General features: G+C 72.1%; 42 protein-coding genes, 2 pseudogenes and 1 riboswitch. Of the genes and pseudogenes, 11 read left to right on the top strand and 33 right to left on the bottom strand.

Going from position 1 to position 50,314, the window contains the following annotated elements; all coding sequences use genetic code 11:
• From CIB93_RS27575 to CIB93_RS27555, 5 genes and pseudogenes are all read right to left on the bottom strand, one after another.
• Positions 1-443, bottom strand: a pseudogene (locus tag CIB93_RS27575) (histidine kinase); the annotation flags it as partial.
• Positions 444-538: 95 nt separating this feature from the next.
• The gene (locus tag CIB93_RS27570) at positions 539-1,276 is read right to left on the bottom strand and encodes an ABC transporter ATP-binding protein (RefSeq protein ID WP_096630744.1); all 738 of its coding nucleotides are present in this window, start codon (positions 1,274-1,276) and stop codon (positions 539-541) included.
• Between the two features lie 165 nt (positions 1,277-1,441).
• A complete protein-coding gene (locus CIB93_RS27565; protein WP_096630742.1) occupies positions 1,442-2,209 on the bottom strand; it encodes a DUF3710 domain-containing protein in 768 nt (255 codons plus the stop codon).
• Position 2,210: 1 nt separating this feature from the next.
• A complete protein-coding gene (gene dut / locus CIB93_RS27560) occupies positions 2,211-2,738 on the bottom strand; it encodes a dUTP diphosphatase (RefSeq protein ID WP_096630740.1) in 528 nt (175 codons plus the stop codon).
• Positions 2,738-3,322, bottom strand: coding sequence for a PaaI family thioesterase (locus tag CIB93_RS27555; protein ID WP_096630739.1), 585 nt, complete (start codon positions 3,320-3,322; stop codon positions 2,738-2,740). The genes dut and CIB93_RS27555 overlap by 1 nt, the downstream gene beginning before the upstream one ends.
• Positions 3,323-3,380: 58 nt before the next feature.
• Between CIB93_RS27555 and CIB93_RS27550 the strand changes: the two genes are divergently transcribed.
• Positions 3,381-3,839: a DUF3093 domain-containing protein gene (locus CIB93_RS27550; RefSeq protein WP_096630737.1), complete on the top strand. Its 459-nt coding sequence runs from the start codon at positions 3,381-3,383 to the stop codon at positions 3,837-3,839.
• A gap of 21 nt (positions 3,840-3,860) precedes the next feature.
• Here the strand turns inward: CIB93_RS27550 and CIB93_RS27545 are convergent, their stop codons facing one another.
• The 4 genes from CIB93_RS27545 to CIB93_RS27530 form a co-directional block, all read right to left on the bottom strand.
• Complete coding sequence (locus CIB93_RS27545) at positions 3,861-4,826, bottom strand: hypothetical protein (RefSeq protein WP_096630736.1); 966 nt, start codon at positions 4,824-4,826, stop codon at positions 3,861-3,863.
• A 13-nt stretch (positions 4,827-4,839) separates the two neighbouring features.
• Positions 4,840-5,136, bottom strand: a complete 297-nt coding sequence (locus CIB93_RS27540; protein ID WP_003965732.1) for a DUF4193 domain-containing protein — start codon at positions 5,134-5,136, stop codon at positions 4,840-4,842.
• A 405-nt stretch (positions 5,137-5,541) separates the two neighbouring features.
• Positions 5,542-6,786, bottom strand: a complete 1,245-nt coding sequence (locus CIB93_RS27535; protein ID WP_096630734.1) for a cell wall metabolism sensor histidine kinase WalK — start codon at positions 6,784-6,786, stop codon at positions 5,542-5,544.
• A 5-nt stretch (positions 6,787-6,791) separates the two neighbouring features.
• Positions 6,792-7,445, bottom strand: coding sequence for a response regulator transcription factor (locus tag CIB93_RS27530; protein WP_003965735.1), 654 nt, complete (start codon positions 7,443-7,445; stop codon positions 6,792-6,794).
• 359 nt (positions 7,446-7,804) lie between these two features.
• On the opposite strand from CIB93_RS27530, the gene CIB93_RS38155 reads away from it, so the two are divergent.
• Positions 7,805-7,978: a hypothetical protein gene (locus tag CIB93_RS38155; RefSeq protein WP_179500269.1), complete on the top strand. Its 174-nt coding sequence runs from the start codon at positions 7,805-7,807 to the stop codon at positions 7,976-7,978.
• Between the two features lie 93 nt (positions 7,979-8,071).
• Here CIB93_RS38155 and CIB93_RS27525 read toward each other — a convergent pair whose 3' ends face one another.
• Complete coding sequence (locus CIB93_RS27525) at positions 8,072-8,872, bottom strand: inositol monophosphatase family protein (protein ID WP_096630733.1); 801 nt, start codon at positions 8,870-8,872, stop codon at positions 8,072-8,074.
• A 45-nt stretch (positions 8,873-8,917) separates the two neighbouring features.
• Complete coding sequence (locus CIB93_RS27520; RefSeq protein WP_096630731.1) at positions 8,918-10,045, bottom strand: ferrochelatase; 1,128 nt, start codon at positions 10,043-10,045, stop codon at positions 8,918-8,920.
• 232 nt (positions 10,046-10,277) lie between these two features.
• On the opposite strand from CIB93_RS27520, the gene CIB93_RS27515 reads away from it, so the two are divergent.
• Together CIB93_RS27515 and CIB93_RS27510 are read left to right on the top strand one after the other, a co-directional pair.
• Positions 10,278-11,525: an MFS transporter gene (locus tag CIB93_RS27515; RefSeq protein ID WP_096630729.1), complete on the top strand. Its 1,248-nt coding sequence runs from the start codon at positions 10,278-10,280 to the stop codon at positions 11,523-11,525.
• Positions 11,482-12,804 carry a D-arabinono-1,4-lactone oxidase gene (locus tag CIB93_RS27510; protein ID WP_096630728.1) on the top strand — a complete coding sequence of 441 codons (1,323 nt, stop codon included), beginning with the start codon at positions 11,482-11,484 and terminating at the stop codon, positions 12,802-12,804. The genes CIB93_RS27515 and CIB93_RS27510 overlap by 44 nt, the downstream gene beginning before the upstream one ends.
• Positions 12,805-12,825: 21 nt before the next feature.
• On the opposite strand, the gene CIB93_RS27505 is transcribed toward CIB93_RS27510, so the two are convergent.
• On the bottom strand, positions 12,826-13,815 hold the full coding sequence (locus tag CIB93_RS27505) for a hypothetical protein (protein WP_096630726.1): 990 nt from the start codon (positions 13,813-13,815) through the stop codon (positions 12,826-12,828).
• Positions 13,816-14,310: 495 nt separating this feature from the next.
• On the opposite strand from CIB93_RS27505, the gene sepH reads away from it, so the two are divergent.
• Positions 14,311-15,369: a septation protein SepH gene (gene sepH, locus CIB93_RS27500; RefSeq protein WP_096630724.1), complete on the top strand. Its 1,059-nt coding sequence runs from the start codon at positions 14,311-14,313 to the stop codon at positions 15,367-15,369.
• Between the two features lie 91 nt (positions 15,370-15,460).
• Here sepH and CIB93_RS27495 read toward each other — a convergent pair whose 3' ends face one another.
• Positions 15,461-16,291, bottom strand: a complete 831-nt coding sequence (locus CIB93_RS27495) for a sulfurtransferase (RefSeq protein ID WP_096630722.1) — start codon at positions 16,289-16,291, stop codon at positions 15,461-15,463.
• Between the two features lie 245 nt (positions 16,292-16,536).
• Between CIB93_RS27495 and CIB93_RS27490 the strand changes: the two genes are divergently transcribed.
• Positions 16,537-17,322 (top strand): VOC family protein, encoded by a 786-nt coding sequence (locus tag CIB93_RS27490; protein WP_096630721.1) that lies wholly within the window; start codon positions 16,537-16,539, stop codon positions 17,320-17,322.
• A gap of 46 nt (positions 17,323-17,368) precedes the next feature.
• On the opposite strand, the gene CIB93_RS27485 is transcribed toward CIB93_RS27490, so the two are convergent.
• The 4 genes from CIB93_RS27485 to CIB93_RS27470 are packed head-to-tail and all read right to left on the bottom strand — an operon-like array spanning position 17,369 to position 22,963.
• On the bottom strand, positions 17,369-18,022 hold the full coding sequence (locus tag CIB93_RS27485) for a thymidine kinase (protein ID WP_096630719.1): 654 nt from the start codon (positions 18,020-18,022) through the stop codon (positions 17,369-17,371).
• Between the two features lie 49 nt (positions 18,023-18,071).
• On the bottom strand, positions 18,072-19,259 hold the full coding sequence (locus CIB93_RS27480; RefSeq protein WP_096630717.1) for an alkaline phosphatase family protein: 1,188 nt from the start codon (positions 19,257-19,259) through the stop codon (positions 18,072-18,074).
• Positions 19,259-19,855, bottom strand: a complete 597-nt coding sequence (locus tag CIB93_RS27475) for a DUF5998 family protein (protein WP_096630716.1) — start codon at positions 19,853-19,855, stop codon at positions 19,259-19,261. The genes CIB93_RS27480 and CIB93_RS27475 overlap by 1 nt, the downstream gene beginning before the upstream one ends.
• Positions 19,856-19,915: 60 nt before the next feature.
• Entirely contained in the window at positions 19,916-22,963 is a 3,048-nt protein-coding gene (locus tag CIB93_RS27470; RefSeq protein WP_096630715.1) for a bifunctional GNAT family N-acetyltransferase/acetate--CoA ligase family protein, read from the bottom strand.
• Between the two features lie 173 nt (positions 22,964-23,136).
• On the opposite strand from CIB93_RS27470, the gene CIB93_RS27465 reads away from it, so the two are divergent.
• Positions 23,137-23,418: an HPr family phosphocarrier protein gene (locus tag CIB93_RS27465; RefSeq protein WP_096630713.1), complete on the top strand. Its 282-nt coding sequence runs from the start codon at positions 23,137-23,139 to the stop codon at positions 23,416-23,418.
• Between the two features lie 180 nt (positions 23,419-23,598).
• Here the strand turns inward: CIB93_RS27465 and CIB93_RS27460 are convergent, their stop codons facing one another.
• The 4 genes from CIB93_RS27460 to CIB93_RS27445 all read right to left on the bottom strand — a co-directional run bounded on the left by CIB93_RS27460 (position 23,599) and on the right by CIB93_RS27445 (position 28,505).
• Positions 23,599-24,306 (bottom strand): GntR family transcriptional regulator, encoded by a 708-nt coding sequence (locus CIB93_RS27460; protein ID WP_096630712.1) that lies wholly within the window; start codon positions 24,304-24,306, stop codon positions 23,599-23,601.
• A 221-nt stretch (positions 24,307-24,527) separates the two neighbouring features.
• On the bottom strand, positions 24,528-25,343 hold the full coding sequence (locus CIB93_RS27455; RefSeq protein WP_096630710.1) for a M23 family metallopeptidase: 816 nt from the start codon (positions 25,341-25,343) through the stop codon (positions 24,528-24,530).
• A 12-nt stretch (positions 25,344-25,355) separates the two neighbouring features.
• A riboswitch (cyclic di-AMP (ydaO/yuaA leader) is annotated at positions 25,356-25,522 on the bottom strand.
• Between the two features lie 221 nt (positions 25,523-25,743).
• Entirely contained in the window at positions 25,744-27,114 is a 1,371-nt protein-coding gene (locus CIB93_RS27450) for a pitrilysin family protein (protein ID WP_096630709.1), read from the bottom strand.
• Positions 27,115-27,140: 26 nt separating this feature from the next.
• On the bottom strand, positions 27,141-28,505 hold the full coding sequence (locus tag CIB93_RS27445) for a pitrilysin family protein (RefSeq protein WP_179500270.1): 1,365 nt from the start codon (positions 28,503-28,505) through the stop codon (positions 27,141-27,143).
• A 266-nt stretch (positions 28,506-28,771) separates the two neighbouring features.
• Here CIB93_RS27445 and CIB93_RS27440 point away from each other — a divergent pair, with 266 nt between their 5' ends.
• The gene (locus CIB93_RS27440; RefSeq protein WP_096630705.1) at positions 28,772-31,225 is read left to right on the top strand and encodes a DNA topoisomerase (ATP-hydrolyzing) subunit A; all 2,454 of its coding nucleotides are present in this window, start codon (positions 28,772-28,774) and stop codon (positions 31,223-31,225) included.
• Between the two features lie 37 nt (positions 31,226-31,262).
• Here CIB93_RS27440 and CIB93_RS27435 read toward each other — a convergent pair whose 3' ends face one another.
• Both CIB93_RS27435 and CIB93_RS27430 read right to left on the bottom strand, forming a co-directional pair.
• A complete protein-coding gene (locus CIB93_RS27435; protein ID WP_096630704.1) occupies positions 31,263-32,408 on the bottom strand; it encodes a GTP-binding protein in 1,146 nt (381 codons plus the stop codon).
• 156 nt (positions 32,409-32,564) lie between these two features.
• Positions 32,565-32,885: pseudogene (locus CIB93_RS27430) on the bottom strand (LacI family transcriptional regulator); the annotation flags it as partial.
• A gap of 86 nt (positions 32,886-32,971) precedes the next feature.
• Here CIB93_RS27430 and CIB93_RS27425 point away from each other — a divergent pair.
• Together CIB93_RS27425 and CIB93_RS27420 are read left to right on the top strand one after the other, a co-directional pair.
• Complete coding sequence (locus tag CIB93_RS27425; protein WP_096630702.1) at positions 32,972-34,651, top strand: sensor histidine kinase; 1,680 nt, start codon at positions 32,972-32,974, stop codon at positions 34,649-34,651.
• Positions 34,648-35,322 carry a response regulator gene (locus CIB93_RS27420; protein ID WP_096630701.1) on the top strand — a complete coding sequence of 225 codons (675 nt, stop codon included), beginning with the start codon at positions 34,648-34,650 and terminating at the stop codon, positions 35,320-35,322. The genes CIB93_RS27425 and CIB93_RS27420 overlap by 4 nt, the downstream gene beginning before the upstream one ends.
• A gap of 64 nt (positions 35,323-35,386) precedes the next feature.
• Here CIB93_RS27420 and CIB93_RS27415 read toward each other — a convergent pair whose 3' ends face one another.
• The 3 genes from CIB93_RS27415 to CIB93_RS27405 form a co-directional block, all read right to left on the bottom strand.
• A complete protein-coding gene (locus CIB93_RS27415; protein ID WP_096630699.1) occupies positions 35,387-36,979 on the bottom strand; it encodes a cation acetate symporter in 1,593 nt (530 codons plus the stop codon).
• On the bottom strand, positions 36,976-37,434 hold the full coding sequence (locus tag CIB93_RS27410) for a DUF485 domain-containing protein (protein WP_096630697.1): 459 nt from the start codon (positions 37,432-37,434) through the stop codon (positions 36,976-36,978). Before CIB93_RS27410 ends, CIB93_RS27415 begins: the two co-directional genes overlap by 4 nt.
• A gap of 230 nt (positions 37,435-37,664) precedes the next feature.
• The gene (locus CIB93_RS27405) at positions 37,665-39,791 is read right to left on the bottom strand and encodes a type IIA DNA topoisomerase subunit B (RefSeq protein ID WP_096630695.1); all 2,127 of its coding nucleotides are present in this window, start codon (positions 39,789-39,791) and stop codon (positions 37,665-37,667) included.
• Positions 39,792-40,238: 447 nt separating this feature from the next.
• On the opposite strand from CIB93_RS27405, the gene CIB93_RS27400 reads away from it, so the two are divergent.
• Positions 40,239-40,472 carry a hypothetical protein gene (locus CIB93_RS27400; RefSeq protein WP_006128079.1) on the top strand — a complete coding sequence of 78 codons (234 nt, stop codon included), beginning with the start codon at positions 40,239-40,241 and terminating at the stop codon, positions 40,470-40,472.
• Positions 40,473-40,625: 153 nt separating this feature from the next.
• Here the strand turns inward: CIB93_RS27400 and CIB93_RS27395 are convergent, their stop codons facing one another.
• The 7 genes from CIB93_RS27395 to CIB93_RS39185 all read right to left on the bottom strand — a co-directional run bounded on the left by CIB93_RS27395 (position 40,626) and on the right by CIB93_RS39185 (position 50,209).
• The gene (locus tag CIB93_RS27395) at positions 40,626-41,456 is read right to left on the bottom strand and encodes a trypsin-like serine protease (RefSeq protein WP_096630694.1); all 831 of its coding nucleotides are present in this window, start codon (positions 41,454-41,456) and stop codon (positions 40,626-40,628) included.
• Between the two features lie 171 nt (positions 41,457-41,627).
• On the bottom strand, positions 41,628-43,175 hold the full coding sequence (locus CIB93_RS27390) for an RNA polymerase sigma factor (RefSeq protein WP_096630746.1): 1,548 nt from the start codon (positions 43,173-43,175) through the stop codon (positions 41,628-41,630).
• Between the two features lie 324 nt (positions 43,176-43,499).
• Complete coding sequence (locus CIB93_RS27385) at positions 43,500-44,387, bottom strand: FadR/GntR family transcriptional regulator (RefSeq protein ID WP_179500268.1); 888 nt, start codon at positions 44,385-44,387, stop codon at positions 43,500-43,502.
• A 160-nt stretch (positions 44,388-44,547) separates the two neighbouring features.
• Positions 44,548-46,401 carry an ATP-binding cassette domain-containing protein gene (locus tag CIB93_RS27380; RefSeq protein ID WP_096630691.1) on the bottom strand — a complete coding sequence of 618 codons (1,854 nt, stop codon included), beginning with the start codon at positions 46,399-46,401 and terminating at the stop codon, positions 44,548-44,550.
• A gap of 153 nt (positions 46,402-46,554) precedes the next feature.
• Positions 46,555-47,313, bottom strand: coding sequence for an NUDIX domain-containing protein (locus CIB93_RS27375; RefSeq protein WP_096630690.1), 759 nt, complete (start codon positions 47,311-47,313; stop codon positions 46,555-46,557).
• 169 nt (positions 47,314-47,482) lie between these two features.
• Entirely contained in the window at positions 47,483-49,423 is a 1,941-nt protein-coding gene (locus CIB93_RS27365; protein WP_373558813.1) for a glycogen debranching N-terminal domain-containing protein, read from the bottom strand.
• A gap of 342 nt (positions 49,424-49,765) precedes the next feature.
• Positions 49,766-50,209 carry a DUF4192 family protein gene (locus tag CIB93_RS39185; RefSeq protein ID WP_306454828.1) on the bottom strand — a complete coding sequence of 148 codons (444 nt, stop codon included), beginning with the start codon at positions 50,207-50,209 and terminating at the stop codon, positions 49,766-49,768.
• Positions 50,210-50,314: the final 105 nt, after the last annotated feature.

Raw genomic sequence — 50,314 nt, 5'->3', positions numbered from 1 at the left:
GGGACCGTCTCGCGCTGCCGGACCCCGGTGATCGACTCCACGACGTCGCCCAGCGACTCCAGGTGCTGGATGTTGACCGTGGATATGACGTCGATCCCGGCCCTGAGCAGCTCCTCGACATCCTGCCACCGCTTGGCGTTGCGCGAACCGGGGACGTTGGTATGCGCCAGCTCGTCGACCAGGGCCACGGCCGGGGCACGCTCCAGGACCGCGTCGACGTCCATCTCGGTGCGGAGCGCCGAGCGGTGGACGACCTCGCTGCGCGGGACCTGTTCCAGACCGTCCAGCAGCGCCTCGGTGCGCGGCCTGCCGTGGTGCTCCACGAAGGCCACCACGCAGTCGGTGCCGCGTTCGACCCTGCGGTGGGCCTCGCTGAGCATCGCGTACGTCTTGCCGACGCCCGGTGCCGCGCCCAGGTGGATCCGGAGTGTGCCGCGTCCCATGGCCCCATTGTCTTCTTCCGTCCGGCGGAGTCTGACGACGGCCGGTGGCAGCCGGTGCGGCTGCCACCGTAGACGCTACTCCGCCGCTTCAGGCGCTACTCCGCCTGTTCGACGATGTGGCCGTCGCTCAGCTCCAGGACCCGGTCGGCCAGGCCCAGCAGCTGCGGGTCGTGGGTGGCGACGAGGGCGGTGACGTTCTCGCTGCGCACGACCGCGCGGAGCAGTTCCATCACGGCGAGCCCGGTTTCGGCGTCGAGCTGCCCGGTGGGCTCGTCGGCGATCAGGAGGGCGGGGTGGTTGGCGAGGGCGCGGGCGATGGCGACGCGCTGCTGCTGACCGCCGGAGAGCTCGCCGGGGCGCTGCTCGGCGTGGTCGGCGAGGCCGACGAGGGAGAGCAGCAGCGCGACCCGCTCCTCGCGCTCGGCCGGGTCGGCCCTGCGCAGCCGCAGGGGTACGCCGACGTTCTCGGCGGCGGTCAGGATCGGGATCAGGCCGAAGGACTGGAAGATGAAGCCGACCCGGTCGCGGCGCAGCTCCAGCAGGCCCTTCTCGCCCAGCCCGGCCAGCTCGGTGCCGTCCACGGTGATCCGGCCGCCGTCCGGGGTGTCCAGGCCGCCGACGAGGTTGAGCAGCGTGGTCTTGCCGGAGCCGGAGCGGCCCTTGAGCGCGACCAGCTCGCCGCGGGGTATCTCGAAGGAGACCCCGCGCAGGGCGTGCACGGCCGCGGCTCCGCTGCCGTACGAGCGGTGCAGGTCCTCGACCCGGACCATGGCCGTACGGGTGGGGTCCTCGGCCAGGGCCGTGCCGGACTGCCCGCTGGTGCTCTCGGTCATGCCGCTCCCCCGTGTACGTACGTGGCCCGCTTCGTCGCCCGCCAAGTATGTGCGTGGGGCACGCGGTCGGGCAATGGCCGGGGCGGGTGCGTACGACGGCCGGTGGGCCGCGCCCGGGAGGGGGCGCGGCCCACCGGCCGTCGCTGTGCGGTGCCGCGGGTGCCGCTAGCGGACCTCGGTGATCTCGGGGCCGCGCTGGAGCTGGCCCATGCCGCCGGAGAACTTCGAGCCCTCCTGCTCCTCCTGCTGGATGCCCTCGGGCACCATCTGGGCGTCGTTGGGGAGCTTGAGGACGATCGGGTCGCGGGGGGCCATCGGCCCGTCTCCGCGGACGACCACGGTGTCCCGGAAGACCGTCTCCAGCAGTCCGGCGGCCTCCGGCTGCACGGCGCCCTGGCCGGAGATCACACCGCGCAGGAACCAGCGCGGACCGTCGACGCCGACGAAACGCACCAGCTGCACGCCGCCCGTGCCGTCGGGGAGCTGCACCGGGACCTGGGCGCGCAGCTCCCAGCCCAGCGGGCCGTCGACCTCGTCGATGATGCCGCCCTGCTGGGTGATGCCCGAGGCGATCTCCTCGCGGACCTCGCCCCAGATGCCCTCCTTCTTGGGGGCGGCGAAGGCCTGCAACTGGATGGCGCTGTCGCGCAGCACCACGGTGGCGGCGACGATCGCGTCCCCGGCCACCTCGACGCGCAGCTCCATGCCTTCGACCCCGGGGACGAAGATGCCGCCCAGGTCGACCCGGCCCTCGCCGGGCTGGGAGACCTCGGAGCTGTCCCAGGGCCCGTCCGGCCGGGGGGCCGGCGGGAGGTTCATCCGGCGCGGGGTGTCCCCGTCGGTACCGTCGAGCTCGTCGGCGACCTGCTCGGTCTCGCGCACCTCGTCCGCCGCGTCCTCGGCGGAACCACTCTTCTTGCGACGTCCGAACACGTCACTGTCCTTCCCGGTCGGATACGACCGAAGCGTAGCTGTTCCCACCGTGGGTGATCCCGCCCTCGGCGACGTCCACCGACACATGGCCGCCGGTGGACCCGAAGCCCCCTTCGGCCCGCGCCGAGCCGGGAAGTTCCGCCACCTCGTGGAAGCGCACCTTCTCGACCTGCTGGACAACCAATTGGGCAATCCGGTCGAACCGTTCGAATCGCACGCTCTCGCGCGGATCGAGGTTGACCACGATCACCTTGATCTCCCCACGGTACCCGGCATCCACCGTCCCTGGGGCATTCACGAGGGCCACTCCGCAGCGGGCTGCGAGGCCCGAGCGCGGGTGCACGAACGCGGCGTACCCGTCGGGGAGGGCGATCGAGACGCCGGTGGGCAGCACCACGCGCTCGCCGGGCGCGAGCTCGGCGGCCTCGGTGGTCACCAGGTCGGCCCCGGCGTCCCCGGGGTGTCCGTACGCCGGAATCGGCACCTCCGGGTCGAGCAGGCGGATCAGTACGTCGACGGGGTTGCGCATCAGGGGTTCACCTCGAAGGCGCGGGCGCGCCTGACCTGGTCGGGGTCGGACATGGCGGCCTGGATCTCGGTGGGACGGCCGTTCTCGATGAAGTGGTCGACCTTCACCTCGATGAAGAGGGCGTCGGCGCGGACCGCTACGGGGCCTTCGGGGCCGCCGATCCGGCCGGTGGCGGTGGAGTAGATCTTGCGGCCGTGCACGGCGGTGATCCGGGCGTCCAGATGCAGCACGGTGTCCACGGGGACGGGCCGCACGAAGTCGGTCTCCAGCCGTCCGGTCACCGCGATGGTGCGCAGCAGCCAGTTCAGGGAGCCGAGCGTCTCGTCCAGCGCGGTGGCGAGCACGCCGCCGTGGGCGAGGCCGGGGGCGCCCTGGTGGGCGGGCTTGACGGTGAACTCGGCGGTGACGCTCACGCCCTCACCGGCCCGCGCCATGAGCTGCAGTCCGTGGGGCTGCCCCCCGCCGCAGCCGAAACAGTGTTCGTAGTGCGCCCCGAGGAGCTCGCCGGGGGCGGGCGCGTCTGGGTGCCGGACCGGCGCCGCGGCGTCGGCCGGGGGTGTCAGAGCTGCTGATGTTCCACTCACAGGCGCAGACCTTACCCGCGCGGCGGAGTGCCGGGGACGCCGTGCCAAGCTTGGTTCCATGCAGCCTTCCGCACCGCCCTTCGACGAACGTCTCACCGCTCCCCGGTCCTGGTGGTTCATCGCCTTCGGGGTCGGTCTCGCCTGCGCGCTGATGCTCCTGCCGCTCGGCAGCCTGCCGCTGCTCGCCGGACTGGTCGGCGGCACCGCGGCGGCGGCGGTCGTGGTGAGCAGTTACGGCTCCGCCCGGATCCGGGTCGTCGCCGGTGCGCTGGTGGCGGGGGAGGCGCGGATTCCGCTGTCGGCGCTCGGGGAGCCCGAGGTGCTGGACGCCGAGGAGGCGCGGGCCTGGCGTACGCACCGGGCGGACGCGCGCGCCTTCATGCTGCTGCGCAGCTATGTGGAGACGGCGGTGCGGGTGGAGGTCACGGATCCCGAGGACCCGACTCCGTACGTCTATCTCTCCACCCGGGACCCGCAGGGCCTGGCGGCGGCGCTGAGCGCCGTACCGGCGTCCTGAGCACGTACCGGGGCCCCGCTCTCAGGAGCCCTCGGCCTCCCTGGGCAGCACAGCAGGCAGCGCGGGCTGCTCCAGCGGGGGCAGTGCGTCGAGCCGGTCCCAGGGGATCTGCTGCTTGCGCAGGTCGCCCCTGACCCGGTCGGCGAGCTTGCGGGTATCGCGGCGGTTCATCGTGGCGCCGACGGCGGCGCCGATCATGAACGGGATCAGGTTGGGCAGATTGCGCGCCATGCGCTTCATGATCTGCTGGCGCAGCTCGCGCTTCATCTGGCCGCCGAGGGCGGCGTTGAGTGTGGTGGGACGGGTGACGTCGATGCCGCGCTCCTCCGTCCACGAGGTCAGATACGCGGTGCTGCGCTGGACGAGGTGGCCCGGCGGGCGGCGGCCGTAGACCTCGTGGAGCTCGGCGACGAGCTTCATCTCGATCGCGGCGACGCCGGTGACCTCGGCCGCCAGCTCGGCGAGCATGGCGGGCGGTACGGGCATCATGGCGGCCGCCCCGATGCCTGCGCCGACGGTCGCGGTGGCCCGGCTCGCGCCCGCCACGAGCTTGTCGGCGAGCTCCTCGGGCCCCAGCCCGGGGAACTGCTTCTGCAGGGTGGCGAGGTCACGCACCGGGACGCGGGGAGCCGTCTCGATGATCCGGTCGGCCAGCAGGCCGGCCATGGCCTTCGCGCTCTCCCCGCCCTTGCGTACACCCCGTTTCACTGCGTACAGGCGGCCTGCCCCGGTCGCGGGCTCCGCCTGGTCCTGCTGATCCGTTTCTCCGGTCCTGTCCACCAGGGCCGGGGCCCCGGCCACTTCGAGCGAGGCCGACCGGCCCCGCCCGTCGTCGGAGATACCGGAGGCGTCAGGCAGGGCGGCGGACCGCTCGGCAGACGCGTGAACGCCTTCTGCCGGGCCTGTGCCGCCTGTACCGCCCTGATGGGCCTCCGGGCCGTGCCGACGCCAGGGGCGCCGCTTCCGGAACGGTGTGTCGCCTGCCACGGCCGACCCGGCCTCAGTCGCAGTCGCGGCAGATGGGCTGACCGTTCTTCTCGCGGGCCAGCTGGCTGCGGTGGTGCACCAGGAAGCAGCTCATGCAGGTGAACTCGTCGGCCTGCTTGGGCAGCACCCGGACGGCCAGCTCCTCGTTGGAGAGGTCCGCACCGGGCAGTTCGAGGCCCTCGGCCGCGTCGAACTCGTCGACATCGACGGCGGAGGCCGTCTTGTCGCTCCGACGAGCCTTGAGCTCTTCGAGGCTGTCCTGGTCCACATCGTCGTCGGTCTTGCGTGGGGTGTCGTAATCCGTTGCCATGTCGCTCTCCCCCTCTTGGGTGTCTGCGGGTGTCTCAGCGCACGTAACGCGTGAGAGGCCGGACTTGTGCCCGACCTGAGGCGGAGATTTTGCCTCACATCAAGGTCTGTTACTCAATCGACACCCAATCGGACACCTCGGGGAGGCTCTGCTTGGGTGGCGATGGGGACCGTACACGGTCCCGTCTGTGCAGTTCACGGGCGCCACCCCGTTTACTTCCCGTGATATCGACCGCCAAAAACCCGGACGTTTACCGGCTTTTCGCAGGATTCGTCATCACGGAGAGTAGATGATCCAAAAATCGGCCCTGTGATCGATCACACACGGCTCGCCCGGGAACGGGTCCTGAAAATTCCGCCCAAAGCGAACATGGAGATTCGGTGCAGAGTCACTTCATGCAGCTTCTCAGACCGGAAGGGTGACACGCATCACGAGACCGCCGCCCTCGCGGGGCTCCGCGATGATACGGCCTCCGTGGGCCCGCGCGACGGATCGCGCGATCGACAGGCCGAGCCCGACCCCCTTGTCGCTGCCCGTGCGCTCCGTACGCAGCCGGGTGAAGGGCTCGAAGAGGTTGTCGATCTCGTACGCCGGGACCATCGGGCCGGTGTTGGAGACGACGAGCACGGCCTGCCCCGGCTGGAGCTCGGTGGTGACCTCCACCCAGCCGTCCTCGGGCACGTTGTAGCGCACGGCGTTCTGTACGAGGTTCAGCGCGATCCGCTCCAGCAGGACCCCGTTGCCCTGGACGACGGCCCCGGCCCGCTCGCCGCGGATCTCCACGTTCTTCGCCACCGCCTCCGCCCGCGCCTGGTCGATGGCGCGCTCGGCGACCTCGGCGAGGTCGACCGGCTTGCGCTCGACGATCTGGTTGTCGCTGCGGGCCAGCAGCAGCAGCCCCTCGACCAGCTGCTCGCTGCGCTCGTTGGTGGCCAGGAGGGTCTTGCCCAGCTGGTGCAGCTCCGGCGGGGCCTCCGGGTCGGAGAGGTGGACCTCCAGCAGCGTGCGGTTGATCGCCAGCGGGGTGCGCAGCTCGTGCGAGGCGTTGCCGACGAACCGCTGCTGCGCGGTGAAGGCCCGCTCCAGCCGGTCCAGCATGTCGTCGAAGGTGTCCGCCAGCTCCTTGAGCTCGTCGTCCGGGCCGTCCAGCTCGATCCGCCGGGTGAGGTCGGTGCCGGCCACCCGGCGCGCGGTCCGGGTGATCCGGCCGAGCGGGGACAGGACGCGGCCCGCCATGGCGTAACCGAAGGCGAAGGCGATGACGCTGAGACCGACCAGGGCGAGGAGCGAGCGGTTGAGCAGGGTGTCCAGCGCCTGCTGGCGCTGCTCCCCGTTGCACGCCTTGAGCGCGGCGTTCGCCTCGTCCGCCGAGAGGCCCGGGGTGAGGGCGGGGCAGGCGTTGTTGGTGAGCTGGATCTTGCTGTCGGGCAGCAGCTTGAACGGCAGCTCGTTGCCCACGTGCAGCCCCTGCGCGGCCAGCATGTAGATGATCGAGAGCAGCAGGATGCCCGCGATCAGGAACATCCCGCCGTAGAGCAGGGTGAGCCGTATCCGGATGGTCGGGCGCAGCCAGGGGTACGGGGGCTCCTGCTGCTTGGGCTCCCAGGTGGGCTTCGGAGGCGCCGCGGGGGGCTCGGGGGTGGTGGCCATGGTCCTCAGATCCGGTATCCGGAACCCGGCACGGTGACGATCACGGGCGGTTCGCCGAGCTTGCGGCGGAGCGTCATGACCGTGACCCGCACCACGTTGGTGAAGGGATCGGTGTTCTCGTCCCAGGCCTTCTCCAGCAGCTGCTCGGCCGAGACGACCGCGCCCTCGCTGCGCATCAGGACCTCCAGCACCGCGAACTCCTTCGGGGCGAGCTGGATCTCCACCTCGTCGCGGAAGACCTCGCGGCGGTTCGGGTCGAGCTTGATGCCCGCCCGCTCCAGGACGGGCGGCAGCGCGACCGTCGTACGGCGGCCCAGCGCGCGCACCCGGGCGGTCAGCTCGCTGAAGGCGAAGGGCTTGGGGAGATAGTCGTCGGCGCCCAGCTCCAGGCCCTCGACCCGGTCGCTGACGTCGCCGGACGCGGTGAGCATGAGCACCCGGGTGGGCATGCCGAGCTCGACGATCCTGCGGCAGACGTCGTCGCCGTGCACCACCGGGAGGTCCCGGTCCAGCACGACGACGTCGTAGTCGTTGACCCCGATGCGCTCCAGGGCCGCGGCACCGTCGTAGACGACGTCGACGGCCATGGCCTCCCGGCGCAGTCCGGTGGCCACCGCATCGGCGAGCAGCTGCTCGTCCTCGACGACGAGTACGCGCACGGCGCAGTCCTTCCTTAGGTCCTTCTACGGATTCACTACGGGTTCACACAGCGAACGGCCCCCGGGGGAGGCCGACTGTGTGCTTCCATCCTGCCCGCAACGCGTATAAACCGGCGGTAAGACGGCGCTGGGACGGGAGGCCCCGGCGGAATGCGGCGGATTTACCGGCCAGTTGAGGTTTCTGTGCGCTCGCGCCTGGGGAAGAGGGGTTCACACCCGCGATCACGCCCGTCCCGTGGCTTGCCACGGCCCGCTCCTTTTCCCGGGGCAGCGGCGAGATCACCCGCTCCTCCGGCTCCCCCGCCGGAGGGATCCCGGGCACACCCCCGTGCCACCGACCCACGATGAGGGGGCGCATCATGGACGCTTTCACCGCAGGTCTGCTGCATCGCATCAAGACGACCGAGTACGACCTCACGCGGGCTCGCGAGGACGGCGACGACTTCCTGGCGGATGTCGAGCAGAGCGAGCTGGATGATCTGCACCGCCTGGCCGCCGAGCACGGCGTGGAAATCGGCGCCACAAGCGTCTGAGTCGTACGGCAGAGGGCCCCGGATGCTGTCCAGGCATCCGGGGCCCTCCGCTGTGCCGTTCGGCCCTCACGGCCCTCACCAGGGCTTCGGGGGTCAGTCGTGCCAGGCGCCCAGCTCCTCCAGCGCGGCCTGGAGCGGCTCGAAGACGCCGGGGGTCGCGGCCACGGTCAGGTCGCCGTCGGCGGGCAGCCCGGGGCGGCCGCCGGTCAGCGCACCCGCCTCCCGGGCGATGAGGTCGCCCGCGGCCAGGTCCCAGGGGTGCAGTCCGCGTTCGTAGTAGCCGTCCAGGCGGCCCGCCGCCACGTCGCAGAGGTCGACGGCCGCCGAGCCGCTGCGCCGGATGTCCCGGAGCCTGGGGATCAGCCGCTGGGCGACGTCCGCCTGGTGGGCGCGGACGTGGGCGACGTAGTTGAAGCCGGTCGAGACGAGGGCCTGGTCCAGAGGAGGGGCGGGGCGGCAGCGCAGGGCGTCGCCGTTCGCGTACGCACCGCCGCCGAGGACCGCCTGGTACGTCTCCCGGCGCATCGGGGCCTCGACGACGCCCACGACGCGCTCGCCGTCGCGCTCGGCGGCGATGGAGACGGCCCAGGTGGGCAGGCCGTACAGATAGTTCACGGTGCCGTCCAGCGGGTCGATGACCCAGCGGATGCCGGTGGTGCCCGGGGAGCCGGCGCCCTCCTCGCCGAGGAAGCCGTCGTCGGGGCGGAGGTCGGAGAGGTAGCCGACGATCAGCTTCTCGGCGGCGATGTCCATCTCGGTGACCACGTCGATGGGGCTGGACTTGGTGGCGGCCACCCCCAGGTCGGCGGGGCGGCCGTCGCGCAGCAGGGCCCCGGCGCGGCGGGCGGCCTCCAGGGCGAGGTCGAGCAGTTCGGACAGGGCGGGGTCGGTCACGGTGCTCCCAAGGGGTCGGTGCGTACGGGCAGGCGGTCGTACGGGTTACGCGTACGGGCTGTCCGCGCCCGCCGCGGCCGGTTTCGGGGCCCTGGCGGGACAGCAGCCGACCGGACAGAGGTCGTGGGAGGGCCCGAGGGAGCCCAGGGCGCAGGGCCGCACCGGCAGCCCCCGCTCGGCCGCGGCGCGCTCCAGGAGCAGGTCCCGTACGGCGGCGGCGAAGCGCGGGTCGTCGCCCACCGTCGCGGACCGGCGGACCGGCAGGCCGAGCTCGGCGGCCTTGGCGGTGGCCTCGGTATCGAGGTCGTACAGGACCTCCATGTGGTCGGAGACGAAGCCGATGGGCGCCATCACGACGGCCGGGACGCCCTCGGCGCCCAGGGCCTCCAGGTGGTCGCAGATGTCGGGCTCCAGCCACGGGATGTGCGGGGCACCGCTGCGGGACTGGTAGACGAGCTGCCAGGGGTGCTCGACGCCGGTCGCCTCGCGCACCGCCTCGACGATCAGCCGGGCCACGTCCAGGTGCTCGGCGACGTACGCCCCGCCCTCGCCGTGCGAATCGACGGGGCCGGAGGCGTCGGCTGCGGAGGTCGGGATGGAGTGGGTGGTGAACGCGATGTGGGCGCCCGCGCGCAGGTCCTCGGGGAGGTCGGCGAGCGAGGCGAGGACGCCGTCCACCATGGGGGTCACGAAGCCGGGGTGGTTGAAGTAGTGCCGCAGCTTGTCGACCCGGGGCACCGGCAGCCCCTCGGCCGCCAGGACGGCCAGCGACTCGGCGAGGTTCTCGCGGTACTGGCGGCAGCCTGAGTACGAGGCGTAGGCGCTGGTGGCGAGGACCGCGATCCGGCGGTGGCCGGCGTTGGCCATCTCGCGCAGGACGTCGGTCAGATACGGCGCCCAGTTGCGGTTGCCCCAGTAGACGGGCAGATCGAGGCCGTGCTCGGCGAAGTCCTCGCGCAGCGCGTCGAGCAGTGCGCGGTTCTGCGCGTTGATCGGGCTGACCCCGCCGAACAGGAAGTAGTGCTGGCCGACCTCCTTGAGGCGTTCCTCGGGGATGCCCCGGCCTCGGGTCACGTTCGCCAGGAACGGAACCACGTCGTCCGGGCCCTCGGGGCCGCCGAAGGAGAGCAGCAACAGGGCGTCGTAGGGAGCGGGATCGCGCAGATCGGACATGCCGTCGATCCTGCCACCCGACACTGACAGGGCGGCAACCGACATCCGACGCCCCGTCGGGAAGACGGGAACACCGACGTCCGACACCCCGTCGGGAAGGGCGGGAACCCGGAGCTCACGCGGCCTGTTCCGCTCCCCCGCGGCCGCCCCGTAATCCGGTGTCCGGCACCTCCGCCCGGCCGTAAGCTGTGTCGGCCAGCTATACGCCTGACAGGCACGACCGGAGTACCCCTTGCCCAGCCCCTACCGCGCCATCTTCTCCGCCCCCGGTTCCAAGGGGTTCTCCGCGGCGGGCTTCTTCGGCCGGATGCCGCTGTCCATGATGGGCATCGGCGTCGTGACGATGGTCTCCCAGCTCACCGGCCGCTACGGGCTGGCCGGGGCGCTCTCCGCGACCCTGGCGATGGCCGCCGCGGTCTTCGGCCCCCAGGTCTCCCGGCTGGTGGACCGCTACGGGCAGCGGCGGGTGCTGCGCCCGGTCACGCTGGTCGCGGTGGCGGCGGTCGCGGGACTGCTGGTCTGTGCCCAGCAGGGGATGCCGGACTGGACGCTGTTCGTCTTCGCGGCGGGCGCGGGCTGTGTGCCGAGCATGGGGTCGATGGTCCGGGCCCGCTGGGCGGAGATCTACCGGGGTTCCGGCCGCGATCTGCACACCGCGTACTCGTGGGAGTCGATCGTCGACGAGGTGTGCTTCATCTTCGGCCCGATCATCTCGATCGGTCTGTCCACCGCCTGGTTCCCGGAGGCGGGTCCGCTGATCGCCGCCGCGTTCCTGCTGGTCGGCGTCTTCTGGCTGACCTCGCAGCGCGCGACCGAACCGGTGCCGCACCCGAAGGCCCAGCACACCGGCGGCTCGGCGCTGCGCTCGCCGGGGCTTCAGGTCCTGGTGGCCACCTTCGTGGCGACGGGCGCGATCTTCGGGGCCGTGGACGTGGTGACCGTGGCCTTCGCCGAGGAGCGCGGCCACAAGGCCGCCGCCTCCCTGGTGCTGGCCGTCTACGCGCTCGGCTCCTGCCTCGCGGGGGCCGTGTTCGGGCTGCTGCATCTCGCGGGGAGGCCCGCGACCAGGTGGCTGGTGGGTGTCTGCGCGATGGCCGTGAGTATGATCCCCCTCCAACTGGCCGGGAACCTTCCGTTGCTGGCCGTGGCGCTCTTTGTCGCGGGCCTCGCCATCGCACCGACGATGGTCACCACCATGGCCCTCGTCGAAGCGCACGTACCGCGCACCAAGCTGACCGAGGGCATGACCTGGACCAGTACAGGGCTCGCGGTCGGAGTGGCGCTCGGCTCCTCGGCCGCCGGCTGGGTGGTCGACGCCGCCGGGGCGAAGGCGGGGTACGCGGTGCCCGCCGTGGCGGGAGCTCTCGCGGCGGCGGTGGCGTTCCTGGGGTATCGCCGGCTGGCCGGGCCGGCTGCGACGGGAGGGCGCGGGGAAGATGACCGACACCTACGCACGGACGACGACGAGCACGTGGCGTAACTGGGCGGGCAACGTCACCGCCCGGCCAGCCCGCGCCGAGTCCCCCGCGTCCGTGGACGAGCTCGCGGACGTGCTGCGCCGGGCGAGCGCGGAGGGCCTGAGGGTGAAGCCGGTCGGCACCGGCCACTCCTTCACGGCGACGGCCGCCACCGACGGGGTGCTGATACGCCCCGATCTGCTCACCGGAATCCGGGGCATCGACCGTACGGCGATGACCGTCACGGTGGAGGCGGGCACTCCGCTCAAGCGGCTCAACGCCGCGCTCGCCCGCGAGGGCCTGTCGCTCACGAACATGGGCGACATCATGGAGCAGACGGTCGCCGGGGCGACCTCCACCGGGACGCACGGCACGGGCCGCGACTCGGCGTCGGTATCCGCGCAGATCCGCGCCCTGGAGCTGGTCACCGCCGACGGTACGGTGCTGTGCTGCTCACCCGAGGAGAACGCGGAGGTGTTCGCCGCGGCCCGGATCGGGATCGGCGCCCTCGGGGTGATCACCGCCGTCACCCTCACCGTGGAGCCGATCTTCCTGCTGACGGCCCGTGAGGAGCCGATGACCTTCGACCGGGTCACCTCGGACTTCGATTCCCTGGTCACCGAGAACGAGCACTTCGAGTTCTACTGGTTCCCGCACACCGGCAACTGCAACACCAAGCGCAACAACCGCAGCGCGGGCCCTGCCGCCCCGCCCGGGAAGGTGAGCGGCTGGATCGACGACGAGCTGCTGTCCAACGGGGTCTTCCAGGTCGCCTGTTCGCTGGGCCGCGCGGTCCCGGCCACGATCCCCTCGATCGCCAGGCTCTCCAGCCGGGCGCTGTCGGCGCGTACGTACACCGACATCCCCTACAAGGTGTTCACGAGCCCGCGGCGGGTGCGGTTCGTGGAGATGGAGTACGCCGTTCCGCGCGAGCAGGCGGTGGCGGCGCTGCGAGAACTGAAGGCCATGGTCGAGCGGTCACCGCTGAAGATCAGCTTCCCGGTCGAAGTGCGCACCGCGCCCGCCGACGACATGACGCTCTCGACGGCCTCGGGCCGGGACAGCGCGTACATCGCCGTCCACCTCTACAGGGGCACGCCCCACCGCTCGTACTTCACCGCGGTCGAGCGCATCATGACCGCGCACGCCGGCCGCCCGCACTGGGGCAAGATCCACACCCGGGACGCGGCCTATCTGGCGGAGGTCTACCCGCGCTTCGGCGAGTTCACCGCGCTGCGCGACCGGCTGGACCCGGACCGGCTGTTCGGCAACGACTATCTGCGGCGCGTGCTCGGCGACTGAACCGGCCCGCGTTCCGGTACGTCACCCGGCGTCGGGCGGGGCCTGCTCCCCCTGGCCGGGGGCGCCGCCCGTACCGGTCGGCGGGGGCGCGCCGGTCTCGCCGCCGGGGTTCGAGGGCGTCGGCGTCGGGGAAGGCGTGGTCTCGCCGCCGGAAGAGTGCGAGGGCGTGGGGGTGGGCTCGGCGCTCGGGTCCTCGCCGCCCGTGCCCGTACCGGGGTCGGGGCTCTTGCTGCTGCCGTCGCCCTGGTCCGGGGTCGGGGTGGAACCGGTGCCGTCCTCGCCGGGGGTCTCCCGCCGCTCGCCCCGCTCCCCGTCCTGACCGGTGTCGCCCGAGTGCGTGGGACCGGCCGGTCCGGGGTCCCGGTCGCCGCCGCCCCGCACGACGGAGCTGAGCGTGGTGCCCTGGCCGCCGCTGAGCTCGCTGCCCGAGATCATCTCGTACGCGGTGATCCCGCCCATCGAGACACCGAAGACGACGGCGGCCGCGAGCGCGGGGCGCTTCCAGCCGCGCAGCCGGGTGCCGTGGGTGACGCCGTCGCTGAACGCGTCGTCGGCGCCGGCCGGGCCGACCACCGCTCGCGGCAGCAGCTGGGTCCGGTCGGGGTCGGGCCTCAGCACCTGCGTGCTCTCGGGCTCCGGACCGACGGCCGGCAGCACCGTGGTGGCGTCCCCGGCAGGCTCCTGACCGGTCCGCCGCTCGGTGTCCCCGCGCCCCGAGGGCGTCGTCTCCTTGGTGTGCACCGTCACTTGGCGGCCCTCCGGGTGGGTCACCTGGACCGTCACCTCACGGATCTGCTCGCCGGTGCGGCGGAAGAAGTGCTGGAAGACCGAACCGCCGCAGGTGGCGACGACGCTCATCACGCCCGCTCCGGCGATCGTGCCGTACACACCCAGCTGCGAGGCCAGCACGGCTGCCGCGACGGCCGCCACGGCACTGCCGGCGACCTGCGGCAGACTCAGATCTATGCGCCTTTCCTTTGGTTCTATGTCGTTTTCCGGCTTCTGAACCATTACCAGCCCCTGCTTGACATCTCTCCCACCATGCAACAAGAAGGGACAAATGAGCGAAGTAGATAGTTCCGTTTCCGGCGATTGTGTGAAGCAGGACACGCATCAGGGGCGTTTCACCAAGAACTGGGTAACCCAACTCCCGTGCCTCGCGAGAACTTCGGCGGCGCGCCGGTCCACCCCGGTGGCCCGAATGGAGTACTGTGACGAGCCCTGGGGCGGACTCCCACGTGGGAATCCGTGGCTACGGAAGGGGGCCGACGGCGGCACTCGATCCGGCGGCGCCAAGGCATCGCGCGGGTGCTTGCTGCACAGAGCGGCCAAATCGGTCACTTTGGGTCGCAAAGGGTAACCGTGTCATGGTGGCGTTCCAGGACGAGCGCCCGACACGCCGGGCAACTTGGCAAGGTTGTGGCAGGCTGCACCCGGGCAGGTCACACTCGACTAGCGGAAGCAGCGACGCACGTGACGTCGGCAGGCACCACCCGGGAGGTCCCCATGCCCGAACTGCGTGTCGTGGCCGTCTCCAACGACGGCACACGACTGGTGCTCAAGGCTGCGGACAGCACGGAGTACACGCTTCCGATCGATGAGCGGCTGCGCGCCGCCGTGCGCAACGACCGCGCCCGGCTCGGCCAGATCGAGATCGAGGTGGAGAGCCACCTCCGGCCCCGCGACATCCAGGCCCGTATACGGGCCGGTGCCTCGGCGGAGGAGGTCGCTCAGTTCGCGGGCATCCCCGTCGACCGTGTACGCCGCTTCGAGGGCCCTGTGCTCGCGGAGCGCGCCTTCATGGCCGAGCGGGCCCGGAAGACTCCTGTGCGCCGTCCCGGCGAGAACACCGGCCCCCAGCTCGGCGAGGCGGTGCAGGAGCGTCTCCTGCTGCGCGGCGCCGACAAGGAAACCGTCCAGTGGGACTCCTGGCGCCGCGACGACGGCACCTGGGAGGTCCTGCTCGTCTACCGCGTCGCGGGCGAACCGCACTCGGCGAGCTGGACGTACGACCCGCCCCGGCGGCTGGTCCAGGCCGTGGACGACGAGGCGCGCTCGCTGATCGGCGAGACCGACGACATGGCCGCGCCCGAGCCCAGCTTCCCGTTCGTGCCCCGGATCGCCCGGCTGCCGCGCGACCGCCCGCTGGACCGGGCCCTCGACCGGCAGATCGAGCGGCCCGCCCCGGCCGCCGAGCCCGAGGAGTACGTGAGCAGCGCATCGGCCGGTGAGCGCGACTCGCTGACCAGCCTGCTGGAGGCGGTACCGAGCTTCCGCGGCGACATGGTCGTGCCCGAGCGGCCCACACAGCCCGAGCCGCCCGCCCTGGAACCGGCGGTGGAGGAGGCCGAGGCGGACGAGCCGCCCGCGGCCGCCGCGTCGGCCGGTGCGGGATCGGCGTACGCGGATGTGCTGATGCCCCGGGCCGTGGCCGGTCACCGCGACCGGCTCACCGGGACGACGGACCGTCAGGCAGAGGCTGACGGGGTCAGGCCGGGCCGCCGGGCCGCCGTGCCGAGCTGGGACGAGATCGTCTTCGGCACCCGCCGCAAGAAGCAGGACTGACCGGGAGATGACGACCGGCGGGAGCGGGGGCCGTACGCGGTTGCGTACGGCCCCCGCTCCGTCGCCGTCCCCCCGCTCGGCAGAGCCGCCCTTACTGGGGCTCGGGGCCCGTGGCGACCGGCCGGGACGGGTCCGAGGACCACTCGGACCAGGAGCCCGGGTACAGGACGCCGCGGAAGCCCGCGATCTCCAGGGCCAGCACCTGATGGGCGCCGGAGACCCCGGAGCCGCAGTAGACGCCCACGCCCTCGGTGCCGCCCTCCGCGCCCAGCGCCTCGAACCGGGCGGCGAGCCGCCCGGCCGGGAGGTAGCGCCCGTCCTCGGCCACGTTCTCCGTGGTCGGCGCGGAGACGGCCCCGGGGATGTGGCCGCCGACGCGGTCGATCGGCTCGACATCGCCCCGGTAGCGCTCCGCCGCCCGGGCGTCGAGCAGCAGACCCGACCGGGCGAAGGCCGCCGCGCTTTCCGCGTCCAGCGTCGGCAGGGCGCCCGGCTTCGGCCGGAAGTCACCCTCGGAAGGGTGCGGGATCTCGGTGGTGAGGTCCCCCGTCCAGGCGGCGAGGCCGCCGTCCAGCACCCGTACGTCCCCGTGTCCCGTCCAGCGCAGCAGCCACCAGGCGCGGGCCGCGGCCCAGCCCAGCCCGCCGTCGTACACCACGACGGGGGTGTCCTGGCCGACCCCCGCGCGACGCATCACGGCTCCGAAGGCCTCCGGGTCCGGGAGGGGGTGGCGGCCGCCGCTGCCCGCCGGCCCCGCCAGTTCCGTATCGAGGTCGACGAAGACCGCGCCGGGCAGATGACCGGCCTCGTAGTCGGGGCGGCCGGGCGGGCCGCCGAGCTGCCAGCGCACGTCCAGGAGCACCGGCGGCCGCGGACCCGCCGACTCGCTCGCGTATTCGGATGCGGTGATGATGGGCTTCATGGGTGCCATCCTCGCGCAGCGGCCCTGGCCCCCGTAACAGAAGCGGGACGGACGACCGGCGGAACGGCGTCCGTCCTCCGTGGAGAAGGCGGAGAACCCGGAGGACGCGGCGCGGCCGGAGCGCCTCGGACGCCGGGTGGTGCGAGCATCTGCACGGGGCATGCGGGCCCCGTCCTGACCCGGGACGGCATGCCTGCCCCCATCCCCCGTACGACCACCACAACGGTCCGAGGAGAGAGACGACGATGACCGAGGCTGCCGCTCGGCGCACGCCCGGAACACCTTGCTGGGTGAGTCTGATCGTGCACGGCCTGACCATGACCCAGGAGTTCTACGGAGCCCTGTTCGACTGGGAGTTCCGGCCGGGCCCCGACCAACTGGGCCCCTACGTCCGCGGGCTGCTGGACGGGAAGGAGGTGGCGGGCATCGGTCAGCTGCCGCCCGACCGGCACCTCCCGATCGCCTGGACCACCTATCTGGCGACGGACGACGCGGACACGACCGCCGAGACGATCCGCTCGTGCGGCGGTACGGTCGCGGTCGGCCCGCTGGACGCGGACGACGCGGGGCGGATGGCGATCGCCTCGGACCCGAGCGGGGCCGTGTTCGGCATCTGGCAGGCCGCGGACCACATCGGCACCATGACGGCGGGCGTCCCGGGTACACCGGTCTGGAACGAGCTGGTGACCCAGGAGACCTCGATGGTCGCGAAGTTCTACCAGACGGTCTTCGGCTACGAGACGGAAGCGGTGATCTCCGCCGACTTCGACTACCAGACCCTGCACCTGGACGGCACACCGGTGGCCTCGCTGCACGGCGTCGGCCACGCACTGCCGCGCGACCGCGGTCCGCACTGGATGACGTACTTCGAGGTGGCTGACACCGACGAGGCGGTGGTCCGGGTGGTGGAGCTGGGCGGACGCGTTCTGCAGCCGCCGCGCGAGGCGTCGAGCGGGAGGCTGGCGACGGTCGCCGATCCGGAAGGCGCCGTGTTCACGGTCATCCGGTCCTCGCCGGAGTCCCCCTCCTGAGGGCCGTCCCGTCGTCCCTCGCCCACCAGGAGCTACGGGAGGGCCCTCAGCCGTCCGACGCGACCGGCAGCACATCCGGGGAGAGAGCGCCCGCACGGGCCGTCTCCGCGGTCATCCGGCGGCGGTGGTGGCGCCGGCACAACACCTCGTAACCGACCTCGCCCGCCTGCCGGTTGACGTCGCCGACGACGACCTGGGCGCCCTCGACGACCATCGCGCCGTCCACCGTACGGGCGTTGTGCGTGGCGCGGGCGCCGCACCAGCAGAGGGCCTCCACCTGAAGGGCCTCTATCCGGTCGGCCAGTTCGATCAGGCGCTGGGACCCCGGGAAGAGCTTGGTGCGGAAGTCCGTGGTGATGCCGAAGGCGAAGACGTCGAGCCCGAGGTCGTCGACGACGCGGGCGAGCTGGTCGATCTGGACCGGGGCGAGGAACTGTGCCTCGTCCACGATCACGTAGTCGACCCGGCCGCCGCGGCTGACCCGGTCGACGATGTGCGCGTACACGTCCATGCCCTCGTCCGCCTCGACGGCGTCCGTCACCAGGCCGAGCCGGGAGGAGAGCTTGCCCTCTCCCGCGCGGTCGTCCCGGGTGAAGATCACGCCCTGGAGCCCGCGCGCCGAGCGGTTGTGACCGATCTGCAGGGCCAGCGTGCTCTTTCCGCAGTCCATGGTTCCGGAGAAGAACACCAGCTCGGGCATGAGGGGTCGAGCACCTTTCGGAGGGGGGTGGGCACGGGTGGGAAAGGGGTTAGGAGCGTACTTCGAGGAGGGGGACGAGCTGTTCCACGGGGGTCAGGGAGCCGTGCACGCCCGTCATCGCCGACTCGTGCGGCTCGTTGACCGAGACGGTGATGATCACGTCGTCGTGGGCGGCGGCGACCACGTCGCCGATCCGTCCGTACACCCGCTCGTCGATCGTCGGCCCGAACCAGCCCGCCGCGATCGCCTCGTCCCGGCTCGCCACCCAGAACTGCTCGCCGAGCACCTCGCGCCAGACGGCCAGCACGTCGGCCTGCGCGCCGGGGACGGCGTAGACGTGGCGGGCCCGGCCTTCGCCGCCGAGGAGGGCGACGCCCGCGCGCAGCTCCCAGTCCTCGTCGAAGTCGATCCGGGACTGCTCGTCGAAGGGAATGTCGATCATGCCGTGGTCGGCGGTGATGTAGAGCGCGGAGCGCGGCGGGAGCTGCTCGGCGAGGCGCTGGGCGAGCCCGTCGACGTACATCAGCTGGCCGCGCCAGGCGTCGGAGTCGACGCCGAAGCGGTGGCCCTTGCCGTCGACCTCGCTGTAGTACGTGTAGACGAGCGAGCGGTCACCCGCGGCGAGGCGCTGGGCGGTGACGTCCATCCGGTCCTCGCCGGAGAGCCGGCCGAGGAACGAGCCGCCGCTGAGCGCGACCTTGGTGAGGGGTGTCTGCTCGAAGTCCGGGGCGGAGACCTGTGCGGTGTGCACGCCCGCCGCGTCCGCGAGCTGGAAGACGGTGGGATACGGCTGCCAGACCTTCGGCGCGGTCCACGGCTTCCAGCGGAGCTGGTTCATCAGCTCGCCGGTCTCCGGGTTGCGCGCGGTGTAGCCGGGCAGTCCGTGCTCGCCGGGCGGCAGGCCCGTACCCACCGAGGCGAGCGAGGTCGCGGTGGTGGAGGGGAAGCCCGCGGTGAGCGGGCGGCCGGTGCCGCCGCGCGAGGTGGGGAGGAGCGAGTGCAGGAAGGGGGCCTCGTCGGGGTGGGCGGTGATCTGCTCCCAGCCGAGACCGTCGATCAGGAAGACGCAGTTCCGGTCGGCCGGGGTCAACTCGGGGATCGCGGCCGCGAAGCCCGGCACCCCCTGTCCGGCGACGAGCGTCGGCAGCAGATCGGCGAGCGAGCCGCTGCCGTACTCGGGGACGGGCGCGGTGTCCAGGGCAAGCGGAACGGGGTCCTGCCAGGCGGGCTGGGCCATCAGCGACCGGTCGCCGCGGTGGCGGCCGTGGCCTCGGAGAGCGACTGGGCGAAGGCGAGGGTCTGACGGACCGCGTCGGGGCCGTCACCGGCCTCGCTGACCCGCAGGCTCAGGTCGTCGGCGGTGGAGCTGCCCGTATAGCCGTGGTCGGCCTCGCAGTTGGGGTCGCCGCAGGCGGCGGGCTCCAGGTCGATCCGGGAGACCGCGCCCCAGCCGATGGTGAGGACGACCTCGCGCGGCAGGGTGCCCGGGACGTACTTCTCCGGGTCGGCCACCACCCGGCTGACCACGACGGAGGAGATCCGGTCGAGCTTGACCGACTCGGTGGAGGTGGTGGCGTGCGCCGTGGGCGAGCCGCTGTCGGCGGCCTGCTCGTCGGTGTGGCTGACGATGAACCGGTGCTCGGTCAGGACCAGCACCGTCACATGGCGGCGCACCTCGTTGGAGTCGAAGGTGGTCTCCTGGTGCACCAGGTACGAAGCGACCGGCTCCCCGCCGACGGCGGCCTCCACCGCCTCGGCCACGAGGGCCGGGTAGTAGCCGCTGCGCTCGATCGCCGCGCGCAGCCCCTGGGTCGTCGTACCGGTCTTTGCCATGAGCACCATCCTACGGCGGGCCGGTGACTGCCGGGGACGCCCCGGCAGTCACCGGTGCCCTCAGTAGTTCGGGAGGCGGCGGGGGCCGAGGTCACCACGCGGGGGCGGTGGGGCCAGCCGGACGCTCGCGCCGAGCACGGCGATGCCCTGAGGGGCCACGACCACCGGTTCCAGCGCCACGGAGACCACCTCGGGGTGGTCGTCGACCAGCCGGGACAGTCGCAGCAGCAGCTCCTCCAGCGCCGCTGTGTCCACCGGGGCGGAGCCGCGCCAGCCGAACAGCACCGGGGCCGCCTTGATCGACCGGATCAGCTCGGCGGCGTCCCGGTCGGTGACCGGGACCAGCCGGTGCGCGGTGTCGCCGAGCAGTTCGGAGGGTGCGCCCGCCAGGCCGAAGGAGAGCACGGCCCCGGCGGCCGCGTCGATGGAGGCCCGCACGACGGTGTCCACACCGCGCGGGACCATCGCCTGGACGACCGGGAGCAGTTCGGCGGGCTTGCCCAGGAGGTCGGTGAGGTCTCCGTACGCCCGGCGCAGCGCCTCCTCGTCGGCGAGGTCGAGGCGGACCCCGCCGAGGTCGGCGCGGTGGCGGAGGTGGGGTGCGGTGGTCTTCAGCGCCACCGGGTAGCCGAGCACGGCGGCCGCGGCGACGGCTGCCTCTGGGGCCGGGGCGGGGAGCGTGGGGCGTACGGGGATGCCGTAGCGGCCGAGCAGTTCGCGGGCCTCGTCGTGGGTGAGCGGGCGTCCGCGCGGGTCGGGGGCGGTGGCGAGCTGCGCCTCGATCAGGGCGGCGGCCCCGGCCTCGTCGATGGTGTCGTCGAGGAATTCGGGGACCTTGCCCGGCACGGCCGCCTGCCGTCGCCACTGGGCGTACTTCACGGCCTCGGCGAGGGCGCGTACGGCGCGTTCGGCGGCGGGGTAGGCGGGGATGCGGCCGACGCGGGCGGGCTGCGGCTGCTCGGCGCCGGTACGTGCCCCGGCCGCCGCGTCCGGCTGCTGCGCGGGGTGCCCTGCGGGCCGGTCGGCCCGGACGGCTGGGGGCGCCATGGCCGGTGATCCGGGGGCGGCGGCGGTGGGCGGGGTGGCGGGCGTTCCCGGGGAGGTGGTCGTCTCCGGGGCAGCGGCAGCGCCCGGCCCGGTGGCTGTTCCCGGGACGGTGGCTGTTCCCGGGGCAGTGGTGGGCGGGGTGGTGGTCCGGGCTGCGGCAGGTGTCGGCGGCCCGGGGCGGGGCGCGGCCGTGCTGCTCGCGGCGGCCAGGGCCTCGGCGAGGCCGCCGATCTCGACATGGACGACGGCCACCGGCTTGGCCGGGCCCCCGGCCGCGGCTCCTCGCAGGGCGGCGGCCAGCACCTCGCCGTCGCCGGATTCGGCCTCGCCGTTCTCCCCCACCCACGGGATGGCGGTGACGATCACCGCGTCGCACGTCCCGTCGGCCAGCGCCTCGGCCAGCGCGTCCCGGAAGTCCTGCGGGGAGGCTGCCGTGGTGAGGTCGCGCGGCGGGCGCGGGCGGAGCCCCTCGGCGAGGCAGGCGTCGTAGGTGAGGAGGCCGAGCGACTCGGAGTTGCCGAGGATCGCGACCCGGGGGCCCGCCGGGAGCGGCTGGTCGGCCAGGAGGAGTCCGGCATCCACCATCTCGGTCACGGTGTCGACGCGGATCACGCCCGCCTGCCGCATCAGGGCGGAGACCGTGGTGTCGGGGATGCGGCTGACGGGGACGGCATGGCCGGGCGGGCTGGTGCCGCTGTGCCGGGCGCCCTTCACGACGACGACGGGCTTCACGGCGGCGGTGCGGCGGGCGAGGCGGGTGAACTTGCGGGGGTTGCCGAGCGATTCGAGGTAGAGCAGGGCTACGTCGGTGTCCGGGTCCTCGAAGAAGTACTGGAGGAAGTCGTTGCCGGAGACATCGGCCCGGTTGCCCGCCGAGATGAACGAGGACAGCCCGGCGCCGCGCCGGTGGAGGCCGGAGAGCAGGGCGATGCCGATCGCCCCGGACTGGGTGAACAGGCCGATCCGGCCGCGGGCGGGCGACTCGGGGGCGAGGGAGGCGTTGAGCCGGACGGTCTCGGCGGTGTTGATGATGCCGAAGGCGTTCGGGCCGATGATCCGCATGCCGTACGAGCGGGCCTGGCGGACCAGTTCGCGCTGGAGCTCACGGCCCTCGGAGCCGCGTTCGGCGTACCCGGCGGAGAGGACGACGAGCCCCTGGACGCCGTGCTCCCCGCAGTCGGCGACGGCCTCGGGGACCCGGTGGGCGGGGACGGCGATGACCGCGAGGGCGACCCGCTCGTCGATCTCGCCGAGCGAGCGGTGGGCGGGGACCCCGTCGAGGGTGGTCAGGCCCTCGTCGAAGGCCCGGTTCACCGCGTACGTACGGCCGGTGAAGCCGGAGGCGAGGAGGTTGCGCAGGACGGTGCGGCCCACTCCGCCGGTGGTGCGTCCGGTACCGATCACCGCGACGGACCCGGGGTCGAGCAGGCGCTGGACCGAGCGGGCCTCGGCGCGCTGCTCGCGGCCGCGCTGGACGGCGAGGGACTTCTCGGTGGGTTCCAGGTCGAGGGTGAGGTGGACGGAGCCGTCCTCGAAGCTGCGGCGCTGGGTGTACCCGGCGTCCCGGAACACCTTGATCATTTTGTTGTTGGCGGGGAGCACCTCGGCGGCGAAACGCCGGATGCCGCGTTCACGGGCGACCGCGGCGATGTGTTCGAGCAGGGCGGAGGCGACGCCGCGGCCCTGGTGGGCGTCCTGGACGAGGAAGGCGACCTCGGCCTCGTCGGCGGGGGCGGAGGCGGGGCGGCCCCGGTCGTCGATGCGGTCGTAGCGGACCGTGCCGATGAACTCGCCGCCGATCGTGACGGCCAGTCCCACCCGGTCGACGTAGTCGTGATGGGTGAAGCGGTGCACATCCCGGTCGGATAGCCGGGGATACGGGGCGAAGAACCGGTAGTACTTCGACTCGTCGGACACCTGCTCGTAGAAGCTGACAAGTCGCTCGGCATCGTCCGTGGTGATCGGCCTGATGCGCGCGGTGCCACCGTCGCGGAGCACCACGTCCGCTTCCCAGTGGTCGGGGTACGCGTGATGCGGACTCTGCTCCGGCGTGGGCTGCATGGACAAAGCCTACGGCGGGCATCCCGGTCGCGGAGGGATCGGTGCCGGGGCAGTCTGATGAGGCCCGGCCGAGGGCGGCCGGGGCGCGGTGACCGGACGGGAGGCCGGGCACAGCACTGCGCACCGCATGAGAGACTGGTCTAGACAACCGTTGATATGTGAAGGGCAGAACCATGGCTGAGCGCCGCGTAAACGTCGGTTGGGCCGAGGGCCTGCACGCCCGCCCCGCTTCCATCTTCGTCCGTGCCGCCACGGCGTCCGGCGTCCCGGTGACGATCGCCAAGGCCGACAGCAGCCCGGTGAACGCCGCGTCCATGCTCGCCGTGCTCGGTCTGGGCGCGCAGGGCGGCGAGGAGATCGTCCTCGCGTCCGACGCGGATGACGCCGAGGCCGCTCTGGACCGGCTGGCGAAGCTGGTCGCCGAGGGACTGGAAGAGCTTCCCGAGACCGTCTGACCCGTCCCGCCCGCCCCACGGGCGATCCGTCCGCCCCCACCGGACGGAAATACGTGAGAGCCGCGACCCCTTGCCGGGGCTGCGGCTCTTTCGCTTTCCCGGAGATATCCGCGCACCGGGAATTCAGGCAACACGAATACCGCCCTCCGCAATTACTCCCCTTTGTATACGGCGCGATTGTTAATGACGGGCACTCGCGATGTTTACGCCAGGTTGCGAAGTGCTCACCCGGGGCCCGGCGGCGGCGCGGCGCCCGGGCCGGTCCGGGCGGCGGAGCCGGTGGGCCGCCACCGCGCGTTCCGCATGCTGGGCGGTGAGCGCCCTGGCCCGCTCGGCGTCGCCCCGTGCCACGGCGTCCACGATGGCGCCGTGCTCGGCCCAGGAGTCGGCCGGGCGGACCGGCTGTTCGACCGCGTACATCCAGGCGGTCTTGTGCCGGAGCTGGGTGAGCAGCGCGATCAGGCCGGGGCTGCCGGAGGCCTGGGCGAGGGTCTCGTGGAACCAGCCGCCCAGCGAGCGCAGATCCTCGCCCTCGCCCCGGCGGGCCCGCTCCTGACCGAGTCTCACCAGCCCGCGGAGCACCTTGAGGTGGGCGTCCGTACGGCGCTGGGCGGCGCGCGCGGCGCCCAGCGGCTCCAGGAGCATCCGCACCTCCAGCAGGTCGGCCGCCTCCTGCTCGGTGGGCTCGGCGACACAGGCCCCGGCGTGCCTGCGGGTGACGACGAAGCCCTCGGACTCCAGGGTGCGCAGCGCCTCGCGGACCGGGACGCGGGAGACCCCGTACCGCCGGGCCAGCAGCTCCTCGGTGAGGCGGCTACCGCGCTCGTAGACACCGGAGACGATGTCGTCACGGATTGCCGTGCATACCGAATGCGCGGGAATGCGCATGTCCGAACCTCCGCCTCAATCCCCGCGAAACGCGGCCGCCCGACGTCTGTTCCGTGACTCTATTGCAATCCGCCGGAATTTCCGACGGCAGGCCGGAATCCATGGATATCCGCTGGCCGAAGAAGGCCTGCCGCGCACCCCGGAACGAGGGATTCCGCCGGAATTGCCGAAGGCCCCGGCGGGGAGCCGGGGCCTTCGGGAAGCGGGGTGCGCGGGTGGGGTCAGACGTTCAGACCGTGGGAGCGCAGGTAGCCGACGGGGTCCATGTCGGAGCCGTAGTCGGGGGTGGTCCGGGCCTCGAAGTGCAGGTGCGGGCCGGTGGAGTTGCCGGTGGAGCCGGACAGGCCGATCTGCTGACCGGAGGCGACGCTCTGGCCGACGGAGACGCCGATCGAGGAGAGGTGGCCGTACTGGGTGTACGTGCCGTCCGCCATCCGGAGCACGATGTTGTTGCCGTACGCACCGCCCCAGCCGGCCTCGACGACCGTGCCGGCGCCGACCGCGACGACGGAGCTGCCGGAGGGGGCCATGAAGTCCACGCCGGAGTGGCTGCCGGAGGACCAGAGCGAACCGCCCGCCTTGTAGCCGGTGGTGACGTGGGATCCGGCGACCGGGAGGTGGAAGGCGTTCAGGCGGGCGCGCTCGGCGGCGCGGGCGGCGCGGGCCTTCTCCTCGCGGATCTCCTTGGCGCGGGCCTCGGCCTTGCGCTCGGCCTCCGCCCGCGCCTTGGCCTTGGCGGCCTTGGCCTTGGCTTCGGCGGCGGCCTTCGCCTTCGCCTTGGCGATCGCTTCGGCCTGCTGCCGCTGCGCCTCCGCCTGGGCGTCGATCTGCTCGGCGAGGGTGGCGTCGAGGGCGATCGCCTGGGTGAGGCCGGTGTCGACGACCTTGGGCGCCTCGGCGTCCGCGGCGAGGGCCGGAGAGGCCAGCGAGCCGAGGACTCCGGTGGTGGTCAGAGCCGCGATTCCGGCGGCCTGGGCGCTCCGGCGCGTGAGGCGGCTCGGGGCACGGTGCTTCCCGGTGGCACGGGTGAACGCCATGAAGAGGCTGATCCTTTCCTTCCCTCTCGCCTACCGGGTTAGCTGACGGGTTCGGAGCAGGAAGGTCTCCTACGGATCGCCGCGCCGGGTGTGGCGCGGATCTCCGATTCACCCCAGGGACTGCGTGGGTCCCCGGCTCCCCAGGCTCGCGCCTGACGGGGACTCGGCGATCGCTGCCCGGCGCCGCGGATGCGGCATACGGGTGACGGACAGCGGAGCCGACGCTAAGCGGGCCGCCTTCCCATCACCAAACGGACAAGGGGATTTGTCGCACATCCCACAGGGCAGACAGGAAACTTATTCACCAAAGTTGATGAACTTCCCTAATCGGGCAAAAGGGAGGACCCCGACGAACTATTGTTCGCCGAGGTCCTGTTTGCCCCGTTACAGTGCGCTTGCGTCAGCCGGTGACGACGGACACCTCTCCGATGCCGAGCGCCTTTACGGGCTCCGCGATCTGAGCGGCATCCCCGACCAGGACCGTGACCAGCCGGTCCACCGGGAAGGCGTTGACGACGGCGGCGGTCGCCTCCACCGTGCCCGTCTCGGCGAGCCGGGCGTAGAGGTGGGCCTGATAGTCGTCGGGGAGGTGCTGCTCGACCTGGTCGGCCAGGGTGCTCGCGACGGAGGCGGCGGTCTCGAACTTCAGCGGGGCGACGCCCACCAGGTTCTGCACGGCCGTCTCGCGCTCGGCGTCGGTCAGCCCCTCGGCGGCCAGCGTCCGCAGGACCTTCCAGAGGTCCTCCAGCGCCGGTCCGGTGGACTCGGTGTCCACCGAGCCGCTGATCGCGAGCATGGCCGCGCCGCCCGAGTCGGGGCCGCTGGAGCGCAGCACCTGGGCGAAGGCGCGCACACCGTAGGTGTAGCCCTTCTCCTCGCGCAGGACCCGGTCCAGCCGGGAGGTGAGGGTCCCGCCCAGGCAGTACGTGCCGAGCACCTGTGCGGGCCACACGCTCTCGTGCCGGTCGGCGCCGATCCGGCCGATCAGCAGCTGGGTCTGGACCGCGCCCGGGCGGTCCACGATGACCACACGGCCGGTGTCGTCCGCGGTGATCGGCGGGACCGGGCGGGCCTGGCCCGCGTTGCCCGACCAGTCGCCGAGGGTGTCGGCCAGCAGCTCGTCCAGGTCGATGCCGGTGAGGTCACCGACGATCACGGCGGTCGCGGTCGACGGGCGGACGTGGGCCTCGAAGAACGCGCGCACCGCGGCCGCGTCGATCCGGCGCACCGTCTCCTCGGTGCCCAGACGCGGGCGGGACATCCGGGCGGTGGCCGGGAAGAGCTCCTTGGAGAGCTGCTTGGCGGCGCGCCGGGACGGGTTGGCCTGCTCGTGCGGGATCTCGTCGAGGCGGTTGCCGACGAGGCGCTCGATCTCGCTCTCGGCGAAGGCCGGGGCTCGCAGCGCCTCGGCGACCAGACCGAGGGCCTTGGCCAGCCGGGAGGCCGGGACCTCCAGGGAGACCCGGACACCGGGGTGGTCGGCGTGCGCGTCCAGGGTGGCGCCGCAGCGCTCAAGCTCGGCGGCGAACTCCTCGGCGCTGTGCTTGTCGGTGCCCTCGGACAGCGCCCGCGACATGATCGTGGCCACGCCGTCCAGGCCCTCGGGCTCGGCCTCCAGCGGCGCGTCCAGGAAGATCTCCACGGCGACGACCTGCTGGCCGGGGCGGTGGCAGCGCAGCACGGTCAGCCCGTTGGGCAGGGCGCCTCGCTCGGGTGCGGGAAAGGCCCACGGCCGGGCGGCGCCCGGGGTCGGCTGCGGGTGGTAGTCCATGGCTACTCCAGTCACGGCGGCGTCGCTCACTTGTCCGCCCCCTCGGGTGCTTCGGTGCCTGCCGTGTCCTCGACGGCCCCGTCGTCCTCGGCCGGCTCGATGGGCTCGTAGACCAGCACCGCCCGGTTGTCGGGGCGCAGGGCCGCCCGCGCCGCCTCGCGCACCTCCTCCGCGGTGATGTCCAGGACTCGTCCCACGGCGCTCAGGGCGAGCTGCGGGTCGCCGAACAGGACCGCGTAGCGGCACAGTTCGTCGGCGCGGCCCGCGACCGTCCCCAGGCGGTCCAGCCACTCGCGCTCCAACTGGGCCTGCGCGCGCTCCATTTCCTCCGGGGTGGGCCCCTCGGCGGCGAACCGGGCCAGCTCCTCGTCGACCGCGGCCTCGATCTGCTCCACCTCGACCCCGCCGGAGGTCTTCACATCCAGCCAGCCCAGCGAGGGCGCACCGGCGAGCCGCAGCAGCCCGAAGCCTGCCGCCACCGCCGTACGGTCGCGGCGGACCAGGCGGTTGTGCAGGCGGGAGGACTCGCCGCCGCCGAGCACGGTCAGCGCCAGGTCGGCCGCGTCACAGGCGCGGGTGCCGTCGTGCGGGAGGCGGTAGGCGGCCATCAGCGCACGCGCCGGGACCTCTTCGTGGACCACTTCGCGCAGCTGCTCGCCGATGATCTCGGGCAGGGTGCCGTCGCGCGGCGGCTGCTTGCCGTCGTGGGACGGGATGGAGCCGAAGTACTTCTCGACCCAGGCGAGGGTCTGCTCGGGGTCGATGTCCCCGACGATGGAGAGCACCGCGTTATTGGGCGCGTAGTACGTACGGAAGAACGCGCGGGCGTCCTCCAGGGTGGCCGCGTCCAGGTCGGCCATGGAGCCGATCGGGGTGTGGTGGTACGGGTGGCCCTCGGGGTAGGCGAGGGCGGTGAGCTTCTCGAACGCTGTGCCGTAGGGCACGTTGTCGTAACGCTGGCGCCGTTCGTTCTTGACGACGTCGCGCTGGTTCTCCATGGACTCCTCGTCGAGCGCGGCGAGGAGGGAGCCCATACGGTCGGCTTCCAGCCACAGGGCCAGCTCCACCTGGTGGGTGGGCATGGTCTCGAAGTAGTTGGTCCGCTCGAAGCTGGTCGTCCCGTTGAGCGAGCCGCCGGCCCCCTGGACGAGCTCGAAGTGGCCGTTCCCCTTGACCTGGCCCGAGCCCTGGAACATCAGGTGCTCGAAGAGGTGAGCCAGGCCGGTGCGTCCCTTGACCTCGTGGCGTGAGCCGACGTCGTACCAGAGGCAGACCGCGGCGACCGGGGTCAGATGGTCCTCGGAGAGCACCACACGCAGGCCGTTGGCCAGGCGGTGCTCGGTCGCTGTCAAGCCGCCGGAGCCGGCCTGTGCGGTGGCCGTGTGACCCATGGGCATGTACGTCCCTTCGATCGCGATACTGGACTTCCTGACCGGTACTTCCTGCCAGACCTGCCACTCTAAGCAAGCGCACCGGCACCTGGCGAAGTTCCCGTTCCGCGGAAGTTTCCGTCGATGGTGCCTCAGGCCGCGCCGCCTCGGACCGCTTCGGACGGGTCGAGGTCCGCGTTGTCGGTGCGGCGGTCCACAATGGTCCGCATCAGTACTCCAGGTTGTCCGATCAGAATCCGTGTATCCGAGAAGGAGTCGCAGCCGCGATGGCCCGCCGTAGCATGAAGACCCCGCCGCCGGACGACTTCGAGGAGAAGATCCTCGACATCGACGTCGTCGACGAAATGCAGGGCTCCTTCCTTGAGTACGCGTACTCGGTGATCTACTCCAGGGCCCTGCCCGACGCCCGCGACGGCATGAAGCCGGTGCACCGGCGCATCGTCTCCCAGATGAACGAGATGGGGCTGCGCCCCGACCGCGGCTATGTGAAGTGCGCCCGCGTCGTCGGCGAGGTCATGGGCAAGCTGCACCCCCACGGAGACGCGTCGATCTACGACGCCCTGGTGCGGATGGCGCAGCCCTTCTCGATGCGGCTGCCCCTGGTCGACGGGCACGGCAACTTCGGCTCCCTCGGCAACGACGACCCGCCGGCCGCCATGCGGTACACCGAGTGCCGGATGGCCGACGCCACGTCGTTGATGACCGAGGCGATCGACGAGAACACCGTCGATTTCCAGTCGAACTACGACGGTCAGGAGCGCGAGCCGGTCGTCCTGCCGGCGGCCTACCCCAACCTCCTGGTCAACGGGGTGTCCGGGATCGCCGTGGGCATGGCGACCAACATGCCCCCGCACAACCTGGGCGAGGTCATCGCCGCCGCCCGGCACCTGATCAAGCACCCGGGCGCCGACGTCGAGACGCTGATGCGTTTCGTCCCCGGACCCGACCTGCCCACCGGCGGCCGGATCGTCGGCCTGTCCGGCATCAAGGACGCGTACACCGCGGGCCGCGGCACGTTCAAGATCCGTGCCACCGTCTCCGTGGAGAACGTGACGGCCCGCCGCAAGGGTCTCGTCGTCACCGAACTGCCCTTCACCGTCGGCCCGGAGAAGGTGATCGCCAAGATCAAGGACCTCGTCTCGGCGAAGAAGCTCCAGGGCATCGCGGACGTGAAGGACCTCACCGACCGGGCGCACGGACTGCGCCTGGTCATCGAGGTGAAGAACGGCTTCGTGCCGGAAGCGGTGCTGGAGCAGCTCTACAAGCTGACGCCGATGGAGGAGTCCTTCGGCATCAACAACGTGGCGCTGGTCGACGGCCAGCCCCTCACCCTCGGGCTCAAGGAGCTGCTGGAGGTCTATCTCGACCACCGCTTCGAGGTCGTGCGCCGCCGCAGCGAGTTCCGCCGCACCAAGCGCCGCGACCGGCTGCATCTGGTCGAGGGTCTCATCGTCGCGCTGCTCGACATCGACGAGGTCATCCGGATCATCCGGGACAGCGACAACTCGGCGCAGGCGAAGGAGCGCCTGATGGCTCACTTCTCGCTGAGCGAGATCCAGACGCAGTACATCCTGGACACCCCGCTGCGCCGGCTCACCCGCTTCGACCGGATCGAGCTGGAGAGCGAGCGGGACAAGCTCAACGGCGAGATCGAGGCGCTGACCGCGATCCTGGAGTCGGACGCGGAGCTGCGCAAGCTGGTCTCCTCGGAGCTGGCCGCCGTGGCGAAGAAGTTCGGCACGGACCGGCGCACGGTGCTGCTGGAGTCGGCCGGTTCGCAGATCGCCTCCGTGCCTCTGGAGGTGGCGGACGACCCGTGCCGGGTGCTGCTCTCCTCGACGGGCCTGCTGGCCCGCACGGCGAACGCGGAGCCGGTGGAGATCTCCGAGGACGCCCGGCGGACCAAGCACGACGTGATCGTGTCGGCGGTGGCGGCGACGGCGCGCGGCGATGTCGGGGCGGTGACCTCCACCGGGCGGCTGCTGCGGCTCTCGGTGATCGACCTGCCGCAGCTGCCGGACACCCACGCGGAGCCGAACCTCTCGGGCGGCGCGCAGATCTCCGAGTTCCTGACGCTGGAGGCGAACGAGGAGCTGATCTGCCTCACCACCCTCGACGAGGCCTCGCCGGGCTTGGCGATCGGCACGCTCCAGGGTGTGGTGAAGCGCGTCGTGCCGGACTATCCGGCCAACAAGGACGAGCTGGAGGTCATCACCCTCAAGGACGGTGACCGCATCGTGGGCGCGACCGAGCTGCGTACGGGCGAGGAGGACCTGGTCTTCATCACCTCCGACGCCCAGCTCCTGCGCTACCCGGCGGGCTCCGTGCGGCCGCAGGGGCGGGCCGCCGGAGGCATGGCGGGCGTCAAGCTGGGGGCCGGGGCCGAGGTGCTGTCCTTCACGGCGGTGGACCCTGCGGCGGACGCGGTCGTGTTCACGGTGGCCGGTTCACACGGCACGCTCGACGACTCGGTGCTGACGTGCAAGCTCACCCCGTTCGACCAGTATCCGCGCAAGGGCCGGGCGACCGGCGGGGTGCGCTGCCAGCGGTTCCTGAAGGGCGAGGACGTCCTGGTCTTCGCCTGGGCGGGCGCCACCCCGGCGAGGGCCGCCCAGAAGAACGGCTCCCCGGCGAAGCTGCCGGAGCCCGACCCGAGGCGCGACGGTTCGGGCACGCCGCTGCTCCAGCCGGTGGCCGTGATCGCGGGTCCCCCGCTGTAGGCCCCTCTTCCGTACGGTGGGAAGCGGCCCGGGGGTGTCACACCTCCGCGGCCGCTTCCCGCACGTCCACGGGATCGGCTTCCGGTACGTCCACGGGGTCCGGTTCCTGGTGCACGTACCGGAGCACGCCCCACATCCCGCGTTCGGCGTCAGGGGTGTCCAGGCCATCGGCCAGGGCCTGCTCCGGGTTCTCGACCCGGCAGGCGGCCAGCCCCTCCCGGAGCGCCTCGGCGTCGATGCCCGCGCCGATCATGACGAGCTGGGTGAGCCGCGGTTCGCCCCGCGCCCACGGCTGCGGCACGAACCGGAGGAACCGGCCGACCGCGTGCAGCGCGTACTTGTTGTGCCGGTCGCCGGCGCCGAAGTCCGCGAACCCCTTGATCCGGTAGAGGCCTTCGGGCCGGGAGTCCAGGAACGCGATGAAGCGGCGCGGGTCCATGGGGACGTCCGAGGTGAACTCGACGCTCTCGTACGCCGCGTGAAGATGGCCGGCGTGGTCCTCATGCCCCTCGCACCCCTCCTCCCGCAGCAGATCCTCGAAGGTCAGCTGACGGGTCTCCTCCTCGCCGTCGGGCCGCAGCGCGGGGTCGAAGAGCAGCTCGGGGTCGATCCGGCCGTGCTCGGCGGAGATCACGGCGGCGGGCCCGCTCAGCGCCGCGACCCGTTCGCGCAGCTCCTCGTGTTCCGTCGCGCCGATCCGGTCGGTCTTGTTCAGCACGACGAGGTCCGCGACGGTGAGATGACGGTCGAGCTCGGGGTGGCGCTCCCGGGTGCGGTCGAACTCCGCCGCGTCGACGACCTCGACGAGACCTCCGTACAGGATGTGCGGGTTGTCGCTGGCCAGCAGCATGCGGACGAGTTCCTGGGGTTCGGCCAGGCCGCTCGCCTCGATGACGATCACGTCCAGCCGGGCGGAGGGCCGGGTGAGCGTCTCCAGGAAGGTGTCGAGTTCGCTCGCGTCGACCGCGCAGCACAGGCAGCCGTTGCCCAGCGAGACCGTCGAGCCGACCTGACCCGAGACGGTCATGGCGTCGATCTCGATGGCCCCGAAGTCGTTGACGATCACACCGATCCGGGTGCCCGCCCGGTTGCGGAGGAGGTGGTTGAGGAGCGTGGTCTTGCCGGAGCCGAGGAAGCCCGCCAGGACGACGACCGGGATCTGCGGGGTACGGGGCGGGGTCAACGGGAGCGCCTTCCTGGGTTTCGTCGGTTTCGTCGTCCGGGGCGCGGGGGCCGGTCAGCCGCACATCAGCGACGGATCACCGGGAATTCTCGCGCGGCGGCTGGGCGGTGGAGCCGCCCACCACCAGCTCCGGTTCGAAGAGCAGCTCGTCCGAGGGTACGGGCCGCCCGCGAAGACCACACCGGAGACCTGCTGCTGGAGAAGCAGCTCGACGTAGTCCGCCTCGGAGACACCGCCCTTGGCCCGGGTGCAGAGCACCCGGGCCAGTCCCCGCTGGGCGAGCGCGCCGCCGACCACTTCGGTGAAGGCCGGGAAGACGGGGTTCCGCAGCTCGGGCAGGACCAGGCCGACCAGCCGGGCCCGTTCGCCGCGCAGCTGGGTCGGGCGCTCGTATCCGAGGACGTCCAGCGCGCAGAGAACGGCCTGCCTGGTGGCGCCGCAGACGCCCGGCTTACCGTGAGGCACGCCGGTGGGCAAGGGGGTACGCCCGTCGAATGCCGGGCCAGGCCTCCGCCTGCCCCTCGGATTTCTGCCACACCGATTCGGCCTCTACCGTTCGTACGATGAACGCCCCACCGTCCCCCGGCCGGGGACCGCTCCGGTTCGGCTGGCCGCAGCGGGTCTTCTCCCAGGTGCTGCTGATGCAGCTGGCCGTCATCACCGGCGTCACCGTCCTGGTCACCGGCCTGTTCCTGGCCCCGCTGAGCGCGCAGCTGGACGACCAGGCGATGCGCCGTGCGCTGGCCATCGCCCAGAGCACGGCCGCCCAGCCGGGGATCGTCGAGGGCCTGAGCACCACGGAGCCGTCGGAGCGGGGGCGTGTGCAGCGGGCCGCCGAGCGGGTCAGGCGGGCCACCGGCGCGGAGTACGTCGTCGTCATGGACCGGCGGGGCGTGCGCTGGTCGCATCCCGAGGCCCGGCGGATCGGGGAGGTCGTCTCCACCGACCCCTCTGACGCGCTGCGCGGCCGCGAGGTGATGGAGATCGACAGCGGGACCCTCGGCCGCTCGGCGCGGGGCAAGGTGCCGCTGTTCGGCCCCTCCGGCGAGGTGGTCGGAGCGGTGTCGGTCGGCATCGAGTACGACAGCGTCCGCTCCCGCCTCCTCGGGGCGATCCCGGGGCTGCTCGCGTACGCGGGCACCGCCCTGGCCGTCGGCGCCCTCGCCGCGTACCTGATCTCCCGCCGTCTGCAACGGCAGACCCATGACCTGGCGTTCTCCGACATCTCCGCGCTGCTGACCGAACGCGAGGCCATGCTGCACGGAATCCGCGAGGGCGTCGTCGCGCTCGACGGGACCGGACGCATCCGGCTGCTCAACGACGAGGCTCAGCGGCTGCTCGGCCTCGGCCCGGAGGCGGCGGGGCGGCCGCTGGACGAGGTGCTGGACGGCGGCCGGACCGCGGACGTACTGGCCGGGCGCGTGGTCGGCGACGATCTGCTGGCAGTACGGGGCAGCCGCGTGCTGCTGGCCAACCGGATGTCCACGGACGACGGCGGAGCCGTGGTCACCCTGCGCGACCGGACCGAGCTGGAGCGCCTCGGCCGGGAACTCGACTCCACCACCGGGCTGATCGACGCCCTGCGCGCCCAGGACCATGAGCACGCGAACCGGCTGCACACGCTGCTCGGGCTGCTGGAGCTGGAGATGCACGAGGACGCGATGGAGTTCGTCACGGAGGTGGTGGGTGTCCACCGGGCGACGGCGGAGCAGGTCACGGAGAAGGTCCGGGACCCGTTGCTGGCGGCCCTGCTCGTCGGCAAGACCACGGTCGCCGCCGAGCGCGGCGTCTCGCTGCGGGTGGCGCCCGGCACGCTGCTCCCGGACCGGGTGATCGACCCCCGGGGCCTGGTCACGGTGGTCGGCAACCTCGTCGACAACGCCACCGACGCGGCAGCCGGATCGGACGGGGCGAGGATCGAGGTCGGACTGCGCGTCGAGGGCCGTACGGTAGTGCTGCGGGTGCATGACAGCGGACCCGGCATCCCGCCGGAGCGGCATGCGTCGATCTTCACGGAGGGCTGGTCCACCAAGGACGTCCCGGCACACGGCAAACGCGGCCTGGGGCTCGCCCTCGTACGGCGGCTGGCGGAGCGGCAGGGAGGCAGTGTGACGGTCTCCGGGGCCGAGGAGGGCGGCGCGGTGTTCACCGTCGTGCTCCCGGAGGCACTGGCCGAACCGGAACCCGAGCCGACGGCTCCGGGCACGACGGCCCGCACAGCCACGACGGGAGAGAACCGGTGATCCAGGTGCTGATCGTGGACGACGACGTCCGGGTGGCACAGATCAACGCGGCGTACGTCGCCAAGGTCCCCGGCTTCCGGGTGACCGCGCGGGCCCACTCGGCCGCCGAGGCGCTGGCCGGGGTCGAGGAGGTCCCGGTGGACCTGATCCTGCTGGACCACTACCTCCCCGACCGCAACGGCCTCGCCGTCGTACGGGAACTGCGCCGCCTCGGCCGTCAGGTCGACGTGATCATGGTGACCGCCGCGCGCGATGTGGCCACCGTGCAGGACGCGATGCGGCACGGCGCGCTCCAGTACCTGGTGAAGCCGTTCACGTACGCGGGCCTGCGCTCCAAGCTGGAGGCGTACGCCGCCCTGCGGCAGGCGCTCGACGGGGGTGGGGAGGCCGAACAGGCCGAGGTCGACCGGCTGTTCGGGGCGCTGTGGGCGGCGGGCGAGCCGGACCTCCCCAAGGGCCACTCCCCCACCACCGCCGGACTCGTGAGGCAGGCCCTGCGCGGCGCCGATGGCCCTCTCTCGGCTCAGGAGATCGCGGACAGCGCCGGAATGAGCCGGCAGACGGCCCAGCGCTATCTGAAACTGCTGGAGCGCACCGGCAAGGTTCGGCTGACGCTTCGTTACGGCGAGACGGGCCGCCCGGAACACCGCTACGCCTGGTCCGCGGGCTGAAGCCCCTCGCTGGTCCCCGGGTTGAGCCCTGCCCGGCGGTCGGGCCGGCCCGTCCGGCCCCGCCCTACGCCGCGCCCGCCCCCGTCAGCGCCCGGACCTCCGTCTCGGCGTGCTTGGCCGCGTCCGGCTTCTCGCGCGAGGTGACCGTACCGAGCCAGCCCGCCAGGAAGCCGAGGGGGATCGAGACGAGGCCCGGATTCTCCAGCGGGAAGAGCTGGAAGTCGGCTCCGGGGAACAGGGACGTGGGGCTGCCCGAGACGACGGGTGAGACCAGGACCAGGACGACCGCCGGGATCAGGCCCCCGTACACCGCCCAGACCGCGCCCCGGGTGGTGAAGCCGCGCCAGAACAGGGAGTAGAGCAGGGCCGGGAGGTTCGCCGACGCGGCCACGGCGAAGGCGAGGCCCACCAGGAAGGCGACGTTCAGATCCTGGGCGAGCAGGCCGAGGCCGATCGCCACCACGCCGATGACCGCGGCGGCCACGCGTGCCACGGCCACCTCGCCGTACTGCTTGCGCCCCGGGCGGTGGAGCGAGGCGTAGAGGTCATGGGCGACGGAGGCGGAGGAGGCGAGCGTGATCCCGGCGACGACGGCCAGGATCGTGGCGAAGGCGATGGCGGCGACCACGGCGAAGAGAACCGTTCCGCCGGTGGAACCCTCGCCTCCGCCCAGGTTCAGGGCGAGCAGCGGGACGGCGGTGTTGCCGGCCCCGTTCGAGGCGCGGACCTCGGCGGAGCCGACGAGGGCGGCGGCGCCGAACCCGAGCACGATCGTCATCAGGTAGAAGCTGCCGATGAGGCCGATGGACCAGACCACCGACCGGCGGGCGGCGCGGGCGGTCGGCACGGTGTAGAAGCGCGACAGGATGTGCGGCAGCCCCGCCGTGCCGAGGACCAGGGCGACGCCCAGGCTGATGAAGTCGAAGCGGGAGGTCCAGTCGCCGCCGTAGCGGAGGCCCGGGGCGAGGAAGTCCTTGCCGTGGCCGCTGCGTTCGGCGGCGGTGTTCAGCAGGCTGTTGATGTCACCGCGGAAGTGGACCAGGACGAGGGCCGTGAGGGTTACGGCCCCGGCCATCAGCAGGACCGCCTTGACGATCTGGATCCAGGTGGTGGCACGCATGCCGCCGAACGACACGTAGACCACCATGAGCGCGCCGACGCCGACGACCGTCCAGGACCGGGCGGTGCCGCTCGTCCCGCCGAGCAGCAGGGCCACCAGGGAGCCCGCGCCGACCATCTGGGCGACGAGGTAGAGCACGGAGACGGTGACGGACGAGGTGCCGAGCGCGGTGCGCACCGGGCGCTCCGCCATCCGCGCGGCGACAACGTCGGCGATGGTGAACCGGCCGCAGTTGCGGACCAGTTCGGCGACGAGCAGCAGGACCACCAGCCAGGCGACGAGGAAGCCGACGGAGTAGAGCATGCCGTCGTAGCCGAAGAGTGCGATCAGGCCGGAGATCCCGAGGAAGGAGGCCGCCGACATGTAGTCGCCCGCGATGGCGAATCCGTTCTCCATGGGCGAGAACAGCCGTCCGCCGGCGTAGAACTCCTCGGCGGAGCCCTGCCGGTTGCGGCTGACCCAGGTGGTGATGAAGAGCGTCACCGCGACGAACGCGCTGAACAGGAGCAGGGCCAGTGTCTGGTGGTCGCCTCTCAACGTACGGGCCCCCTCGTCATCTCCTGGCCCAGGCCTCTGGCCATGTTCTGTCCGAGTCCCCTCGTCATCTCCTGGGTGTCCCACCGCAGGTCGAGTGCGGCCCGGTCCCTGCGGAGCCGCGCGTGCCGTGCGTACGCCCAGGTCAGCAGGAAGGTGGTGAGGAACTGGCCGAGCCCAGCCACCATCGCCACATTGACCGCGCCGACGACCGGGCGGGCCATCAGCTCGGGCGCACTGGTCGCGGCGACGACGTAGGCGAGATACCAGAGGAGGAAGGCGAGGGCGGCGGGCACCACGAAGCGGCGGTAGCGGCGGCGCACCTCGCGGAAGGCGGCGCTGCGGTGCACTTCCAGATAGATGTCGGCCGCGCTGGGGGCCGCATCCGGCCCCGCCGCGCCGTCCTCGTCGCCCCAGCCCGAGACCGGCACGTCGTCCCACGGGTCGTCGAGCCGCACTCCTGCGGCCTTCGGCCCTGCTTCCTTCTCCACCGCGCAACTCCCCTGGTCCACGGACCCCTTCGGCCGCATACCCAACCATGGGCCGCTCGGGAAGATCCCCGGCGCGCCATTCGCCCGGCTTCACCCCTTCAGGTGACAGAAGTCCCGGACGGCTGCGCGAATCCCGGGAACACGCCCGGCCCCCGCCCCGGTGGTCCGGGAGCGGGGGCCGGGCGGACCCACGAGGGTCAGGCGTCGATGCGCGAGCGGTCCAGGGTGGCCGCCGAGCTGGTGATGAACTCCTTGCGGGGCGCGACCTCGTTGCCCATCAGCAGGTCGAAGACCTGCTCGGAGGATTCCAGGTCCCCGATGTTGATGCGCCGCAGGGTGCGGTGGCGCGGGTCCATCGTCGTCTCGGCCAGCTGGTCGGCGTCCATCTCGCCCAGGCCCTTGTAGCGCTGGATCGACTCCTTGATCCGGACGTTCTTGCGCTGGAACTCCAGGAGGGTCTGGCGCAGCTCGCTGTCGGAGTAGGTGTAGACGTACTTGTCCTGCCCCTTCTTGGGCTGGACCAGCTCGATCCGGTGGAGCGGCGGCACCGCGGCGAAGACCCGTCCGGCCTCGACCATCGGGCGCATGTAGCGCTGGAAGAGGGTCAGCAGCAGGCAGCGGATGTGGGCGCCGTCGACGTCGGCGTCCACCAGCAGGACGATCTTCCCGTAGCGCGCGGCGTCGATGTCGAAGGTCCGCCCGGACCCGGCTCCTATGACCTGGATGATCGCACCGCACTCGGCGTTCTTGAGCATGTCCGAGACGGACGACTTCTGTACGTTGAGGATCTTTCCGCGGATCGGCAGCAGCGCCTGGAACTCGCTGTTCCGGGCCAGCTTGGCGGTGCCGAGCGCCGAGTCGCCCTCGACGATGAAGAGCTCACTGCGCTCGACGTCGTCGCTGCGGCAGTCGGCGAGCTTGGCGGGCAGCGAGGAGGATTCCAGCGCGGTCTTGCGCCGCTGGGCGTCCTTGTGCTGCCGGGCCGCGATCCGGGTGCGGGCGGCGGCGACCGCCTTCTCCAGGACCGCCCGGGCCTGGGCCTTGGCATCCCGCTTGGTGGAGGTCAGGAAGGCCTTGAGCTCCTTGGCGACCACGTTGGCCACGATCCGGTTGGCCGCCGAGGTGCCGAGCACCTCCTTGGTCTGCCCCTCGAACTGCGGCTCCGCCAGCCGTACGGTGACGACGGCCGTGAGCCCTTCGAGGGCGTCGTCCTTGACGACGTCGTCCTCGGCGACCCGCAGCATCTTCGCGGAGCGCAGCGCCTCGTTCACCGTCTTGGTGAGGGAGCGCTCGAAGCCGCTGACGTGGGTGCCGCCCTTGGGGGTGGCGATGATGTTGACGAAGGACCGGACGGTGGTGTCGTAGCCGGTGCCCCAGCGCAGCGCGATGTCGACGCCGAGCTCGCGGGTGACCTCGGTGGCGGTCATGTGGCCGAGGTCGTCGAGGACGGGAACGGTCTCCTTGAAGGTGCCCGTGCCGGTCAGCCGCTGGACGTCGCAGACGGCCTTGTCCTGGGCGAGGTACTCGCAGAACTCGCTGATGCCGCCGTCGAAACGGAACGTCTCTTCGGTCTTGCCCTCGCCGTCGAGCCCCCGCTCGTCGCGGACGATGATCGTGAGGCCGGGGACGAGGAAGGCCGTCTGGCGGGCCCGCTGGTAGAGCGTCTCCAGGTTGAGCTTGGCGTCCTTGAGGAAGATCTGGCGGTCCGCCCAGTACCGCACCCGGGTACCCGTGCGGGTCTTGGGGACGCGCTTGCCCTTGCGCAGGCCGTTGGCCGGGTCGAACGGGCTGTCCGGCCCCTGCTCGGTGAACATGCCGGGGACGCCGCGCCGGAAGCTGATGGAGTGGGTCGCGCTGTTGCGGTCGACCTCGACGTCCAGGCGGGCGGAGAGTGCGTTGACCACGGAGGCGCCGACGCCGTGGAGGCCCCCGGAGGCCGCGTAGGAGCCGCCGCCGAACTTGCCTCCGGCATGCAGCTTGGTCATGACGACCTCGATGCCGGAGAGCCCGGTCTTGGGCTCGACGTCGACCGGGATGCCGCGGCCGTTGTCCCGGACCTCCACGGAGGCGTCGTCGTGGAGGATGACCTCGATCTGGTCGCAGTAGCCGCCCAGCGCCTCGTCGACGGAGTTGTCGATGATCTCCCAGAGGCAGTGCATGAGACCGCGGCTGTCGGTGGACCCGATGTACATCCCGGGGCGCTTGCGGACGGCCTCCAGCCCTTCGAGGACGAGGAGGTGCCGCGCGGTGTAGTTGGAGCTGTCCCGGTCGCCGCCTGCTGCGGCCAGCATCGCGGTGGACGGCACGGACGTTTCGGCGGTCACGCGGTTCGCTCCTCGCTGAATTTCATCTGGGGCCCCGGTGGGTATCGGGCTGGGCTTCGGTTGCCGCTGAGAGCCTACAGAGGCCTGGTAGAGCGGTTGTAACGCCACCCTCGGGGAATCCTCATGCTAGTCGAGCCTCATCCAGGCTCGCATGGATGTTCGATCATTCGTTGGAGTGACGTGCACATCACGTTCCCTTCGACGCATGAACCATTTAGGCTCCGGGCACGTCCTCATGAACAAACCGGCAAGCCGGCCGGCGGGACACACCCCCAAGACAAGCAATGCGAAACCGTAGCGCTCCGCATACGGCACATTCGCCGCCAACCGGCAACAGACAGCCACACCGAGAAGAAGTTTCGAAGAAAAGCCACGAGCGGGAACGTTTTCGGCCTGGTTGGATGTTGACCCTGGTACGACAGCTCGTCGAGCTAGAGAAGAGGCGACGTGACTACTGTTCTGACCCCCGCGAGCCCGCTGACCGCAGCAGACCGCTGTGACCGTTGCGGCGCCCAGGCCTATCTGCGCGTCGTCCTGATCAGCGGCGGTGAACTGCTTTTCTGCGCCCACCACGGACGCAAGTTCGAGCCGGAACTCAAGAAGATCGCCGCGGAAATACAGGATGAGACGGATCGGCTCACCGCCGTGCAGACGGCCGCCGCCGACGAGGACCAACACTGACACCTCGCATCCACGACGAGCCAGGGGCTGGTCCAGGACCAGCCGACGGGCGGCTCCCCCACCGGGGGAAGCCGCCCGTTCTCGTCGTATCCGCGGCTCTCACCGTCCCCGCGTATCCGCAGTTCTCGCCGTCTCCGCGCCGGGCGGGCCGCTTCAGATGCGGCCCGCGGCCCACTCCAGGGCGGCCGAGACCCGCGTGTACACCCCGGGGCTGCCCGCCCGGCCGCAGCCGCTGCCCCATGACACCAGGCCGACGAGCCGCCCACGGGCCACCAGCGGCCCTCCGCTGTCCCCCTGGCACGCGTCCCGGCCCCCCACGGGTTCGCCCGCGCAGAGCATCGCCGAGGCGTCGTACGTACCCTCCCTGCCGCCCGGGTAGGCTCGCGCGCAGTCGCGGTCCGGCAGGACATGGACCCGCGCGGAGCGCAGTACGGAGGAGTAGGTGCCGCTGCCCGTCGTGTCACCCCACCCGTAGACGTCGGCGGCCGTCCCGGCCCGGTAGGCGGCGTCCCCGGCCCGCGCCATCGGGATGACGCTGCTCCTGGGCAGCGCCCGGGCCAGGGTCAGCACCGCGAGGTCGCCGGCGTTGGAGCCGGGGTCGTACGCCGGATTCACCCAGATGTCCCGGACCGGGGTCTCCAGTCCGCCGGAATCGCTCAGCCGCTCGCGCCCCGAGATGACCAGCAGGTCCTTCACCCGGTTCGCCGGTCCGCCGAGCGCCTCGTCACCCAGACAGTGGGCGACCGTCAGGATCTTCGTGGGCGCCACGGCGACCCCGCCGCAGAACTGGCCGGACCGCGCTCCCCCGAACCTGTCACGGCTCGACAGGGCCACCACCCAGGGGCTGTCCGCCACGGGTGTGGGCTGCCCGCCGACGATGATGCTGTCCGCGGCTGCCGGGGCAGGGGAGGCGAGCGGCAGCACGGCCGTCGCGGCGGCCAGGGCCAGCACCCCGGTCAGAGCACGGACTACGGAACGGGGCATGGAGGCTCCTGACGCTGAGGTGAAAGACAATCCACCCAGCGTGATCCAGGCTCCCGCTGTCCGCACCCGAGGACACGCCGGAGGGCCCGGATCCCCTGGGGGGTTCCGGGCCCTCGGCCGGTCGTTCTCGTGCTCGGCCGTCCTCGCGCTCGACCGAGGTACTCGCGACTCCTAGTCGAGGTAGTCGCGCAGAACCTGCGAGCGCGAGGGGTGGCGAAGCTTCGACATCGTCTTCGACTCGATCTGACGGATGCGCTCGCGCGTCACGCCGTAGACCTTGCCGATCTCGTCCAGCGTCTTGGGCTGACCGTCGGTGAGTCCGAAGCGCATCGAGACCACGCCGGCCTCACGCTCGGAGAGCGTGTCGAGCACCGAGTGCAGCTGCTCCTGGAGGAGCGTGAAGCTGACCGCGTCCGCCGGGACGACGGCCTCGGAGTCCTCGATCAGGTCACCGAACTCGCTGTCGCCGTCCTCGCCGAGCGGGGTGTGCAGCGAGATCGGCTCGCGGCCGTATTTCTGGACCTCGATGACCTTCTCGGGGGTCATGTCGAGCTCCTTGGCCAGCTCCTCCGGGGTGGGCTCACGGCCCAGGTCCTGGAGCATCTGGCGCTGCACACGCGCGAGCTTGTTGATGACCTCGACCATGTGCACCGGAATGCGGATGGTGCGGGCCTGGTCGGCCATGGCGCGGGTGATCGCCTGACGGATCCACCAGGTGGCGTACGTGGAGAACTTGTAGCCCTTGGTGTAGTCGAACTTCTCCACCGCGCGGATCAGACCGAGGTTGCCCTCCTGGATCAGGTCCAGGAAGAGCATGCCGCGACCGGTGTAACGCTTGGCCAGGGAGACCACCAGACGGAGGTTGGCCTCCAGGAGGTGGTTCTTGGCGCGGCGGCCGTCCTCGGCGATGATCTCCAGCTCGCGCTTGAGCTTCGGCGCGAGCTTGTCGGCGTTCGCCAGCTTGTCCTCGGCGAAGAGACCGGCCTCGATGCGCTTGGCGAGCTCGACCTCCTGCTCGGCGTTGAGGAGGGGAACCTTGCCGATCTGCTTCAGGTAGTCCTTGACCGGGTCGGCGGTGGCGCCGGCTACGGCGACCTGCTGGGCAGGTGCGTCGTCATCGTCGTCGTCGGAGAGGACGAAGCCCTTGTTCTCGCCCTCGCCCTCCTCTTCCTCGCCCTTGCCGGCCTTGACTTCCTCGACCGCCTCGTCGCCGTCGAGGAGCTCGTCGTCCTGCTTGCCGGACTTCTTCGCCGCTGTCTTCTTGGCCACCGTCTTCTTCGCGGCGGTCTTCTTTGCAGCCGTCTTCTTGGCGGCGGTCTTCTTGGCCGGAGCGGCCACGACGGCGTCATCGGCCACCGCACCCGCGCTCTCGGCCGTCGGCGCGGCGGTGGCCGCGACGGTCCTGGTCACGGCGGTCTTCGCCGCGACAGTCTTGGTGGCGGTGCGCTTGACCGGGCTCTTCGCTGCGACGCTCTTGCGGGCGCGCTTCGGCGACTCCGCGGCACTGACCATCAGCGTCACACCCTCTTCCTCGAGGATCTGGTTGAGGCTGCGCAGAACGTTCTTCCACTGGGTTGGCGGAATCTGGTCAGCCTCGAAGGCCCGACGCACGTCATCGCCGGCGATCTGCCCATCAGCCTTTCCCCGCTCGATGAGCGCCATCACAGACTCGGACTCGGCGATCTCCGGCGGGAGCGTACGGGATGTGCTGGCCGACACGAACAACCTCTCGGAACGATGGAAACGGCTTCCGGCCCCGCCCTGGAGAGGGCTGGAACCGACGACCGTCGACTGGGGATGTCGCCGACGGCGCGGGTTTGGCCTCAGAACTGCACAGCGCCCTCAGGGCCTGCTGTATTCCTTCCGCGGCGGTCACCTCTTAAGTCATCGCGCTGCTTCGAGGAGTGTTACGCCCAATCCGCGTGGCCCGAGTCACACCTCATTCGCGACCAACCGACCCAGGGATGACATCTCCCCACAATTGTGCCGCCGGACCCGTGCGGTCCGGCGGCACAGGGCCCCGGCGCCCCGGCCGTGCTTCGGTCAGTGCTCGCGCGGCGCGGGCACCACACGCTCGACGTCGGGGTGGACGACGAGCAGCTGCCGCATGGCCGACTCGGCGGCCGCGGCGTCACCGGAGGCCAGGGCGTCGGTGATCCGCGCGTGGTGGGCGAGGGAGGACTCACCGGGGCGGTCACAGCCGGTGACCGGGCCACCGGAGACATGCAGGGCGGCCGAGACGATGCCGGAGAGGTGTTCGAGCATCCGGTTGCCCGCGGCCTGGATGAGCAGGGAGTGGAACTCCGCGTCGGCGCGGGAGAAGGTGATCGCGTCCCCCTGCCCCATCGCGTGCCCCATGATCTCCACCATGTCGCCGAGGCGCTGCTGGATGTCGTCCCGGCCGTGCCCGGCCGCGAGGCGGGCGGCGAGCGGTTCGATGGTCCAGCGGAGCTCGGCCAGCTCGCGGCGCTGATCGTCTCGCTGGGGGCCGAAGGCCCGCCATTCGATGATGTCGGGGTCCAGCAGATTCCAGTCGCTGACCGGGCGGACCCTCGTGCCCACATTGGGGCGCGCGCTGACCAGCCCCTTCGCTTCGAGCACGCGCAGGGACTCGCGTACGACGGTGCGGGAGACCTCGAACCGCTGGCCGATCTCCTCGGGCACGAGGGGGCGGTCCGCGCCGAGGTCACCGGAAACGATCATCTGGCCCAGCTGCTGGACGAGTTGGCCGTGGAGACCGCGCCCCCGACTGGCAGCCCCCCGTCGGCTCGCCCGTCCCAGCTCGGAATCGGAACCGCCCCAGGGCCGGGAAACAGCTCGCTCGCCGGCCGGCGCCTCCGTATAGGGATAGCGGTCGAGTTCGCCCGGACCGGCCAGGCCGGAGTCGGCGGAGCGGGCGGCGGTCATCATGGTGTGCGCAAGGGTACTCACGCATCCTTTGTCGGCCCGGCTCGCCCGCCCCTTGAGGTCTTTGCTGAAAAGCACACGAAAGGGTGATCGGCGCTGGCTACACAATTGACGCCATATACCTACAAATCGGCCATTTCTCAGGAGGCTTCGCGACCCCGCTCCCGGCGCGGGACGGCGGCGATCACCAACGCACCTTTCCTCGAAGGCCGGTGAACAGATACGCACAGATCAGGACGGACAACGACAGGGCGAGCGCGGCCCCCACGGGCTGAGCCACGACCTGTGCGACGGCGAGGACCCAGCGGTCGGCCTCCTGCGGCAGCTGCCACCAGGCCAGCTCCCGCAGCCGCCCCGGAAGCCCGGCGACCGACCTCGCGGACGGCGCCTCGAAGACCTTCTGAACCAGCGGCACGACCAGCACCGGAACAGCCAGCACGGCGGCGATTCCAGCCCCGGCCACCCGGAAGACCCCGGCGGCCAGCAGCCCAGCCCAGGCACAGCCGACGGCAAGACCGGCCCAACTCGCGCCGAGCGCGAGGGAGTTCTCCGGAATCCTGATCAACTCCGGTCCGTACACGAGCCGCAGGGCCTGCGCGTCGCACCCCACAGCGAGGCCCGCGAGCAGGAGCGCGAAGCTCGCGGTCACGAGAAGTTTCGCCAGCAGCAGCCCGAGCCTCCGGGGCACGGTGCCGCGACCGGCGGCGAGCGCGGGGTAGCGGAACTCGTCCCCGAACGACAGCGCCCCGAGCAGGCCCGCGCCCAGCGCAGCGGGAGGCAGCGGCAGCAGTTCGGGCCAGGCGGCGAGCAGGCGCGGCAGCGCGGTGCCGTCCGTGCGGGCGAGCAGGACGGACAGGGCGGCGGACGTCAGCAGAACGGCCGCCATGATCGCGGCGGTCGTCCTGACGCCGAGGGAGCGGCGCAGTTCGTACCGGAGCGGGCGCAGCGGGCCGCGCGCGGGGCGTACGCGAATCGGGGGCGGCAGCTCGGACAGGGCTACGTCCGAGGCCCGGCGCGGCCCGTGGACGGCGAGGGCCCGGCGCACACCGTGGGCGGCGGGGGCGGCGGGGGCTTGCCGTGCCCCGCCGGAGCCGGGAGCCGGCCGTCCACCGTGGGCGCCGCGAGTCGGCTGGGCAGCGCGCTCCGCCTCCGGCAGGGCGGCGGTTCCCGTGTCGCCGACCTCGTCGGCGAGCTGGTGCAGCGGAACACTGTGCCGGTACGCGATGTCGCCGATCTCCGCGCAGTTGCTGCCGTACACCGCCAGCCGGCCACTCGCCTCCTCGACAACCTCGACGGAGCGCTGTGCGGCCCGCGCCTCCCTCCCGACCACTGCGGCCAGCCGGGCCGCATGCGGGGTGCGGACGACGACCCGGGGGCGGAGTCGGGTGCGGGCGAAGTCGGCGACGCCCTGGTCCGCGACGAGGCGCCCCGCGTCGATGGTGACGACGTGGTCGGCGTTGCGGGCCGCCTCCTTGGGGTCGCCGCTGGCGTACAGAACCGTTCCGCCCTGGGCCGCGTGGGCGCGCAGCAGCCCGTACAGCCAACTGTTCTCGCGCGGCGAGAGCCCGTCGGCGGGTTCGTCGAGGACCAGGGTGTGCGGGTCCCCGAGCAGGGCGCAGGCGAGCCCGAGCCTGCGGTCCATACCGACCGAGAGGGTGCCCAGACGCTGGTCGCCGAGCCCGGCGAGGCCGACGGCTTCGAGCACCTCGTCGGCCCGGGCGGCGGGCACGCCCGCGGCCGCGCAGAGCATCCGGAGCTGCCCGCGTGCCGTCCGCGAGGGATGGCCCGGTACGTCACCGAGGAGCACGCCCACTTCGCGCGCCGGGTGCGCGATGCGGTGCAGCGGCCGACCCCGGAAGTAGGCGACGCCCCGCCCAGCGTCGAGTTCGAGCATCAGGCGCAGGGCCGCGGTCTTGCCTGAACCCGTGGCACCCAGCAGGGCCGTGACGCGGCCGGGCGGGGCCTCGAAGGTCAGATCGTTGACGGCGGGCGGAGCGCCGCGACGGGGGGTGCTGGTGAGTCCGATGGCCTGGAGCATCGCTTCTCTCGCGTCTCTCGCGGAAGGTGAGACCGCTCGGCGGCAGGTGAGTACCGCAGCAACATAACGCGACATTTCCGACTTTTGGTGCAGGGATGGGCCGACGGGCGTTCCGCATGGCCATCACAACGGCTTCGCCCGGAGTGCGGAGGCTCAGACCTCTGGCCGCAGCATCGGCGGATTGAGCACCGTGGCGGCCCCGGCCCGGAACAGCTGCGCGGGGCGGCCGCCCTGACGTGTGGTCGTCCCGCCGGACGGCACCAGGAAACCAGGGGTGCCGGTGACCTTGCGATGGAAGTTGCGGGGATCGAGGACGACGCCCCAAACCGCCTCGTACACCCGACGCAGCTCGCCGACCGTGAACTCCGGCGGGCAGAACGCCGTGGCCAGCGAGGAGTATTCGATCTTGGAGCGGGCTCGCTCCACGCCGTCGGCCAGGATCTGCGCGTGGTCGAAGGCCAGCGGCGCGGCCTGCTCGCCCTCCCGCCCGGCGCCGGGGTGCAGCAGATCCTCCACCGGCGCCCAGCGCGCGCTGTTGGCGTCGCCGCCCGCCCGGGGCGCGGGCAGATCCGGCGCGAGGGCCAGGTGCGCGACGCTGACCACCCTCATCCGCGGGTCGCGCGCCGGATCGCCATAGGTCGCCAGCTGTTCCAGGTGAGCGCCGTTGCCGAGGGACGGCTTCGCCGGATCGTGCGCGGAAAGGCCGGTTTCCTCGACGAGTTCGCGCGCCGCCGCGGAGCCCAGATCCTCGTCCGCCCTGACGAAACCGCCGGGCAGCGCCCACCGGCCCTGGAACGGAGCCTCTCCGCGCCGCACGACCAGTGCACAGAGCGCGTGACGGCGCACCGTGAGCACGACCAGGTCGACGGTGACAGCGAAGGGCGGGAAGGTCGACGGGTCGTAGGGCGGCATGCCGTGATCATAGTCGTCTGCCTGACGATAAACACTCCCTTCAGCGTCCTCGCGATCAGGAAATCCGCCGGGCTGGCGGGATCCGGCCGGGCCGGGCCGGGGGCCTCCCCCTCCCCCCTCCCCCCTCCCCCCTCCCCCCCCTCTCCTCCCAAGTCCCAGTTGCCCGTCCTCATCCCCCCAGCCGGAGTCCCGCGCCGGCTTCCTCGATCATGCCGAGACCCAGTCTGCTGATCCGGACCGAGAAGGGCTCTCCGCCGACTCTCAGTCCAGAGAGCTGGACCGCGCCGAGCGGGGCGCTGCGCAAGGGGTGCAGGCGGACTGTGGCGGACGGGGCGTCGGGGCGGATTCCGGCGAGGGTCGCGACCAGGTGGATGCCGGCGGCGGCCGAGAGCGCGGCCGGGCGGCAGGCCGCCGGATGCGGCGCGGGGAGGCTGCCCGTACGCCGTTGCTCCCCCGCGAACATTTCCGGCAGCCGGTAGTCGAAGGCCTCCGCGGCCCCGAGTACGCCCTTCAGCAGGGCGGCGGCCGCCTGTTCGTGTCCGGTGGCCGCGAGACCGGCGCAGGCGACCGCGGTCTCGTGCACCCGCACGGCTCCGGAACGGTGGCCGAAGGGGTTGTGCCCCCGCTCCCCGGAGCCCAGTGTGCGCAGGCCCCAGCCCGAATCCAGGTCGGGCCCGGACAGGAGTCTGGCCAGCCGGTCCGCCGAGCCGCCGTCCAGCAAGCCCTGGGCAAGCCGTCCCCCGCCCAGCAGTCCCGTGTCGAGCAGGTGGGCCGCGCTGCTCCCGAGATACCGGACGGGCTGTCCGGCTCCGGTCCGGGCGGCCGCTGGGCAGCCGCCCGACCGGTCGTCGACCCAGAACCGGTCCCGGAACCGGGCCCGCAGCCCGGCCGCCCACTCCCGCCACGCGTCACCGCCGCCGCGGCCGCATCCGTCGAGAAGATCGGCGCCGAGCAGCGCCGCCCGGTGCGCATGCGCCTGGGTGTCCGCCCGGCGATAGCCAGCGGGCCCGCCGTCGGGCACGAACCCGTCCTCGGACGCGGCCTCCCGCAGCCACTGGAGGCACCGCTCAGCCGTCGGCAGCAGGTCGGCCACCTCGGTCTCCGGCAGTCCCCAGCGGCGGGCCTCGGCCAGCACCGCCGGGTATCCGAGCGTGGCCTCGGTCCCGGTGCAACTGGGCGGCAGCACCGGCCCGGTGTCCCGCAGCGGGCCGGGAATGCGCCCGAAGTCGTCGCCGGGCCCCTTCAGTTGCCTGCTCGCCAGCATGCGCAGGGTGGATGCCGCGAGCCCCGTACCGAGCGGCAGCGCCATCCGCGCGGCCCACAGCGACTCGGCCGGTGACGGGGTGCAGCGCCAGGGGACCCCCGCGGCCAGGACCGGTCCGCCGGCCCCGCGCTCGTCTGCCGTGAGCAGCGCCCTCAGGTCTCCCAGACCCGCGCGGACCAGCGGCTCCGCCCTCGGGTCGTCCGCCTCGGCCCGTGCGTCGGACAGCAGCCGGGCCCCGGGCCTCATGAGCGGCCTGCTCATGATCCGCCCGCGGTGCTCCGGGCGGACGGTCAGCTCGATCCGGTACGTGGCGCCGGGCATGAGCTCCACGTTCCAGCGCAGCAGGCCCGCATGGCCCAGAACGTCCTGGGGCGGCGGGTCCGCGGTGACCGCCGATCCGGCTCCGCCCGGTGCGGTCCACCGCAGTCCCGAACCGTGCACCCCTGCGGCGCGCTCCGGCCCACCGTGTCCCGCCGCGACGGCGGCGAGGTCTGCCAGGTCCGTCGCCAGGGAGACCTCCACGACGAGGCGGACCGGTCGGAGCGCCGCACTGCGCAGGGTGATCCTTTCGGTGCCTTCGGCATGGCGCCGACGCTCCACTGTGATCTCCGGGTCGGGACCCGTGTCCTGGGAAGTACGGACGGCGCCCAGGAAATAGGCACGCTCCGAACTCTCCAACCGACCCTGCACCGGCAGCGGTTCGCGGCCTCCCACGCGAAGCCGACACTGCGAGAGGAGCCGTCGGCCCGACCGGTAGAAGCCTTCCAGGCCCTGGCCGGTGAGCTGTCCGTGGTGCGCGGAGACCGCCATGCAGGGCAGGGCCACGCAGATGATCGCCTGGTGCACGGGCGGCAGTTCGCCGGAGGGGGGGCTGGGGCGGGGACGGGCGGCGGGTGGGGGTCCGCCGGGGGCAGGCGGAGGTACGAGCGATGGGACGTTCGGCGGGGTGGGCGTTTCGGTGGGGGCTGGCGTGGGGTCCCGGGGCGGGACGGTGAGGGCCATGGGGGTCTTCCGTGCCTTCTCTGCACTCCGGGCAGCCGCCGCATCCGCGGTGCCACGGGCCGTACGACTCCGACATCACCGTGAACGGCTCCGCAGGCCCCGGGGTCACGCCCGTCACCTGCGTGCCCGTCACCTGCGTGCCCGTCACCGGCGCGCTCGTCATCGGCACGCTCATCGGCATGCCCTTCATCGGCGTGTCCTGGTGCCGCGTCGGCCGTACCTGCGGGCCTCTCGTGTGCGCCGCCTGGCCCCGGGCGGCCCGGGCCGTGTCGTGGCGGGGAGCGGTGCCCTCCGCCCGGCGTCCGGGGGCCTGGGCACTCCGCCTCGCCGCCGTCCCCCGTTCGGCAGCGTGCGGGCCCGGCGGATACGGAGGGCGGTGGCCGGACCGGCGGCGGTGTCGGCCGACATTCCGGTGGTCCCGGTGGTCCCGGTAGTTCCGGTGGTCCCGGGTCCGGAATCCGCCTCCTCGTCGCGTGCTTCGCGCAGGCAGCGGCGGATGGCCTCCGGGTCAATGCCTTCGTTGCAGGCCCGGTGGAGCAGATGGGCGAAGGTGTAGCCGGGGTCTGCGCGCAGCGCCATGGCCAGCGCGACCCGCGCACCCGGCTCGTCGCCCGTGGACCTTCTCTGCACTAACGCTGCTGCTGGCGGTGCCCGATGACGAGCGTTGAGCAGGTCGCGACTCTCGCGACGTTCGGAGCTGTGTGGGCGGTGCTCGCCGTCGGTCACAATCTCGCG

This window comes from Streptomyces sp. WZ.A104, assembly GCF_002382885.1.
Taxonomy (GTDB): Bacteria; Actinomycetota; Actinomycetes; order Streptomycetales; family Streptomycetaceae; genus Streptomyces.
The sequence above is the reverse complement of the archived record's forward strand: the minus strand, read 5'-3'. Positions and strand labels throughout refer to the sequence as shown.

Coding starts and splice junctions, on each gene's coding strand:
- CIB93_RS27570 (WP_096630744.1), bottom strand. CDS start 1,276: ATGACCGAGAGCACCAGCGGGCAGTCCGGCACGGCCCTGGCCGAGGAC.
- dut (WP_096630740.1), bottom strand. CDS start 2,738: ATGCGCAACCCCGTCGACGTACTGATCCGCCTGCTCGACCCGGAGGTG.
- CIB93_RS27550 (WP_096630737.1), top strand. CDS start 3,381: ATGCAGCCTTCCGCACCGCCCTTCGACGAACGTCTCACCGCTCCCCGG.
- CIB93_RS27540 (WP_003965732.1), bottom strand. CDS start 5,136: ATGGCAACGGATTACGACACCCCACGCAAGACCGACGACGATGTGGAC.
- CIB93_RS27535 (WP_096630734.1), bottom strand. CDS start 6,786: ATGGCCACCACCCCCGAGCCCCCCGCGGCGCCTCCGAAGCCCACCTGG.
- CIB93_RS38155 (WP_179500269.1), top strand. CDS start 7,805: ATGGACGCTTTCACCGCAGGTCTGCTGCATCGCATCAAGACGACCGAG.
- CIB93_RS27520 (WP_096630731.1), bottom strand. CDS start 10,045: ATGTCCGATCTGCGCGATCCCGCTCCCTACGACGCCCTGTTGCTGCTC.
- CIB93_RS27510 (WP_096630728.1), top strand. CDS start 11,482: ATGACCGACACCTACGCACGGACGACGACGAGCACGTGGCGTAACTGG.
- CIB93_RS27505 (WP_096630726.1), bottom strand. CDS start 13,815: ATGGTTCAGAAGCCGGAAAACGACATAGAACCAAAGGAAAGGCGCATA.
- sepH (WP_096630724.1), top strand. CDS start 14,311: ATGCCCGAACTGCGTGTCGTGGCCGTCTCCAACGACGGCACACGACTG.
- CIB93_RS27495 (WP_096630722.1), bottom strand. CDS start 16,291: ATGAAGCCCATCATCACCGCATCCGAATACGCGAGCGAGTCGGCGGGT.
- CIB93_RS27490 (WP_096630721.1), top strand. CDS start 16,537: ATGACCGAGGCTGCCGCTCGGCGCACGCCCGGAACACCTTGCTGGGTG.
- CIB93_RS27485 (WP_096630719.1), bottom strand. CDS start 18,022: ATGCCCGAGCTGGTGTTCTTCTCCGGAACCATGGACTGCGGAAAGAGC.
- CIB93_RS27480 (WP_096630717.1), bottom strand. CDS start 19,259: ATGGCCCAGCCCGCCTGGCAGGACCCCGTTCCGCTTGCCCTGGACACC.
- CIB93_RS27475 (WP_096630716.1), bottom strand. CDS start 19,855: ATGGCAAAGACCGGTACGACGACCCAGGGGCTGCGCGCGGCGATCGAG.
- CIB93_RS27470 (WP_096630715.1), bottom strand. CDS start 22,963: ATGCAGCCCACGCCGGAGCAGAGTCCGCATCACGCGTACCCCGACCAC.
- CIB93_RS27465 (WP_096630713.1), top strand. CDS start 23,137: ATGGCTGAGCGCCGCGTAAACGTCGGTTGGGCCGAGGGCCTGCACGCC.
- CIB93_RS27460 (WP_096630712.1), bottom strand. CDS start 24,306: ATGCGCATTCCCGCGCATTCGGTATGCACGGCAATCCGTGACGACATC.
- CIB93_RS27455 (WP_096630710.1), bottom strand. CDS start 25,343: ATGGCGTTCACCCGTGCCACCGGGAAGCACCGTGCCCCGAGCCGCCTC.
- CIB93_RS27450 (WP_096630709.1), bottom strand. CDS start 27,114: ATGGACTACCACCCGCAGCCGACCCCGGGCGCCGCCCGGCCGTGGGCC.
- CIB93_RS27445 (WP_179500270.1), bottom strand. CDS start 28,505: ATGGGTCACACGGCCACCGCACAGGCCGGCTCCGGCGGCTTGACAGCG.
- CIB93_RS27440 (WP_096630705.1), top strand. CDS start 28,772: ATGGCCCGCCGTAGCATGAAGACCCCGCCGCCGGACGACTTCGAGGAG.
- CIB93_RS27425 (WP_096630702.1), top strand. CDS start 32,972: ATGAACGCCCCACCGTCCCCCGGCCGGGGACCGCTCCGGTTCGGCTGG.
- CIB93_RS27395 (WP_096630694.1), bottom strand. CDS start 41,456: ATGCCCCGTTCCGTAGTCCGTGCTCTGACCGGGGTGCTGGCCCTGGCC.
- CIB93_RS27380 (WP_096630691.1), bottom strand. CDS start 46,401: ATGCTCCAGGCCATCGGACTCACCAGCACCCCCCGTCGCGGCGCTCCG.
- CIB93_RS27375 (WP_096630690.1), bottom strand. CDS start 47,313: ATGCCGCCCTACGACCCGTCGACCTTCCCGCCCTTCGCTGTCACCGTC.